Source organism: Asticcacaulis endophyticus (genome assembly GCF_014652575.1).
Taxonomy (GTDB): Bacteria; Pseudomonadota; Alphaproteobacteria; order Caulobacterales; family Caulobacteraceae; genus Asticcacaulis; species Asticcacaulis endophyticus.
Genome location: NZ_BMZB01000003.1, coordinates 57,672 through 114,123, shown reverse-complemented (window position 1 = coordinate 114,123; position 56,452 = coordinate 57,672). Strand labels below are relative to the sequence as shown.

At 56.3% G+C, this 56,452-nt stretch carries 59 protein-coding genes and 1 tRNA gene (2 of these 60 only partly in view); 28 read left to right on the top strand and 32 right to left on the bottom strand.

The genetic code is table 11. The features are described from left to right. The 3 genes from nagZ to IE102_RS11560 all read right to left on the bottom strand — a co-directional run. On the bottom strand, window positions 1-920 hold the 5' portion of the coding sequence (nagZ, locus tag IE102_RS11570; RefSeq protein WP_189486780.1) for a beta-N-acetylhexosaminidase. 172 nt of this gene lie to the left of the window's left edge; the window shows 920 of its 1,092 coding nt (coding positions 1-920); its start codon is at window positions 918-920; its stop codon lies beyond the left edge, outside the window. A 9-nt stretch (window positions 921-929) separates the two neighbouring features. Next, window positions 930-1,679, bottom strand: a complete 750-nt coding sequence (locus IE102_RS11565) for an SPOR domain-containing protein (protein WP_229807722.1) — start codon at window positions 1,677-1,679, stop codon at window positions 930-932. A gap of 246 nt (window positions 1,680-1,925) precedes the next feature. Further along, entirely contained in the window at window positions 1,926-3,095 is a 1,170-nt protein-coding gene (locus IE102_RS11560) for a deoxyguanosinetriphosphate triphosphohydrolase (RefSeq protein ID WP_229807721.1), read from the bottom strand. 143 nt (window positions 3,096-3,238) lie between these two features. On the opposite strand from IE102_RS11560, the gene IE102_RS11555 reads away from it, so the two are divergent. From IE102_RS11555 to IE102_RS11535, 5 genes are all read left to right on the top strand, one after another. Further along, the gene (locus IE102_RS11555) at window positions 3,239-3,574 is read left to right on the top strand and encodes a HesB/IscA family protein (RefSeq protein ID WP_189486776.1); all 336 of its coding nucleotides are present in this window, start codon (window positions 3,239-3,241) and stop codon (window positions 3,572-3,574) included. A 13-nt stretch (window positions 3,575-3,587) separates the two neighbouring features. Continuing rightward, on the top strand, window positions 3,588-4,379 hold the full coding sequence (locus IE102_RS11550; RefSeq protein ID WP_189486774.1) for an exodeoxyribonuclease III: 792 nt from the start codon (window positions 3,588-3,590) through the stop codon (window positions 4,377-4,379). A gap of 37 nt (window positions 4,380-4,416) precedes the next feature. Continuing rightward, window positions 4,417-5,001 (top strand): hypothetical protein, encoded by a 585-nt coding sequence (locus IE102_RS11545; protein ID WP_189486772.1) that lies wholly within the window; start codon window positions 4,417-4,419, stop codon window positions 4,999-5,001. Window positions 5,002-5,095: 94 nt separating this feature from the next. Further along, window positions 5,096-5,830, top strand: coding sequence for a hypothetical protein (locus tag IE102_RS11540; protein WP_189486770.1), 735 nt, complete (start codon window positions 5,096-5,098; stop codon window positions 5,828-5,830). 118 nt (window positions 5,831-5,948) lie between these two features. Then, window positions 5,949-6,635, top strand: coding sequence for an NnrU family protein (locus tag IE102_RS11535; RefSeq protein WP_189486768.1), 687 nt, complete (start codon window positions 5,949-5,951; stop codon window positions 6,633-6,635). 8 nt (window positions 6,636-6,643) lie between these two features. On the opposite strand, the gene proC is transcribed toward IE102_RS11535, so the two are convergent. The 3 genes from proC to IE102_RS11520 form a co-directional block, all read right to left on the bottom strand. Then, a complete protein-coding gene (gene proC / locus IE102_RS11530) occupies window positions 6,644-7,441 on the bottom strand; it encodes a pyrroline-5-carboxylate reductase (protein ID WP_189486765.1) in 798 nt (265 codons plus the stop codon). Between the two features lie 13 nt (window positions 7,442-7,454). After that, window positions 7,455-7,982 (bottom strand): type III secretion system chaperone family protein, encoded by a 528-nt coding sequence (locus tag IE102_RS11525; RefSeq protein ID WP_189486764.1) that lies wholly within the window; start codon window positions 7,980-7,982, stop codon window positions 7,455-7,457. Between the two features lie 74 nt (window positions 7,983-8,056). Further along, complete coding sequence (locus IE102_RS11520) at window positions 8,057-8,317, bottom strand: accessory factor UbiK family protein (RefSeq protein ID WP_189486762.1); 261 nt, start codon at window positions 8,315-8,317, stop codon at window positions 8,057-8,059. Between the two features lie 211 nt (window positions 8,318-8,528). On the opposite strand from IE102_RS11520, the gene lgt reads away from it, so the two are divergent. From lgt to IE102_RS11480, 8 genes are all read left to right on the top strand, one after another. After that, window positions 8,529-9,410 carry a prolipoprotein diacylglyceryl transferase gene (gene lgt / locus IE102_RS11515; RefSeq protein ID WP_189486760.1) on the top strand — a complete coding sequence of 294 codons (882 nt, stop codon included), beginning with the start codon at window positions 8,529-8,531 and terminating at the stop codon, window positions 9,408-9,410. Beyond that, a complete protein-coding gene (locus IE102_RS11510; RefSeq protein ID WP_189486758.1) occupies window positions 9,410-10,483 on the top strand; it encodes a class I SAM-dependent methyltransferase in 1,074 nt (357 codons plus the stop codon). The genes lgt and IE102_RS11510 overlap by 1 nt, the downstream gene beginning before the upstream one ends. Before the next feature lie 9 nt (window positions 10,484-10,492). Beyond that, window positions 10,493-11,284 carry a peptidoglycan editing factor PgeF gene (gene pgeF / locus IE102_RS11505; RefSeq protein ID WP_189486756.1) on the top strand — a complete coding sequence of 264 codons (792 nt, stop codon included), beginning with the start codon at window positions 10,493-10,495 and terminating at the stop codon, window positions 11,282-11,284. Window positions 11,285-11,432: 148 nt separating this feature from the next. Then, a complete protein-coding gene (locus tag IE102_RS11500) occupies window positions 11,433-12,368 on the top strand; it encodes a ribose-phosphate pyrophosphokinase (protein WP_189486754.1) in 936 nt (311 codons plus the stop codon). 219 nt (window positions 12,369-12,587) lie between these two features. Further along, entirely contained in the window at window positions 12,588-13,805 is a 1,218-nt protein-coding gene (locus IE102_RS11495; RefSeq protein WP_189486752.1) for a hypothetical protein, read from the top strand. 242 nt (window positions 13,806-14,047) lie between these two features. Beyond that, entirely contained in the window at window positions 14,048-14,641 is a 594-nt protein-coding gene (locus IE102_RS11490; RefSeq protein ID WP_189486750.1) for a 50S ribosomal protein L25/general stress protein Ctc, read from the top strand. A gap of 80 nt (window positions 14,642-14,721) precedes the next feature. Next, window positions 14,722-15,360 (top strand): aminoacyl-tRNA hydrolase, encoded by a 639-nt coding sequence (gene pth / locus IE102_RS11485; RefSeq protein WP_189486748.1) that lies wholly within the window; start codon window positions 14,722-14,724, stop codon window positions 15,358-15,360. Window positions 15,361-15,367: 7 nt separating this feature from the next. Beyond that, a complete protein-coding gene (locus IE102_RS11480; RefSeq protein ID WP_189486746.1) occupies window positions 15,368-16,636 on the top strand; it encodes a glycosyltransferase in 1,269 nt (422 codons plus the stop codon). Here the strand turns inward: IE102_RS11480 and IE102_RS11475 are convergent. Both IE102_RS11475 and IE102_RS11470 read right to left on the bottom strand, forming a co-directional pair. After that, entirely contained in the window at window positions 16,626-16,775 is a 150-nt protein-coding gene (locus tag IE102_RS11475; RefSeq protein WP_189486744.1) for a hypothetical protein, read from the bottom strand. The two genes, IE102_RS11480 and IE102_RS11475, sit on opposite strands and share 11 nt — an antisense overlap. Window positions 16,776-16,837: 62 nt before the next feature. Continuing rightward, window positions 16,838-18,370 (bottom strand): aspartyl protease family protein, encoded by a 1,533-nt coding sequence (locus IE102_RS11470; protein ID WP_189486742.1) that lies wholly within the window; start codon window positions 18,368-18,370, stop codon window positions 16,838-16,840. Window positions 18,371-18,549: 179 nt separating this feature from the next. Between IE102_RS11470 and ychF the strand changes: the two genes are divergently transcribed. Then, the gene (gene ychF / locus IE102_RS11465) at window positions 18,550-19,662 is read left to right on the top strand and encodes a redox-regulated ATPase YchF (protein WP_189486740.1); all 1,113 of its coding nucleotides are present in this window, start codon (window positions 18,550-18,552) and stop codon (window positions 19,660-19,662) included. 165 nt (window positions 19,663-19,827) lie between these two features. Here ychF and IE102_RS11460 read toward each other — a convergent pair whose 3' ends face one another. The 5 genes from IE102_RS11460 to petA form a co-directional block, all read right to left on the bottom strand. Next, complete coding sequence (locus tag IE102_RS11460; RefSeq protein WP_189486738.1) at window positions 19,828-20,481, bottom strand: HD domain-containing protein; 654 nt, start codon at window positions 20,479-20,481, stop codon at window positions 19,828-19,830. Between the two features lie 150 nt (window positions 20,482-20,631). Further along, window positions 20,632-21,159: an adenine phosphoribosyltransferase gene (locus tag IE102_RS11455; protein ID WP_189486736.1), complete on the bottom strand. Its 528-nt coding sequence runs from the start codon at window positions 21,157-21,159 to the stop codon at window positions 20,632-20,634. A gap of 113 nt (window positions 21,160-21,272) precedes the next feature. After that, window positions 21,273-22,154: a cytochrome c1 gene (locus IE102_RS11450; protein ID WP_189486734.1), complete on the bottom strand. Its 882-nt coding sequence runs from the start codon at window positions 22,152-22,154 to the stop codon at window positions 21,273-21,275. A 5-nt stretch (window positions 22,155-22,159) separates the two neighbouring features. Then, window positions 22,160-23,452: a cytochrome b gene (locus tag IE102_RS11445; RefSeq protein ID WP_189486732.1), complete on the bottom strand. Its 1,293-nt coding sequence runs from the start codon at window positions 23,450-23,452 to the stop codon at window positions 22,160-22,162. A 17-nt stretch (window positions 23,453-23,469) separates the two neighbouring features. Continuing rightward, window positions 23,470-24,012, bottom strand: a complete 543-nt coding sequence (petA, locus tag IE102_RS11440) for a ubiquinol-cytochrome c reductase iron-sulfur subunit (protein ID WP_189486731.1) — start codon at window positions 24,010-24,012, stop codon at window positions 23,470-23,472. Between the two features lie 222 nt (window positions 24,013-24,234). Between petA and IE102_RS11435 the strand changes: the two genes are divergently transcribed. Beyond that, window positions 24,235-24,705, top strand: coding sequence for a tRNA (cytidine(34)-2'-O)-methyltransferase (locus IE102_RS11435; RefSeq protein WP_189486729.1), 471 nt, complete (start codon window positions 24,235-24,237; stop codon window positions 24,703-24,705). 54 nt (window positions 24,706-24,759) lie between these two features. Further along, the gene (gene hemF / locus IE102_RS11430) at window positions 24,760-25,647 is read left to right on the top strand and encodes an oxygen-dependent coproporphyrinogen oxidase (protein ID WP_189486727.1); all 888 of its coding nucleotides are present in this window, start codon (window positions 24,760-24,762) and stop codon (window positions 25,645-25,647) included. Between the two features lie 19 nt (window positions 25,648-25,666). Here the strand turns inward: hemF and IE102_RS11425 are convergent, their stop codons facing one another. The 6 genes from IE102_RS11425 to IE102_RS11400 all read right to left on the bottom strand — a co-directional run bounded on the left by IE102_RS11425 (window position 25,667) and on the right by IE102_RS11400 (window position 29,912). Then, window positions 25,667-25,981, bottom strand: a complete 315-nt coding sequence (locus IE102_RS11425; protein ID WP_189486725.1) for a hypothetical protein — start codon at window positions 25,979-25,981, stop codon at window positions 25,667-25,669. Next, entirely contained in the window at window positions 25,982-26,692 is a 711-nt protein-coding gene (locus tag IE102_RS11420) for a type 1 glutamine amidotransferase (RefSeq protein WP_189486723.1), read from the bottom strand. A gap of 38 nt (window positions 26,693-26,730) precedes the next feature. Beyond that, window positions 26,731-27,975 carry a CCA tRNA nucleotidyltransferase gene (locus tag IE102_RS11415; RefSeq protein ID WP_189486721.1) on the bottom strand — a complete coding sequence of 415 codons (1,245 nt, stop codon included), beginning with the start codon at window positions 27,973-27,975 and terminating at the stop codon, window positions 26,731-26,733. Between the two features lie 32 nt (window positions 27,976-28,007). Further along, window positions 28,008-28,514: a DUF1285 domain-containing protein gene (locus tag IE102_RS11410; protein ID WP_189486720.1), complete on the bottom strand. Its 507-nt coding sequence runs from the start codon at window positions 28,512-28,514 to the stop codon at window positions 28,008-28,010. Then, window positions 28,501-29,025, bottom strand: coding sequence for a GNAT family N-acetyltransferase (locus IE102_RS11405; RefSeq protein ID WP_189486717.1), 525 nt, complete (start codon window positions 29,023-29,025; stop codon window positions 28,501-28,503). Before IE102_RS11405 ends, IE102_RS11410 begins: the two co-directional genes overlap by 14 nt. Window positions 29,026-29,162: 137 nt before the next feature. Next, window positions 29,163-29,912 carry an enoyl-CoA hydratase-related protein gene (locus tag IE102_RS11400; protein ID WP_189486715.1) on the bottom strand — a complete coding sequence of 250 codons (750 nt, stop codon included), beginning with the start codon at window positions 29,910-29,912 and terminating at the stop codon, window positions 29,163-29,165. Between the two features lie 207 nt (window positions 29,913-30,119). On the opposite strand from IE102_RS11400, the gene IE102_RS11395 reads away from it, so the two are divergent. Continuing rightward, window positions 30,120-31,502 (top strand): hypothetical protein, encoded by a 1,383-nt coding sequence (locus IE102_RS11395; RefSeq protein WP_189486713.1) that lies wholly within the window; start codon window positions 30,120-30,122, stop codon window positions 31,500-31,502. A gap of 174 nt (window positions 31,503-31,676) precedes the next feature. Here IE102_RS11395 and IE102_RS11390 read toward each other — a convergent pair whose 3' ends face one another. Next, a complete protein-coding gene (locus tag IE102_RS11390) occupies window positions 31,677-33,002 on the bottom strand; it encodes a dihydroorotase (protein WP_189486711.1) in 1,326 nt (441 codons plus the stop codon). A 149-nt stretch (window positions 33,003-33,151) separates the two neighbouring features. Here IE102_RS11390 and ygfZ point away from each other — a divergent pair, with 149 nt between their 5' ends. Then, a complete protein-coding gene (ygfZ, locus tag IE102_RS11385; RefSeq protein WP_189486709.1) occupies window positions 33,152-34,000 on the top strand; it encodes a CAF17-like 4Fe-4S cluster assembly/insertion protein YgfZ in 849 nt (282 codons plus the stop codon). Between the two features lie 5 nt (window positions 34,001-34,005). After that, on the top strand, window positions 34,006-34,569 hold the full coding sequence (locus tag IE102_RS11380) for a DNA-3-methyladenine glycosylase I (protein ID WP_189486707.1): 564 nt from the start codon (window positions 34,006-34,008) through the stop codon (window positions 34,567-34,569). Here IE102_RS11380 and IE102_RS11375 read toward each other — a convergent pair. The 3 genes from IE102_RS11375 to IE102_RS11365 all read right to left on the bottom strand — a co-directional run bounded on the left by IE102_RS11375 (window position 34,566) and on the right by IE102_RS11365 (window position 38,857). Next, window positions 34,566-36,446, bottom strand: a complete 1,881-nt coding sequence (locus tag IE102_RS11375; RefSeq protein ID WP_229807720.1) for a peptide MFS transporter — start codon at window positions 36,444-36,446, stop codon at window positions 34,566-34,568. The two genes, IE102_RS11380 and IE102_RS11375, sit on opposite strands and share 4 nt — an antisense overlap. Before the next feature lie 136 nt (window positions 36,447-36,582). Beyond that, window positions 36,583-37,953: a glutamate--cysteine ligase gene (locus IE102_RS11370; RefSeq protein WP_189486705.1), complete on the bottom strand. Its 1,371-nt coding sequence runs from the start codon at window positions 37,951-37,953 to the stop codon at window positions 36,583-36,585. 166 nt (window positions 37,954-38,119) lie between these two features. Continuing rightward, complete coding sequence (locus IE102_RS11365) at window positions 38,120-38,857, bottom strand: 16S rRNA (uracil(1498)-N(3))-methyltransferase (RefSeq protein ID WP_189486703.1); 738 nt, start codon at window positions 38,855-38,857, stop codon at window positions 38,120-38,122. A gap of 141 nt (window positions 38,858-38,998) precedes the next feature. Between IE102_RS11365 and IE102_RS11360 the strand changes: the two genes are divergently transcribed. After that, entirely contained in the window at window positions 38,999-39,169 is a 171-nt protein-coding gene (locus IE102_RS11360; protein WP_189486701.1) for a hypothetical protein, read from the top strand. A gap of 3 nt (window positions 39,170-39,172) precedes the next feature. On the opposite strand, the gene IE102_RS11355 is transcribed toward IE102_RS11360, so the two are convergent. After that, window positions 39,173-40,111, bottom strand: a complete 939-nt coding sequence (locus IE102_RS11355; RefSeq protein ID WP_189486699.1) for a Gfo/Idh/MocA family protein — start codon at window positions 40,109-40,111, stop codon at window positions 39,173-39,175. A 198-nt stretch (window positions 40,112-40,309) separates the two neighbouring features. On the opposite strand from IE102_RS11355, the gene IE102_RS11350 reads away from it, so the two are divergent. After that, complete coding sequence (locus IE102_RS11350; protein ID WP_189486697.1) at window positions 40,310-41,227, top strand: cobalamin biosynthesis protein CbiG; 918 nt, start codon at window positions 40,310-40,312, stop codon at window positions 41,225-41,227. A 7-nt stretch (window positions 41,228-41,234) separates the two neighbouring features. On the opposite strand, the gene IE102_RS11345 is transcribed toward IE102_RS11350, so the two are convergent. The 7 genes from IE102_RS11345 to glmU all read right to left on the bottom strand — a co-directional run bounded on the left by IE102_RS11345 (window position 41,235) and on the right by glmU (window position 49,437). Further along, window positions 41,235-42,611, bottom strand: coding sequence for an MATE family efflux transporter (locus IE102_RS11345; RefSeq protein WP_189486695.1), 1,377 nt, complete (start codon window positions 42,609-42,611; stop codon window positions 41,235-41,237). A gap of 141 nt (window positions 42,612-42,752) precedes the next feature. Next, window positions 42,753-44,126, bottom strand: a complete 1,374-nt coding sequence (locus IE102_RS11340) for a class II 3-deoxy-7-phosphoheptulonate synthase (RefSeq protein ID WP_189487384.1) — start codon at window positions 44,124-44,126, stop codon at window positions 42,753-42,755. A gap of 170 nt (window positions 44,127-44,296) precedes the next feature. After that, window positions 44,297-45,622 carry an O-antigen ligase family protein gene (locus IE102_RS11335; RefSeq protein ID WP_189486693.1) on the bottom strand — a complete coding sequence of 442 codons (1,326 nt, stop codon included), beginning with the start codon at window positions 45,620-45,622 and terminating at the stop codon, window positions 44,297-44,299. Between the two features lie 4 nt (window positions 45,623-45,626). Next, the gene (gene gor / locus IE102_RS11330; RefSeq protein WP_189486691.1) at window positions 45,627-47,000 is read right to left on the bottom strand and encodes a glutathione-disulfide reductase; all 1,374 of its coding nucleotides are present in this window, start codon (window positions 46,998-47,000) and stop codon (window positions 45,627-45,629) included. Beyond that, window positions 46,997-47,359, bottom strand: a complete 363-nt coding sequence (locus IE102_RS11325; RefSeq protein ID WP_189486689.1) for a hypothetical protein — start codon at window positions 47,357-47,359, stop codon at window positions 46,997-46,999. The genes gor and IE102_RS11325 overlap by 4 nt, the downstream gene beginning before the upstream one ends. A 13-nt stretch (window positions 47,360-47,372) precedes the next feature. Next, window positions 47,373-48,065 (bottom strand): ribose-5-phosphate isomerase RpiA, encoded by a 693-nt coding sequence (gene rpiA, locus IE102_RS11320; protein ID WP_189486688.1) that lies wholly within the window; start codon window positions 48,063-48,065, stop codon window positions 47,373-47,375. Window positions 48,066-48,072: 7 nt separating this feature from the next. Continuing rightward, window positions 48,073-49,437: a bifunctional UDP-N-acetylglucosamine diphosphorylase/glucosamine-1-phosphate N-acetyltransferase GlmU gene (gene glmU, locus IE102_RS11315; RefSeq protein ID WP_189486686.1), complete on the bottom strand. Its 1,365-nt coding sequence runs from the start codon at window positions 49,435-49,437 to the stop codon at window positions 48,073-48,075. A gap of 77 nt (window positions 49,438-49,514) precedes the next feature. Here glmU and gph point away from each other — a divergent pair, with 77 nt between their 5' ends. From gph to IE102_RS11295, 4 genes are all read left to right on the top strand, one after another. Next, entirely contained in the window at window positions 49,515-50,201 is a 687-nt protein-coding gene (gene gph / locus IE102_RS11310) for a phosphoglycolate phosphatase (RefSeq protein ID WP_189486684.1), read from the top strand. Between the two features lie 55 nt (window positions 50,202-50,256). Further along, window positions 50,257-50,331, top strand: a tRNA-Val gene (locus IE102_RS11305). 234 nt (window positions 50,332-50,565) lie between these two features. After that, window positions 50,566-50,823: a GNAT family N-acetyltransferase gene (locus tag IE102_RS11300; RefSeq protein ID WP_189486677.1), complete on the top strand. Its 258-nt coding sequence runs from the start codon at window positions 50,566-50,568 to the stop codon at window positions 50,821-50,823. Between the two features lie 175 nt (window positions 50,824-50,998). Then, window positions 50,999-52,708 (top strand): methyl-accepting chemotaxis protein, encoded by a 1,710-nt coding sequence (locus IE102_RS11295; RefSeq protein ID WP_189486676.1) that lies wholly within the window; start codon window positions 50,999-51,001, stop codon window positions 52,706-52,708. On the opposite strand, the gene IE102_RS11290 is transcribed toward IE102_RS11295, so the two are convergent. Then, the gene (locus IE102_RS11290) at window positions 52,705-54,552 is read right to left on the bottom strand and encodes a monovalent cation:proton antiporter-2 (CPA2) family protein (RefSeq protein ID WP_189486673.1); all 1,848 of its coding nucleotides are present in this window, start codon (window positions 54,550-54,552) and stop codon (window positions 52,705-52,707) included. The genes IE102_RS11295 and IE102_RS11290 overlap by 4 nt on opposite strands. A 68-nt stretch (window positions 54,553-54,620) precedes the next feature. Between IE102_RS11290 and hutG the strand changes: the two genes are divergently transcribed. The 3 genes in view from hutG to IE102_RS11275 are tightly spaced (at most 26 nt apart) and all read left to right on the top strand, a layout consistent with a single transcriptional unit that may run on beyond the window. Then, window positions 54,621-55,454: an N-formylglutamate deformylase gene (gene hutG / locus IE102_RS11285; protein ID WP_189486671.1), complete on the top strand. Its 834-nt coding sequence runs from the start codon at window positions 54,621-54,623 to the stop codon at window positions 55,452-55,454. Between the two features lie 26 nt (window positions 55,455-55,480). Continuing rightward, window positions 55,481-56,392: a bifunctional 5,10-methylenetetrahydrofolate dehydrogenase/5,10-methenyltetrahydrofolate cyclohydrolase gene (locus tag IE102_RS11280; protein ID WP_189486669.1), complete on the top strand. Its 912-nt coding sequence runs from the start codon at window positions 55,481-55,483 to the stop codon at window positions 56,390-56,392. Window positions 56,393-56,395: 3 nt separating this feature from the next. Further along, on the top strand, window positions 56,396-56,452 hold the beginning of the coding sequence (locus tag IE102_RS11275; protein WP_189486668.1) for an NAD(P)/FAD-dependent oxidoreductase. 1,167 nt of this gene lie beyond the right edge of the window; 57 of the gene's 1,224 nt are visible here — the first part of the coding sequence; the start codon lies at window positions 56,396-56,398; its stop codon lies beyond the right edge, outside the window.

The window sequence follows — 56,452 nt, the reverse complement described above, 5'->3', positions numbered from 1 at the left end:
GCCTCAAACCGCTTTTGCGCAACCCCACGCAGACGGGGGCTATGGGCGGCCACGGCCTCCATCTCCTCCATCTTGCCGTTACAATGTAGCATGACATCACAGCCAGCGGCGCGGGCAGCCTTGACGCGATCCGTCATTGACCCGCTTAGCGCATTCATCGACAGGTCATCGGTCAGAAGCAGGCCGTCAAAACCTATTTTTTGGCGGATCAGACGAACCATTTTGCGTGATGTCGTCGCCGGATGTTTGCGTTCATAGGCATCATAGACAATATGCGCCGTCATCCCCAGCGGCATATCGGCGTTCACCTCAAACGGCAGGAAATCAACGGCTTCCAGTTCCGATCGCGTCGCCGTCACCACCGGCAGAGCATGGTGACTGTCGGCCACGGCACGGCCATGCCCCGGCATGTGCTTAATCACCGGCAAGACCCCGCCTGCAAGCAACCCTTCGCAGGCGGCACGGCCCATGATCGCCACAGTCTCGGCGTCAAAACCATAGGCCCGATCGCCCACTATATCATGCCCGCCCGGCAAAGGCACATCCAGCACCGGCGCGCAATCAACATTGATGCCCAGCTCATAAAGATCAGCCGCCATGAGCCTTGCGCTTAATCGCACCAGTTCACGCTGTTCGTAAATATCGTTACTGACACGAGCGAATGTGCCCGCAGCCGGATAGAGCGGCCAATGCGGAGGTTTCAGCCGCTGAACCCGCCCGCCTTCCTGATCTATCAGCATCAGCACATCAGTATGGCCTGCGCTGGCCTTCAACTCGGCGACAAGCCGTTTCACCTGCTCCGGATTATCAATATTACGACCAAACAGGATGAAGCCCAGCGGGCGCTCTCGCCGGAAAAACTCGGCTTCCCGATGCGTCAGTTCAAGGCCGGAGCAGCCCAGTATGCAAGCTTTGACCACAGTATAGCCTTACTTTACGAAGCAGGACTTACCTGCCGATTTCAGCGCGTCGCAAAAGGCCTTAGCCTTGTCTTTGGTCGCAAACCCGGTGAACGACGTCCGATACAGCGTAGCGCCGTCACGTTCGACCTTTTCAACCGCTTTCGAGGTGCCCGACACAAACATGCCGTAGCTGGAGGCCAGTGCCGCATATTGCTTATCGGCGATGTCGCGTGAGGTGAAGGCCCCGATCTGGACCGCGGCCCCGGCGCCCGCCACCACAGGTTTTGGCGTCTCAATCCGCGCGACGGGGGCTACGACCTCAGCCGGGACAGCCGGCGTAGCGGCAGGTGCCGACGGCGTATCCATCGTATTGCTGGGGATAGGCCCGGTGCGGATTTGCGCCGGCGGTGGTGCCTCAGATACCGTAGCCGAAGCCTCGGCGCGCGCCATCGGCTCTTCGGTACCCGGCGCGAACTTTGGCTCAGCATCGGGGGCTACCGGATCAAGCAGATCCTCATCGGTCAGCGGGCGGGCATCTTCGATGCGGTTATCTTTGTAATTCGACAGGGACTCGCCAATCTCAGCCATGTCCTTGCGGCTGTTGAGGCCGGAATTATAGAACATGACCACCGCCAGCAGCAGAACGACCAGCACAATACCGCTGGCGATCAGGGTGATCGGAGTCTGCGGACGCCCGCCGCTCCCGCCCTGACGCGCTTCATAGCTCAAATTGTCTTCTGTGGGCGGCGTGTAAGTGCCGCGATCCTTATCAACCATAAACGTCAGATCCTGTGGTGCGTCCCAGGGGAGCGATATTTGGGGCCATATCAAGCCGATCAGCGCCATGCAATGATTCGGCTATGATCTGGCGTAGCTCCGGCCTTTCCCGTCAGCGCGGGAATCATTCTAAACTGAGACCTCATTTTGGCATCTCTATGGCGAAAATCCAGTGCTGATTCGCCGCACGGGCATGTTTTGTTCTACTCTGTGGCCTAAAACTACCCGATGTTATTCAGGCGAGCCTTACGTAAACGAGAACAGCTTGCGGTGCTCGTCGATCGCAAAAGAATCCGTCATGCCCGCAATATAGTCGCAAATGACCCGTGCCCGCCCCGCCTCGGTGTCCTTTGAGCACACCAACTGATACCACTCATCCGGCAACACATCCTGCTCTTCCATATAGAGGTAGAACATCTGATTGAGGATGCGCTTGGCGTGTGAGCGCGTGCGATTAAGGTGATGGTGCTTATACATACGCGCATACAAAAATGCCCTAAGCCGCGCCAAACCTTCCATGATGGTCCCGGAAAACGCCACCATCTGACGCGTGGCCTTGCGCACATCTTCTGCCGTTTCAATGCGGTCAGCCTCTAACCGGCGCTGGGTTTCTTCGGTCACATCGCTGATCATGGCCCCAATCATGCGACGCACCCCTTCCAGACGCAGCATACGGTCGTCGATATCCGGCCAGTCTTTTTCGGTTGACGCCAGGGCCGGGCCGATCAGGGGAATATCGCGCAGGTCATCAATAGTGAACAACCCGGCCTTGAGCCCATCGTCAACATCGTGATTATTATAGGCGATATCATCGGCAATAGCGGCGATCTGGGCTTCAATCGACGCATAAGTATCCATGCGCAAGTCATAGATATCATTGAAATCTTTGACGGCTTTCCAGCTTGGACGCGACAGCAAATGCACCGACGGGCCGTTATGCTTTATGATCCCCTCCAGGGTCTCCCAGGTCAGGTTCAGCCCCTCAAATGCCGGATAGCGATGCTCCAGCTTAGTGACCACACGGAAAGTCTGAACATTGTGATCAAAACCGCCCCACGGTTCCATGCACTTATGCAGCTCATCTTCACCGGCATGGCCAAACGGCGGATGGCCAAGGTCATGGGCCAGCGCCACGGTTTCGGCCAAATCCTGCTCGACATTCAGCGACAAGGCCAGTGAGCGGGCAATCTGCGCCACCTCCAGAGAATGGGTCAGACGCGTGCGGAAATAGTCGCCCTCATTCGCCACAAAGACCTGAGTCTTACCCTTCAGGCGGCGAAAGGCCGTGCAGTGAATAATGCGATCCCGGTCGCGCGCAAAGGGCGTGCGGGTGGAGCTTTCGTCCTCAGTATAAAGACGGCCAAGGCTTTTGGCGGAATTTTCAGCGTAGGGCGACAGAGGTGTGTATGGGGGCACGTCGGGCTTTATCCATATATTTCAAACAGGTTCACGGCCTATATTAGCCTAAACCTCAAACGAATGGCTAATTTCCGAAAAACTTTACCTAAAAAATTTAATCGACGGCTGAACTTTACACCAAATCCGACTATATAGGGGCCATGAGCACGTCCCATTCCATATCTTTGTCCGCCGCCGCCGCGCGCCATATCAACGCTTTATCTGCGGAGGCCGGTCGCGAAATCCTGCTGAGGGTCGCCGTCGAAGGCGGTGGCTGCTCCGGCTTTCAATACCAACTCGATCTGGTTGACGCGGCCGAAGACGGCGACAGCGTCATCGGCTATAACGGTGCGCGCGCACTGGTAGATGATGTCTCGGCCCCCTTATTAAGCGGTTCAATCATTGACTACGTTGAGGAACTGGTCGGTTCCCAGTTTAAAATCCTCAACCCCAACGCCAAGTCGTCCTGTGGGTGCGGCGTGTCCTTTTCGATATAAAACAGATTATTTCATGAAAATTTCGACCTGGAACGTCAACTCCGTCAATGCCCGGTTAGAGGTCATTCTCAACTGGTTCCGTGAGGAACGCCCGGATGTCTGTTCGCTTCAGGAACTGAAATGCATCGACGAAAAGTTCCCCTATGAGGCCTTTGAATCGCTGGGCTACAACATCGCTGTACACGGGCAAAAGACCTATAACGGTGTTGCCATCTTGTCGAAATATCCGCTGTCCGACATCACCAAGGGCCTCAAAGGCGAAGATGAGGATGAGCAGGCCCGGTATCTGGAGGCCGTCGTTGATGCCCCTCACCCGTTTCGCGTTACCTCCATTTATCTGCCGAATGGCAACCCGATCGGCACAGAGAAGTACAGCTATAAACTGCGCTGGATCGAGCGGCTTATGGCCCGCGCCACGCAATTGCTGGCACTTGAAGAACGCACGATTTTATCCGGCGATTACAATATCATACCCGAACCTGTTGATTGCTATAATCCGGCTATGTGGGTCGATGACGCCCTGTTTCAAACTGAGGTCAGAGCCGCCTTCCGGCGCTTTAAAAACTTAGGGTACAGCGACGCGTTCGATCTTATGCCCCCCGCCGACAATCGTTACACCTTCTGGGATTATCAGGCCGGCGCCTGGCAAAAGAACGAAGGTATCCGCATCGACCATCACCTTATGTCACCGCAAGCCGCGGATAAGCTGTCGGCGTTCACCATCCACAAAGCCACGCGCGGATTTGCGACTGAAAACGCCAAAGCCTCCGACCATGTGCCGGTCAGCGTTGAGTTTAACCTCTGATTGAGCTTAAACTCAAACTGAAAGGCTGATTCCTGACATGGATGAAACTCTGCGGGTACTGTTGTGGTTTTTGCTGGCCGGGATCGGTCTGCTGATCGTATCATCCGTGGTTTTATGGTGGTTTGAATCCAGCCGCAGGCTAACCCGTGGCCTGTTGAGAGCCCTGGGCAAACCCGCCGATGCCATCATCTATGATCTGAGCGGACAGAAAGCTGCCGGCCTTGATTTCAGCGCCGGCGATATGGCGGTACTGTGGGACAGCGGCAAGCAAGGCCTGGTGTTCACCTTCGATGAAATTGACGGCGCTGAACTGATCGTCGATGAAAAAATCGTGGCCCGCACTCAAAAAGGCGAAACCCGCCGGGTTATGGATGAAACCTACCCCAATGCCAGTCGGGTTATCTTGCGGCTGATGTTTGACGACATTGAGACGCCGGAATTTGAAGTCGAATTGTTCGGACAAATGTCCCCAAATCCAGTCCACCCCAAGACGGCGGCCGATGCGGTGCGTCTGGGACGTAAATGGTTATCGCATGTCGATGCCGTCATCAAGCGTCCCGCGACTGTGCGCGCTCGCCCCGCAGGCGAAGATAATGATGCCGACGACACGGCAGACGATTAAATATGACGCGGATTCAACAAAGTCTTTCACTGCCCCCTTACCGGCTGATATAATTCATGGTTAATATGCGCGGCAATTCTTTGGGGTGGACGGGTTGGAACGGTTTCTTCCGACATTGATAATTTTATCGGCAGCAGGCATCGCGATTCTGCTGATCCTTTACCGTGTCTGGAATTCGCGCGTCGAGCAGCCTAAAAAACTCGAAGACGAACTTAACGAAGCACTGGAAGGCACCCGCGCCGACGTTCAGGCGCTGGAACCGGTCAGACGCGCGGCCTGTGCCATCGCCTATAATCTCAACCGAGTTATCATTGTGCGCGAGTTTGGTAAGGTACCCACCCGCATCTATCCCATACGCGAATTGATGGGGATTGAAATCTTTGTAGATTCCAAGGTCGTGGCGCGCGTCCTACGTTCTGGCCCGCATAAGATGCTGGATGATATCGCGCCACAGGTCACCCGCGTGACCATGCGCCTGATTTTTGATGATCCGGCCCGTCCGGACTTTGAACTGGTGCTATGGGACCCAAATGATAATCTGACCGCGCGCGCTGAAGGCCCGCGCGGGGCCATGGAAACCGCCCGACGCTGGTTCTACCATGTTGAAGCCATTATCCGGCGCCCCAAGGATGAGCTTGAGGCAAAGGCCGCAGCGCCAGCACCGCAGGCCCCCTCACCGACACCGCCCGCACCACCGCCAGAGGCGCATAAGCCCTTCCCCGCACCGGGCGAGCCGTCAAAGCCTGAGCCACCAAAATCCGCGCCCAAAAAGGATGATATTGATGTGCTCAATGCGCCGATCATCCCCTATGTCGATATGCGTCCGTAAGCCACGCGTCTCTTAAACAGCGCACAGGGCTACCTCCCTTCACCAATACTCTGCGCAAAGCTTGTTTGATCGCAAACAGTCGTGATAGTCATCAGGACTATTATTGATGGAGACCGGTATGTGGACCCTCGCGCTGGCCTGCGCTTTTTTTCTGTGTATCCACCTGATGATCTCCGGAACGGTGCTTAAGCTGCAAATCATCAGCGCCATCGGTCCAACCGCCTATTACATCCTGTTTTCTTTGTTTTCTCTGGCCGGTCTGGCGTGGATGATGCACGCCTATGCCATAGCGATGGCTGATGCGTTAAATCTGCGCATCTGGCAGGCGCCGGTGCTGCTGAAGGCCCTGGCTCTGGTGACCAATTTCGTCGCCTTTCAACTGATCATCATAGGCTATATGAGCAAAAGCCCGACCAGCATGGGCGCTTTGAAACACCTCGGCGATAAACCGGTCTACGGTATTATCCGCGTCTCACGCCATCCGGTCTTATCCGGAATCGGTCTATGGGCGCTAACGCACATGGCATGCAATGGCAATCTGGCGTCATGGATCTTTTTTGGGTCGCTGCTTGCCCTGTGTGTTCTGGGTGCCAACAGCATCGACAACAAACGATTGACCCTAATGGGCGATACCTATCGCTCTATCAGAAAGCGCACCTCAATCATCCCGTTTGCAGCCATTCTGACCGGCCACACCCCGTTTGTGCCGGCCGAGATCGGAGTTGCGAAATTCCTGTTCGCGTCGTCTATCTATTTCGTGACTTTGGCGTTCCACGAGTTTTTGTTCGGGCTTTCGGCAGTTTAGCCCCGGCCTTAACCCAGTTCGCGCGAGCGTTTGAAAGCCGCCTCAACCGTCGCCTTGATCAGGTCATCAAGCCCGCCGTCTGCACACAACACCTTCAAACCAGCTTCGGTTGTCCCGCCAGGAGAGGCGACTTTCCTAATCAGATCATCAGGTTCTTCACCTGTTTCATCCAGCAAACGCGCCGCACTAATCAGGGTAGCGCGCGCCAGTGTACGGGCATCGGCAGATGTCAGGTTCACGCTTAATGCGGCCTTTTCCAGCGCACGCGCAAAGGCATAGACATAGGCAGGCCCCGAACCGGACACGGCCGTGGCCGAATCAATCAGGCCTTCGTCGCTTAGGATCGCCGTCGCGGCGATGGGTTCAAATACAAACCTCGCCGCCTCAAGCGCTGACGCCTCGGCGGCATATATGCTGGCCACGCCCTTGCCCGTGGCTACTCCGGTCGTCGGCATGACACGCGCCACCTTGATCGGTGCAAAGACTTGCGACAGGTCTGCGGTTTTCACCCCGGCCATGACCGAAATCAGTACGGCGTCAGGGTTCAGATTGCCCTCGAAAATCCTGGCCATCTCGCGCCAGCTTTGCGGCTTAACGGCAATTATAATGGTTTTGGCATGCGCCCAGACTTCGGGCGGCGGATTAAGTTTCGCACCATCGGCGGCATAGCTTTGCGCTTCGTCCTGCGGCTTGAGATCCAAGATCATCACGTCGGACGGCGATATGTGCCCTGACCGGCGAAACCCTTTGAGAATAGATGACCCCAGCGCGCCAGCGCCAACCAGAAGAATGGGGGTGAAAGACATATGCAAATCTCTTTTATGCTTCGCCGACGGTTTCAAACAGGCAGGCTTCAAGGGCCGCCAAGGGTGAACGCGCGCCTTTGAGGTAAAAATCAAACGCCGGGAAAAACCGGTCAACGGCGTCGGCCGCTGAATTGATCATGTGCGCGGTCTGCACGGCCGAAGGCTTATCCAGCGTCGTGAACGCCAAGGTATGACGAAACACGATATCGTTGACCGGCTCAGCATCATCCATGCCCGGCTCGCGGTAAATTTCAAAATGCCCGAACCAGACCCGCTGATTGACGAGCGACAACAACTCATAAAGCCCGGTGACATGCTCCGGCTTAAAGCCGATATCCAGACCACAACACAGTTGCAGGCACTCGCCTTCGGGGCGCCAGACAAACCACATGTCATAGCTTTTCCAGTCCCCGGACAGCATGAAGGTCAGTTCACCGTCTTTGGTGCGTTCAAAATTCAGCCCCTCATCGGTGAGGATGGTTTCCACCATCTCCAGCGGGTCAAGGCTGAAATCGCTGTCAAAAGCCAGAGGCTGATCCATGATATTGTCTTTATCTCTATAATGCCGTCGCAGTGCGCAAGTCCTGCCCAAATGGGTCAAAAAAGGCTTGGCAATTACGCGGCCGGGCCGCTGTCGTCTTTTTTAGCGGCTGGTTTTTTGGCGGCTTTAAGCGTTGCCAGTTCGGCGCGCAGTTCCGCGACCTGAGCTGCCAGCGCTTCGTATTCATCGCGGCGTACCAGATCCATATCGGCCACCCATTTGTCGGCCTGAGCCCGAAAGGCGGACTTGGCCTCTTCGCCCGCCGCCTGCGCCAAAGACATGGCATTGGTAGTCATTTTGGCAAATTCGTCCATGAAGGGATTTTTGGTTTGCATAGCCGTCTCCTCAAGGGGGGGTACAACAGGGTAGAGCATTTCGCGAAAAAGTGGGCACCGGTTTTTCGCTCAAGAAATGCGTCAAAACATAAACTGAGCGCCATATAGTACACTTTCACAAACATTTTTCATGATTCTTCATTTAAGCGCGACGATTCGATGCGATCTTGCTAAACGGACTTTTGGATATGTCACGAAAGCGCGCCCCTACATGAGCCCTGTGCCTTTAGTTTTACCCGATTTCGATCCCGTACTTTTGCAGCTCGGTCCCGTCGCCATCAGATGGTATGCGCTGGCCTATGTCGGCGGGGTCCTGTTTGGCTGGATGTATGCTGCCAGACTGCTGAAAAAAGAGGTCTTATGGCCCCATGACCGCGCCCCGATTACGCGCGAGCAACTCGAAGACCTGATCCTGTGGTTGTTTGTCGGCATCATTCTGGGGGGACGGATCGGATACATATTGTTTTACGATCTGGGGCCGGTGCTGGCTAACCCCATTCAGGCGCTCAAGGTCTGGGAAGGCGGCATGTCCTTCCACGGCGGTATAACCGGCGTGGCGGTCGCGGGTATATTGTTTGCCCGCAAATATAAGGTCAGTCCCTATAGCCTTGGCGATCTGCTGGCCTGCGCTGCACCGATCGGGCTATTTTTGGGCCGGGTGGCTAATTTCATCAATGCCGAACTGTGGGGACGCACGACCGACGCGCCGTGGGGCATGGTGTTTTGTAATGATTTTATTCGCGCCATGTATCGTGAGTGTCCCGCCGGCCCATTGCCGCGCCACCCGTCGCAGCTTTATGAGGCGGTGCTGGAAGGGCTGGTGCTATTCGCCGTCGCCTTCGTGCTGGCCCATATCTATAAGCAACTGAAACGCCCCGGCCTGATCATGGGGGTATTCATTGCCGGTTACGGCATCTTCCGCACCATAGTTGAGATGTTCCGCGAACCTGATGAGCAGATGCTGCCGTTTTTCAAAAACGTCATCACCATGGGCCAGAGCCTGTCGCTGATCATGGTGCTTATTGGGGGCTGGCTGATCTGGCGCGCTTTGTCGGGTAAAACCCAAAATAGTTCAGAGGACAAAACGGTCTGATGTCGCTGAAAGACCGGCTGAAACGCGACATCGCTCAGGACGGGCCGATGACGATCGCTGACTATATGTGGCGCTGCCTGCTTGACCCAAAGGACGGTTATTACTCGACCCGGCCGGCTTTGGGTGCAGACGGCGACTTCATCACCGCGCCCATGATATCTCAGATATTCGGCGAACTGATCGGCCTGTGGTGCGTTCAGGTCTGGCAGGATTTAGGCGCGCCTGAGCGGTTTAATCTGGTCGAAATCGGCCCCGGCGATGGCACCCTGATCAGCGATATTCTGCGGGCGGGACGGGTGATTCCGGATTTTCTGACGGCCGCGCAGGTGGTGCTGGTTGAACCATCTCTGCCATTGCGCGCTTTGCAGTTGGCTAAGGTGCCGTACGCCGTATTCCTGAATGACATCTCCGACATACCCGTTGATGCACCCCTCATTATCATTGCCAATGAGATTCTGGATTGCCTGCCTGCCCGTCAGTTTATCCGGCGTGACGACAAATGGCATGAGCGTCGCGTAGGGCTTAGCGATAATGGTGAGCTGATCTTTGGCCTCAGCGATGCGCCGAGTGATTTTATCCCGCCGCCAAATGGCGAAGAGGGTCAGATCTATGAAATTTCTCCCGCCCAGAGGCTGATGGCGCAAATCCTGTCGGATAAGCTAAAAGCTGCCACCGGGGCCGCCCTGCTGATCGACTATGGACGAGATGCGCCCGGATCGGGTGACACCTTACAAGCCCTCTATCGCCAACAAAAATTCAATCCGCTGGAGGCACCGGGCGCGCATGACCTGACCGTGTGGGCTGATTTTCCGTCAGTCGCCGCGACCGCGCGCACGGCGGGTGTCGCCGTCAGTGAAATCAGTACACAGTCCGCTTTCCTGCAACGGCTGGGCATCGTCGCGCGCCTTGAGGCCTTAAGCGCTAAAAACCCGGATCGCGCAGATCTTCTGGCCCGTCAGATTGAACGCCTGATCGCCCCCGATCAGATGGGGGAATTGTTTAAAGTACTAGCCTTAAGTTTTCCGCCGGATTTAGCCCTGCCCGCGCTTGAACCCATCACACCGAGAGCGTAAATTGATCCCATGACCGCCGCCCCGCTTCCACCCCGCATTCTGCATCCCTTGCTTGAACTGCCCGGCATCCAGCATGGCTTTTTCACCCGTCTGGGCGGCGTATCACTGGCACCATATGGCAGCCTCAACATAGGGCTGGGCTCCAAGGATGATCAAGAAGCCGTGCGTGAAAACCGCCGTCGTGTCGCCGCCAGTTTCGACCGCGACGACAGCCACCTTCTAACCTGCTATCAGGTGCATTCGGCCATCGCTTTGACGGTTAACATGCCGCTTGCTCTTGATGCCCGCCCCGAAGCCGACGGGCTGGTTACCGGCAAGGCGGGTCTGGTGCTAGGCGCCTTATCGGCCGATTGCGCGCCGCTATTATTTGCCGACCCGATCAACCGTGTGGTCGCTTCGGCCCATGCCGGCTGGAAAGGCGCGCTTGGCGGCATTATCGAGGCGACACTCACCGCCATGTTGGCGCAAGGGTCGGATTTGCGTCATATCCGCTGCGTGGTGGGACCATGTATTCAGCAGGCTTCGTATGAGGTTAGCGCCGATTATGAAGCCACCTTCGCGGACACCGATCCCGATAGTCCGGCCTTTTTTATTGCGGGTCACAGCCCCGATAAACGCTTTTTCGATTTGCCGGGTTACTGCCTGATGCGGCTTAAGCGGGCGGGCGTGACCCTGATAGCCTCGACCGGCCATGACACCTGTGCGCAGGCCGATATGTTCTTTTCCAACCGCCGCGCGTTTAAGACCGGCGAAAGCGATTATGGACGCCTGATTTCGGCGATCATGCTGAGACCTGAATAAGAGTAAGATGTATCTTAACCACGTTTAAGCAATTTTTTACAAGTTTGCGACGAATCCCCTTGCCCGCAATATGCCACCTGCTAAAAGCCGCTGAAATGATGTGCATTTTGCACAGCCCTCTCGCTCTGCTCCAGCCACAGGCGTCTTCATGAAACTCCTCTCCGCCAATTCCAACCGCAGCCTGTCCCAGAACATCGGCACCTATCTTGACATGCCGCTGACCAAGGCGCGGGTTCAGCGGTTTGCGGACAACGAAATCTTCGTCACGATCGACGAAAATGTCCGCGGCGAAGACGTGTTTGTCATTCAGTCAACCAGCTTTCCGGCCAATGACAACCTGATGGAGCTTCTGATCTGCATTGACGCCCTGACCCGCGCTTCAGCCAAGCGGATCACGGCGGTGATCCCCTATTTCGGCTATGCCCGTCAGGATCGCAAAGTCGGCGGTCGCACCCCGATTTCGGCAAAGCTGGTCGCGAACCTGATCACCCGCGCCGGGGCCCACCGGGTTTTGACGATGGATCTGCACGCTGGTCAGATTCAGGGCTTTTTCGATATTCCAACCGACAATCTGGTGGCCATCCCGTTCATGGCCCGCGACATCAAGGATCAATACAGCAACGCGGCTGAGATCATGATTGTCTCGCCTGATGTCGGCGGTGTGGTGCGCGCCCGCGCTCTGGCCGACCGTCTGGGCGGCGATCTGGCCATCGTCGATAAGCGCCGTCCGCGCGCCGGTGAGTCCGAAGTCATGAACATCATCGGTGAGGTCGAAGGCCGTGACTGTATCCTGTTTGACGATATCGTTGATTCCGGCGGCACGCTTGTGAATGCGGCTAAGGCTCTGGTCGAACAAGGCGCCAAGTCGGTGTCAGCCTATATCAGCCACGGTGTCCTGTCGGGCGAAGCGCTCAACCGCGTCGATAAATCGGTGCTTAAGGAACTGGTGATCACCGACTCTATCGAAGTGCCGGAAGTTATCCGCAATCACCCCAAAATCCGCATCGTCGGCGTGGCCCCGCTGATTGGCGAAGCCATCCGCCGGATCGCCAACGAAGAATCCGTCTCGAAACTGTTCGACTGATTTTTCAACGGTTCGGATAGTTCCGAAATCACAATTCTCCCCCGCCTTGCAATGGGCCATAATTTCGGCGCTTTTTTTGCCTGATGTAATAAATCGGCAAGGAAATAGGCTATACAGTCGCGGAAAATTGCGCACAGTGAACGCCCAGACAGGCGAGCCGCAGTCATAGCGGCATGTGCGCGTACCCACCGCGCCTGAGAGTATTTAAGGGGAGTTGTTATGAAGACGGTTGTTTATAAAGGCGTATTGGTATCGATGTTCGCTCTGGCTCTGGCCAGTTGCGCCACGGAAGCCCCGCCACCACCTCCGCCCCCGCCGCCAGCTCCGGCCGGTCCGCCGGTTGCTTTGTCTCCGGTCGTGTCGGATGCCGCATCCGTCTATTTAGAGTATGTGAAAACCGCACGCGAAATGACCCCTGATTTCGCCACTGCCGAAGTTATTCAGACCAAGCTTCAGCAAGGTGCCGCATATGAGCCCAAGCAACTGGCCCGCGGGGCGGTTGCCTATGCGGCTATCGTGGCCATGCAGGAGCCCAGTTTCCGTTCTGAACTGCGTGCCTATGCTGCCAATCCGGAAAGCCGCGCGCAACTGATCAACAATATCATGTCAAACCCGGCGGCAGCGGCCAATATTCCGGGTGCCAATATCGCCGCCCGTCGTGTAATCCTCGCTTTGTCTAGCCACGGCGAAAGCGTTTATAAGGTCGGTGCCCGCGTCAAGCAGGCGGCCTACGACATCCAAAAACAACACTGGTCGCGTGAGTTCATCAAGACCCGCGACGTTCGCCTGTCACAAGCTAAGATCAATTCCACAACCGCCCATCCGGTTGCCGCCGATCAGTCGAACCAACTTCTGGTAGCTGCCCTGACCGGTCAGGGCATGGTAACGCAAGCCACCTCAGCCGCCTATTCCACCGATCAGGCCGCCACCATTGCCGCCACCTCAACCGGGCAGCACGACCCGATCGTGGCGCAAAAACTGACGGCACAGGACCTGCAACCGGGCGTCACCCTGCCCGCCAACATGTTTGACGCACCCTATACGGCCACCGTCAACCGCGGACTGGCAATCGCGGCTCTGGCCATTCTGGGCGAAGGCGCGGGGGCTAATGAAGCCAACATCTCCATGCTGCTCGATGAACGTGATGGCCCGACCTGCCTGAACATGGCTAAGCTCAACCTTTATCAGTGCCTCGCCGTTGCCAAGCCACACTTTGAAGATGTCTTCTGCATTGGTCAGCACATCCTTATGGATACCGGCCAGTGCATCGGTCAGGTGTCGTCCAATGCGCTTGATCTGGCGCCAAAGCGCACCGTTGAGTTTAATGCTGACGGCACCGAAAAGCTGAAATACGTCAACGCCAAACCCTATATAAAGCCAGCTCCGGCCAAGAAGGCCCCGGCTAAAAAAGCGGCAACGAAAAAGAAGACGTCCTGATCGATTCTTATCCGTTGAATTCAATTCGGGCCTGAAGCGCATTTGATGTTTTTCAGGCCCTTTTGCTATATACGGGGCTTAAAAAGCCGTCATATGACGCCGAAAATTGCATTTTTTGCCCGGCTTGACGGTTGCGTATTCAGGACAATGCGTGTATCAACCGGCCTCTTTGGAATTTCGGGTATTCACCCACGCCGCAGGCTTACGCTGTGTCCGGCGCATTTTGTTTGAGGAAGTGGCTTATGGCCGAGATCGTTTTAGACGTTGAAGTTCGTGAGCGCACCGGCACCGGTGGCGCCCGTGCTGCCCGCAATGCCGGTAAGCTGCCTGGCGTTCTTTATGGTGGTGACAAGGCCCCTGTGCCGATCGCCGTCAGCCTGAATGAGTTCCGTAAGGCGCTTTATACCGGCAAGCTGGCGGGTCACCTTGTCACGCTTAAGCATGGCGAAGAGACCCAAAAAGTTATCGCCAAGGCGATCGACTTCCATCCGGTCACGGACGTTCCGGTACACTTCGACCTTTACCGCGTCGATGAGCACCAAAAGATCAAGATCAACGTCGTGGCTCACTTCATCAACCACGAACTGTCGCCCGGCCTGAAAAAGGGCGGTACGCTCAACGTCGTACGTCACGAAGTTGAACTGTGGGCCCCGGCTGACCACATCCCGGAAGATCTGGTTTTCGACCTGACCGGCCTTGAAATCGGCGACACTGTTCGCGTTTCGGCTGTGAAGCTTCCCGAAGGCGTTTCCCCGACCGTTGGCCGCGATTTCGTGATCGCCACGGTTGCTGCGACCGGCGGCATGGGCGCTGACGAAGCGGCCACCGAAGCTTAAAGTTTTCCGACTTTAGCATTGAAATTGATTGAGGCCTTGTTCTAACTTAAGAACAAGGCCTTATTCTTTGGGAGATGTACGTGTTCCTGCTGGTCGGCCTCGGCAATCCGGGCGATAAATACGAAAAAAACCGCCACAATATCGGCTTCATGTTTATCGACGCCTTGATCGATAGCGGCGGTTTTGGGCTTGCGAAAAAGCGCTTTCAGTCGCTGTCCAGCGAAGGTCAGGTTGAGACGGCAACGGGCGTCAAAAAAGTCCTGTGCCTTAAGCCGCAAACCTATATGAACCTGTCCGGCAATGCCGTCCTCGAAGCGGCCTCATTCTATAAGATCAAGCCTGAGCATATTATCGTGTTTCACGATGAGCTGGATCTGGCACCGGGACGGTTCCGCATGAAGCTGGGTGGCGGACATGCCGGTCACAATGGCCTGCGCTCGATCATGGGACATCTGGGGCCCAATTTTGTGCGGGCCCGGATGGGGATCGGCCATCCCGGCGACAAGTCTATGGTGCATAATTGGGTGCTATCCGATTTCGGCAAATCGGATATGCCGTGGGTTGATGATCTCAACCGCGCCTGCGTCAAGTCCCTGCCGCTACTACTTGGCGACGCCCACGGCAAACCCGATAATGACCGCTACCAGAACGAAGTCATGAGACTGGCGCCCGCGCCTAAGTTCAGCCCGCGTCAGGTCGGCGCGGCCGGGGTGGAATAAAACGCCCATGAAGATTGTCCTGGCCACTCACGGAAGCTTGGGCGATCTACACCCGTTCATGGCCCTTGGGCTGGAGCTGAAAGCTCAGGGCGCAGAGGTCGTACTGGCCTCGCATCCCGACTACCGCCAAAAGGTCGAAGCCGCAGGGCTTACCTTTCATGATTATGGTGCCAGCCGCGAAACCTATACCCGTGACCTGCGCATGGCGCCCGAAGCCATCATTCACCGCCTGACCCGCGACCACGGCTTTATGATCAAGCGCCTGATCGCGCCCTATCTTGAGACCGCCGTGGCTGACCTGAGACCGCTGGTGGCCGGTGCCGATGTGGTGGTGGGGTCATCCTTTGCCTACGGCGCGCATATAGCCGCTCAGCTTGAACAAAAACCGTTCACCGTCATAGCCTTGCAGCCAACGGTTATGATGTCGGTTTATGACCCGCCCAAGGTCAAAAAAGCCCCGTTCATCTTCAACCCCACCCAAGACTGGCAGCGTCACTACAACCGCCTGATCATCCGTGCAGGGGAAGGTTTTATGGCCTCCACCCAATCCAGCATCAGGCGCATCTATAAAAAATTTGGCCTAAAACCCCATATGAGTCTGGGCGGCATATTATCGGATCATCAGACTCTGGCACTTTATGATCCTGTATTTGGCCAGATCGAGCCGGACTTTCCGCCCAACACCCACATCTGCGGTTTTCCATTTTACGACAGCGAAGATGGACGCGCCCCGCTATTGACGCCTGACCTTAAGGTGTTTCTGGAAAATGGCCCACCACCCCTCGTCTTTGGTCTGGGCAGTGCGGTCGTCACGGGCGGCGGAGCCTTTTACCGAACCGCCATAGAGGTCACCCGCCACCTTAATGCCCGCGCCGTGCTGCTGGTCGGAGCGGACAGCCCGCTATTGAAGCAAGACCACGGCCCGGACATACTGGCCATATCTTACGCACCGCACTCCCTGCTGTTCCCGCGCTGCCACGCCATTATCCACCACGGTGGCATAGGCTCCACCGCTCAGGCCCTGCGTTCTGGCCGGCCGCAACTGGTGGTGCCCGTGTTTGCCGATCAGTTCGACAATGCCCGCCGCGTCACGCGTCTGGGCGCGGGCAAACACCTCAACTACGATCAGTGGACGATGCATAAGGCTATCACCGCCCTTACGACCGTATTGGACGATCCAGACATCACCATACACGCTCAGGAAACCCGGCTGTCCTTATCCCGCCACGATGGTGCTGCCACGGCCGCCGTCCTCATCCTAACGCCTAGCCATTGAAATACTTGTTCGCCTTGAACCAGACGCCCCCGTCACGCTCATAAACGCTGTTGAACCGCCGCAGCAAGCCCATGCCCATAACCGCATCGGCCCCCGCCATATCCGGATCATCGGTTTGCACCGGGTCAGAAAAGGTCACTGGACAGGGATCAATCCGATAAGATCCGAGATCAAAGCCACTTACCCCTGTAAAGCGGGTCTTCACAAAATGCTGCGGGTCCTATAGGCTAGGCGATCCTCGGCCTTGGGGAAGGCGTCCCAGAGATTGCGCGCCCGCACCGTTTGCGGCGGCAGCCACAGGCCATAGGCCGTGCCGGTCTGCATCAGGCATTGCGTATCCTTGCCCATCAGTTTTGCCGCCACAATCAACCGCCCGTCAGACGCTTTTGTCACGGCCAGACGCTCAAAACCGCCCGTATCCACATCGCCGCTCTTAAAGAAGATTAGACTGTTAGTGTCGAAATCCAGCAACGACGGATAAAGCCTCAGAAAATCCAGCCCCAGCACGGCACCACTCTTGGGGTTACGGGCCACCTTAAAGCGCAGCGCCTCCAGTGACATGCCGTGAATGGAAAGCGGTGCCCCCTGATAATAGCCATCCGCCGCCGATAACCCAAGCCGCGTAGCCAATGCCTCACCGATTGAACTCTCTGTGCCGGTATCCATTCTGGCGATTGCCGGCAGCCCGCCCTTACCCGTCAGACGGAACAATATCTGGCGGCTGCTGGTGTAGTCAAAGCCCAGTACGGGTTTATCTGCGGATGACTCAGGCCGAACCTCAGAAGCCCCGGCCAAACGCGTTGGCGGGGCCATGGCCATCAGGTTCTGATTACGCTTGATATAGACCGCCTTCTGCGGCGTAAACGCCACTGTGAAAGCTCTGAGAAATGGCGCGCCGACAAGGCCGTGAAAATGGTCTTTGGATTGAATAGTGTCCTTTTCCGAGGGATCAACCAATGCGGCGGCCACTTCCGGCACCCATACCCCGCCAATCTGCACATCCTTGATACTGACCAGCCGCCCCTTAAGCTTACGGCCATTGGCGCCGGTCATCTCGGCTTCACGATAAACCGGATATTTGTCCCATAGTTTATGACGCCTGACGACATCGCCAAAGACCATCATCGGGCCCGTCGCCCCCGTATCCAGCGCAAGATTTAGCGCAACGTCCGGCAGTTTAATCTGCACATAGACCTTTTCTACACCCCCCTGATATTCGGACCTGTAGATACCGTTCAGTTTGCCAAACCCCGTCAGGTCCATGGGCGCGCCGACATAATAGCGAATTTCCCTGGCTTCGTAGTCAAGCTGGCAAGGCAACTGGGTCAGTATATTGGCCGACAGCAGCCCGTCATATTCGCGCGCTGTGAAGGCATCCGATCCGGCAAACCGCCAGTTTTCCACCCGCAACGTCCCCCCAAGGACAATCTCTCCCGCCGCATAGGCCTTATGGATATCCGTTCCCTTGATGCTGCCGGTCGCTGCCTTGCCATCAACACGCAGGCCCAACTGCCGCGCCAGATCCTCACGGATCATGCTGACCGATGCCCCCGTATCGAGCATGAACGTAAAGGGCCCCTGCTTATTGATCTTAAGCTGCACCAAAGGCAGCCCGCCTTTGGATAGGGTAATGGGCACCCGAACCACCTGCCCGTTAGCGGCATATACACCGCCCCCAAAGCCCACACCCGCGGTCGCCGTAGCGCCCGCCATAAACTGACGTTTCGTGATCATAATCCCCCCTGCCGATCATTTTCGATCCTTTACCATTGGCTACCACACCCTTTTTGCGGCGTCACATGGATTTTACAACTTCGCGGCCCACAGGCTGCGGGCACTTTAAATCTGGCCTTGGACGTGGTTCCATGATAGCGGAACGGCCAATTTACAGTTTCCCATAGTCACGGATTCCCATGGCCCTCAAAGTCGCTATCGTCGGTCTGCCCAACGTCGGCAAATCAACCCTGTTCAACGCCCTGACCCAGACCGCCTCGGCGCAAGCGGCCAACTATCCGTTCTGCACCATTGAACCCAACACCGGCGATGTCGCCGTGCCTGAACCGCGCCTTGAGGTGCTGGCCAAGATCATGGGCTCCAAAGAAATCATCCCGGCCCGTATCAACTTTGTGGATATCGCAGGGCTCGTGCGCGGGGCCTCAAAAGGCGAAGGTCTCGGCAACCAGTTTCTGGCCAATATCCGCGATTGTGACGCCATTGCCTTTGTGGCGCGCTGCTTTGTCGATACCGACATCACCCACGTCGAAGGCCGCATTGATCCGATCAGCGATCTGGAAATTATTGAGACCGAACTGATGCTGGCCGATCTGGAAAGCCTGGAGAAGCGTCTGCCCAACCTTGAAAAGCGCGCCAAGACCGGCGGCGATAAGGAGGCGGCCATAACCGTCGGCCTGATCAAGGCGGCCCTCGCCGAACTCAACGAAGGCCGCCCCGCCCGCATCGCCTACGAAAAAGGCAAGGTTTCCAAGGACGACCAAAAAGCCTGGGACATGCTGCAACTGCTGACTTCAAAGCCTGCGCTTTATGTCTGCAATGTTGATGAAGCCTCCGCCGATAAGGGCAACGAACTGTCTGATCTGGTCGCCACCCGCGCCAAGGCTGACCATGCCAACAGCGTGGTGATCTCCGCCCAGATCGAGTCGGAAATCGCCCTTCTCGACACCGAGGAACGCGCCGAATTCCTTGAGACCCTGGGCCTCGAAGAACCGGGCCTGAACCGACTGATCCGCGAAGCCTATAAACTCCTTGGCCTGCAATCCTATTTCACCGTTGGCCCCAAGGAAGCCCGCGCCTGGACCATCCATGTCGGTGATACCGCTCCGCAAGCCGCCGGTGTCATCCACACCGACTTCGAGAAGGGCTTCATCCGCGCTGAAACCATGGCCTATGACGACTACGTCAAGTTCAATGGCGAAGCCGGCTGCAAGGAAAACGGTAAGTTCCGTCAGGAAGGCAAGGAATACCTGGTCAAGGACGGCGATATTCTGAACTTCCGGTTCAACGTGTAGCCCCTCACCCGGAAGTCCTTCGCTGCGCTCAGTGTACTTTCGGGAGGTCCAGCAGATAACCAGAAAATCGTGAGATTTGAGTCGAGTAGCAGGAGCCTAACGACGGAGGTATGTTAGATACCTCCTAGTGACGGCGACGCACTAATCGACCAAAGACCGCGATTTTCATATCTCTTCGTGGAAGTATTCGACAAAAGCCCTCATCCGGGCATGGCGCAGTTCGGCCATATCCTTGCCAGCCCTGGTCTGGAAGCCGTCCGACAGCTTGAACAGCTTGGTCGTGAAGTGATCCAGCGCAAAAGATGTGTCATCAAGTTCGCGGCCTTGGGCTTGCGGGTCGGCCGCATCGTACAGCGATGATCCCATCCGTCCGGCGGTGTAAAAGCACCGGGCGATACCGACAAAGCCGATCGCATCAAGACGATCCGCGTCCTGTAGTATCCGCGCCTCAAGGGTCTGGGGCGGGATATTGGCGCTATAGCTATGGGCATGGATGGCGTGATCGACGGCATCCAGATCAGCCTCTTCCCAGCCCAGTTGGCTCAGGATTTCGCGGGCCTTATCTGCCGCCAGACGCGACGCCCGCGCCCGTTCCGGTGAGTTCTTTTCAACCTGAACACAGTCATGCAGCAACACCGCCGCCGTCAGGACGCGCAGACACCCGCCCTCAAGTTCCTGAAGCGTGCGAGCGACCTTATAGACACGGACCAGATGAGCAACATCATGGGCGCCGTCGTTACTGACCACGACATGCGGCAAAAGATCCTGCGCCAGTTCTTCATATGGCGCGAACGCTTCGCTAAGTTGTACGAATGACATCGACCCCGGTCTCTTCGCTTTGGTTACGCTGCTACTCTGCGCAGAATCGTATACAGGATTGTGCGCTTAAGGGTCTATAAGACACAACTGATAAGTCCGCTACACACTTTTCGGACGAAATTTGTTCGCTGGCGCAGCAGCTCTTGAGACTCAATGCCCGTCAAAGCCCACCAGACTTACGACCTTAATGCCTACGGCTTCCAGCCTGCGCGCACCGCCCAGATCAGGCAAATCGATCACAAAGGCCGCGCCCACAATTTCCGCCCCACCCCGCTTAAGCAAATCGATTCCCGCCATGGCCGTCCCACCAGTGGCAATCAAATCGTCGATCAGCAGAACCCGTTCCCCCGATTCGATCGCGTCCGTGTGCATTTCGATGATGTCCATGCCATATTCTAGCTGATAAGCGCTGGAAATCCGGTCATGTGGCAGTTTGCCCTTTTTTCGCAGCGGCACCACCCCCGCCCCCAGAATATGCGCCACAGCCCCGCCTAGTATAAACCCGCGCGCTTCGATACAGGCGACCTTATCGATATCCGTCCCTGCAAAGGCGCCGACCAATTCATCCACGGCCAGGGTAAACGCCTGGGCATCCCCCAAAAGCGTGGTGATGTCCCGGAACATGATGCCGGGCTTGGGGAAATCAGGGATAGTGCGGATGGTCGAGGCCAGTTTCATATATCTTATCTCAAAGCTTAGAACCGTGCTTATACGCCTGTTTTTCGGCGTTTTTACAACAAAAAAACCCGCCGAAATCCCGGCGGGTTTTTGCAGTCTATAAGAGTTTGCGCTTAGTGCTTACCGCGCCAGACCATACGGTAGGACGCATAGGTCAAACCGAAGAACAGCAGCAGATAGGCCAGAACCGCAACGCCGGTCTTCTTGCGAAGAATAGCCTTGGGTTCACCGGCCCACTCAAGGAAAGCCGCCACATCGGCCGCCTGGTTGCTGAGGGTCGATTCACGACCATCATCAAAGGTGACCTGACCGGCTGATAATGGCGGCGCCATAGCCAGAACCCCACCGGCAGGCACATGCTTATGATCGCCCGACCATGCCGACGACAGATCGCCGGGGAAGTAAGGGTTGTAATGCTGACCTTCAGCAATCTTAAGACCCGCAGGCGGGGCTTTATAGCCGGTCAGCAATGAGTAGACATAGGACGCACCACCGTGACGGGCCTTGGTAATGACCGACAGATCCGGCGGAACCGCCCCGCCGTTCGATGCCGCCGCCGCTTCCGGATTGGCAAACGGTGACGGGAACGCATCTGAGGTGGTGGCTTTGCGGGTGATTACATCGCCCGTTTCGGAATCAATGGTAGGCACTTCGAATTCCGAAGCGATCTGCTTTACGACCGGATTTTCGTTCGGATTCTTGTACTTCGGATCATAGAACGGACCGTCCTTTTCACCGAGGTTACGGAACGATATCAGCTTCATAGAATGGCAGGCCGCGCACACTTCGCGGTAGACCTTGTAGCCCCGTTGAAGCTGGGCCTGATCATAGGTGCCCAGAACGCCGCTAGAGCTAAAGCCTTCTTTGGGTTCATGGGGATGCAAAGCACCGCCTGCCGCCAGAGCCGAACCTGCCCCAAGGGTAAGCGAAGCCGCCATCACGGTCGTCGCCGCCTGAATCCACGCTTTCCTGCCGAGAGTTTGTAGGGACTTCATCTGAGTTAGCCCTTTTTCTTGTTGTGTTCGGCCAAAACCGCCTCGGAGATCGACGCAGGCACCGGCAACGGCTCTTCCTTCAGACCAATCCATGGCATGATGAGCAGGAAGAATACGAAATAATAGATGGTGAACAGACGGGTCAGCCACAGGTAGGAGTTCAACTGACCGTCAAACAGGGTGAAGCTCGGCAGGCCCGGAATGACCTGAGCATCCGGCAACTGAGCGCCGCACCAGCCAAGGCCCAGACAGACGATAACGAAGATCACGAAGAACCAGCGCATCACCGGACGGTAACGCATGGACTTGACCTTTGAGGTATCCAGCCACGGCAAGGCAAATATTACCGCGATCGAACCAAACATCGCAATCACCCCACCGAACTTATCCGGAATAGCGCGCAGGATGGCATAGAAGGGCAGCAGATACCATTCAGGCACAATATGCGCCGGTGTGACCAGCGGGTTGGCTGGAATATAGTTGTCGGCATGGCCCAGAGCGTTCGGCATGAAGAATACAAAGACCGAGAACAGGAACAGGAAGACGATAATCGCCACGCCGTCCTTAACCGTCGCATAAGGTGTGAACGCAACGGTGTCTTCTTTGGACTTTATCTCAACACCCGCCGGATTGTTCTGACCGGCAACGTGCAGCGCCCAGATATGCAGGATAACCACACCGGCAATCACGAACGGCAGCAGATAGTGCAGAGAGAAGAAACGGTTCAGGGTCGCCTGATCGACCGCAAAGCCACCTTGCAGCCAGGTCAGGATCGGCCCGCCGATCAACGGAATCGAGCCGATCAGATTGGTAATCACGACCGCGCCGTGGAACGACATCTGCCCCCAGGGCAAGACATAGCCCATGAACGCCGTAGCGATCATCAGGAAGAAGATGATACAGCCCAAAATCCACAGGACTTCGCGCGGCGCCTTATAGGAGCCGTAATACAGGCCGCGCAGCATGTGGATATAGACGGCAAAAAAGAACATCGACGCGCCATTGGCGTGGACATAACGGATCAGCCAGCCATAGTTCACATCACGCATGATGCGTTCGACACTGTTAAACGCGTAATCAACATGCGGCGTATAGTGCATAGCCAAAATAATGCCGGTGATGATCTGAATGGCCAGACAGACCGACAAAATACCGCCGAAGGTCCACCAGTAGTTCAGGTTCTTCGGGGTCGGATAGTCGACAAAGCTGTCATAGGCCAGCCGCACGATTGGCAGACGCGAATCGAGCCACTTTTCAAAGCCGGTTTTAGGTACATAGGTAGACTGATGATCGCTCATGGTGCCCTGCGCTCCCCTTAACCGATTTTGACGCGAGTATCGGTCAGGAAATCATATTCCGGAACGACCAGATTGAGCGGGGCCGGACCTTTGCGGATGCGGCCCGATGTATCGTAGTGAGAGCCATGGCACGGGCAGAACCAGCCACCATAGTCACCGGCGCCAAAGGTCGGCACGCACCCCAGATGGGTACAGGAACCGACCAGGATCAGCCATTGTTCTTTGCCCGCCTTAACGCGGTCAGCATCGGTTTGCGGATCTTTCAAATCAGCCAGCGGCGTATCCTGAGCCGCCTTGATTTCCGCACCCGTGCGGCTGCGGATAAAAACCGGCTTACCGCGCCATTTGATCACGATCTGCTGACCTTCCTGAACCTTGGTCAGGTCGAACTCCGTCGACGCCATTGCCAGAGTGTCAGCCGCCGGATTCATTTGCGCCACAAGCGGTACGGCAATAGCCCCCACGGCACCCACGGCGGTCGCCCCCGCAGCAATGTAGATAAAGTCGCGGCGGGACGGATCGTCATTCACCGCAGCGGCCGTATTGTCAGGTTCGCTCACCTTGCCACCTCATAGTTTTCCTCTGCCACGTCCCCTTAGCGCTATGCGTTAAAGTGCCGCAGCCCGCTTCGTTCATAGCCGAAGCGCCCATAATTACAAACCTTCCATCCACCGATTCCGTTAAAAATTTAACTCAAATCAGCATTTATCGGTTCTTATAACCGTCTATAACCACAATTGCAGGATGGATTCAAACCCGTAGTCCGGAAAACCTATAAAATCATGCGTTTTGTATTGTACCAGCCCGACATCCCTCAAAACCTCGGCAGCGCCATACGTCTGGCGGCCTGTCTTGAGGTCAGCCTTGATATTATCGAGCCTTGCGGCTTTCCACTGAATGACAAAGCCATCAAACGGGCGGCTATGGATTACGGGGGGTGCGCTGATGTGTCGCGGCATGATTCGTGGGAAAAATTCAAAATCTGGCGCGCCAGTTCAGCCCCGGCATCCAGAGTGATCCTGTTTACAACCAAGTCTGCGTCCCCCTATTGCGACTTTTTGTTTCAGCCTGACGATATTCTGTTATTTGGCCGCGAAAGTGCGGGCGTGCCTGAGGATGTCCATGCCTATACCGATGCCCGCCTGTTCATCCCGATTAGTGCTCAGGCACGCTCAATCAATGTGATCAATTCGGCCTCAATGGCGCTGGGGGAAGCCCTGCGACAAACGAACACCTTTCCCGTCAGGCCCTGATCGGCCTATACAGCGCCCATATTTTTCGCCCCAAGCCTGACACAGAGCCTGACCATGACCCAAGCCGCCCTCACCGCCCCTGATGTTTTAGCTGATCGCCAGAAAGCGGCCTCCGTCTGGTTTCGGTCTTTGCGTGACCAGATATGCGCGGCGTTTGAGGCTCTGGAGGATGAGGCGTCGCCATCGCTCTATCCGGGCGAAGCGGGCCGGTTCGTGCGCACCCCCTGGCAGCGGACGGAAGGCGGCGGCGGCGAGATGTCGATGATGACCGGCCGCCTGTTTGAAAAGGTCGGGGTCCATATCTCCACCGTCCACGGCACGTTTAGCCCTGAGTTTGCCAAAACCATTCCCGGCGCCGAAGATGACCCGCGCTTTTTCGCCACCGGCATCAGCCTGATTTCGCACATGACCAATCCGCGCGTGCCAGCGGTGCATATGAACACCCGCTATATATGCACGACTAAAGGCTGGTTTGGTGGCGGTGCCGACCTGACGCCGCTGCTGGCAGTGGATCGGTCACAGGCAGCACCCGATGCGGCCAAATTCCATCAAGCGTTCAAAGACACATGTGATCGCTTTGGCGCGGACTACTATGAGCGCTTCAAAAAATGGTGCGATGAATATTTCTTCCTGCCTCACCGCAACGAGCCGCGCGGCAGTGGTGGCATATTTTATGACCATTTCAATAGTGGTGACCACGAGGCTGATTTCGCCTTCACGCAGGCGGTCGGCGAGACGTTCCTAAATGTCTATCCCGCCATCGTGCGGGACCGCTTTAATGAGGTATGGACTGAGGCCGAGCGCGAAGAGCAATTGATTCAGCGCGGGCGTTATGTCGAGTTTAACTTGCTTTACGACCGAGGCACCCTGTTTGGTCTGAAAACCGGCGGCAATGTAGAATCGATCCTGTCGTCCATGCCGCCGATGGTAAAGTGGCCGTAAAGTTTGTCAGACGATGTCATTACGTGAACATATACCACATCGCGATGGCATGAGCGGCTAAGGAAATAACAACCAGCCCTCGGTTTATCCACAATCCAAACCGCAGAAAGCGTGACATCGCAGGTGAAATGGTTACTGGAAATAGCTGCAGCGAAAAAACATACCCTCTAAGCCCGCCAAGAGTCCAAGCGCCTATTTTCTTCCACTGCTTCGGCAAGCTCTGCGGTCCGTTAATTCGAAACAATTCGTAGGGCTTGCTTAAAATAGCGGCAAAAGTTGACGTTATGACGTATAATATCGTTGCACCAAATATCCACAGCAAGGTTTCCATCATTTACGCCGCCAAAAACCGTGAGATCAGCTTTAAAATATCCTGACTATGGCCCTGTTCCTGAAGGCTAACCAATGCGCTATCGACTAGCTCCTCAGTAATGCGCACGCCCCGGCGGGATTTGAGCAGATCACCGGCAAAATCAGCGCAAAACTCCGGATGGCACTGAAACGAGATCGCCTTGCGGTCAGTGTAGTATAGCGCCCCATGCGGCGTGAACTCAGAGCCCGCCAGTACAATGGCATTGTCCGGCTTTCTGACCACCTGATCCTGATGGGTGACAGCGACCTTAATGGCCCGATGCGCGCCATCGGTTAAGGTACTCCAGATATCACCGTCATGGATGGTGTATTCGTGAAGCCCGACGCCCCAGCCTTTGTGGGATTTTTCGACATGGCCGCCCCAGGCCTGCGCCATGACCTGATGACCAAAGCAGATACCGACCACCGGCACATCAGCCCGCAGCGCTTTCAGCCAGTCAATCAGGGCGGTTATCCACGGATCACTTTCATAAACCCCGGCTGGCGAGCCGGTGATGACAACGCCGCGAAAGTCTTCATTCAGATCCGGCAGTTCCCCGTCCAGCGTCTTAAACACCCGAAAAGCGCGTTCCGGTTGATGCAGCTTTTTAGCAAACATATCGGCATAGGTGCCGTAGGTCGCATCAAGACCTGCGGGCGGTATACCAGTTTCCAGAATGGCGACATAACTCATGGCACAGCAACCCCAAGGAGTAAGGTAAGGCGGCAATCTTACTCGCCGCTTATTTTTGGCTGTTTGTTAAGTTCGTCAAGGGCGCGATCTATCACGCTTTGTGAGAAATCATGTGCGCGCCAGTCCGCCTCGATGCGCTTCAGGGTCTGGCCAAGGTAAGGGCCTGCCTCAATCCCTGCGGCCATGAGATGCCGCGCCGTTAGGGGAAATTCCGGCACAGTCATATGTTCAAGCACCGCTATCGGCCCGGCAAGATCAGCCCCGGTCTGCGCATGGGTGAGATAGGCTTCATCCGTCACGGCATCGCGACCATAATCATAGAGTGCGCGACGCAAGGGATAGCCACCGTCCAGCGCACACCTGACCGTGCCGATGGCCTCGAATCTTTGCCGGGTACGATTTGATACTCTTAACCTTGAAAGCACATCGGTCACGGCTGACACATGCCCGTTGAAATAGACCTGCCCCTGAGCGCTTTGGGCCAGCAGAGCCATAAACCGCCGCTCTATATCGCCGGTCGTCTGAACCATGCGTGTAAGCACCGCAGACTGCACCGGATCATACTCAAGGGCGGGCAGGATACGCGACATTATGCCGGTTTCCCACATTCGGTTAAACACAGGCGGTGCGCCACTATAGGCCAGCATCTTGGTCAGTTCCTGAAGCAGGCGCTCCCCCGACAGGCCATCGATACCGTATCTCAGGCGCACGCAAGCCTCCAGAGACTCCGCATCAAGAGATGACGCATAAGCCGCTGAAAACCTGAAAAATCTCAAAATCCGCAGATAGTCCTCACAGATGCGTTGTTCGGCCTCACCGATAAACCGCACCACACGCGCATGAGCATCCTCAAGCCCCTTGCCGGTCGGATCGTAAACCTGCCCGCGAATATCGGCATAAAGCGCATTAAGGTAAAAGTCGCGTCTTTGAGCGTCTTCGGTCCAGTCGGTCGTGAAACTGACCACCGCCCGCCTTCCATCGGTTTCCACATCGCGCCGCAGAGAGGTGATTTCGTAGGTCTCACCATCCACCACAGCCGTGATGGTGCCAAACGCCTTGCCGGTCGGGATATGGTGGATACCGGCGGCATCAAGGGCGGCTTCGGTATCATCGGGCGTCAGTTGCGTCGACAGGTCAAAATCGCTGACCGGCAAACCCATGATCAGATTGCGCACCGATCCGCCGACAAAGCGCACGCACCCTGCCCCGCCCTTTGCCTCCAGCGCGGTAAAGACATCCAGGGTCGCTCCGGTATGCATAGAGGCAGGCAGATCAAGCTTCATCAATATTGATTCCGACACATTCGCTGGGGAGTCTAAATCACGCTGGGTTTAAGATCAAATGACTGCGATCCGATTACGATCCGATCTCCCTGCACATCGGCCATGTCAACCAGCCTATACCAAGCGGCCCGCGTTACCCGCGCCCACAAATTATGGCGCACTCTGATCCGTGGCCGCAAATCGTCACCATCAAAAGCCAGCGGATGCTCAGCCCCTAACGTCACGCGCTCATTCTGGTCTGTGCTGAAAACCAAGGTTTCACCCTCACAATCAAAATCAACCGCGAAAAACGGCAGATCCTCGACGGTGATTTTCAGTTTTTCAACCGGCGTAATTAAGTAGTAACCATCGTCATCATGACGCAACAGCTTAGCAAACAAGGATATCAATGATTGACGTTCAATGCGCACACCTTCATGCCACCACGAACCGTCGGCGCGAACAACAATGTCTATCTCGCCGCACAGCTTTGGGTTCCAGAGCTCTACCGGATAGCCCTCAACCAGAGCGAACCGGCTTTCCAGATCAGCGCCGGACACTGACCTTACCTGTAAGCGGCGCCGCACCATGCGCATAGGCGATCAGGATACGCTTAGGGTCGGCGGGCCCCGGCAGGGAAAGCTGCGCCCGCTCAAACCCGAACCGCTTGAAGTAGTCAAAATCCCCGACCAGAACCACCGCGTTCAAGCCTTTCGCAAACGCCTTATTAAGCGCCGCTTCAACCAATTGCGAGCCAATACCGCCACCCTGCACGACCGGATCGACCGTAATCGGCCCCAGAAAGGCCACTTCGGTACTCGTCTCAGTATCATCAGATTTTACGACGACCGGCCATAATCTGACGGAGCCCATTAGGGTTTCCCCCTTCATGGCGACCAGACTAAGATCGGAGTACGGGTGGTTACCCTCACGCAGACGCTCAGCCGTCTTAACGTAGCGTCCAGGACCAAAAACCTTATAGATAAGGTTAGTTATAGCCGAATCCTGATGCGCCGCCTCCGGCGCTACCACCAGTGCGTTCGTCGTGTCGCTGTAAAGATATGCGTCCAAGGGCAAATCCGTAACCTCAACCTGATCCGGCCAAACGAACTAAAGCCACCGGGAGCGCGCGCTTTATAACGCGGGGGTATCCGCGTCAAATCAATTAGACCGTCAAACTGTGACAACTCTATGGTTGGCCATCGTGATCAGGCGGTTTTTTTCATAAAGGCGGCAAAGGCTTGGGCCGCTTCGGAGGATGCCAGTTGCTCCCGGAAAATGCGCCCCTCTTCCACAATCACCGCCCACAGATCGTCAGGGTCGCGCATCAGGGATTTGGTGTGACGAAGCGCCGACGGCGACAATTTGGCCAATTTTTGCGCCGCTGTCATGGCCGCGCCTAAAACATCATCATCAACAACCGCCGTCGCCAGATTAAGCCGTAGCGCTTCAAGGGCGGTCACCGCCTCGCCCAAGGTCATCCACGCAAAGGCCCGCTGATGCCCGACCAGTTTCGGCAACAGACGGCTGGAACCGGCTTCCGGCACCAGACCAAGCTGCACAAATGGCAAGGATAACCGCGCATCAACCGTTAGATAAACCAGATCGCAATGCAGCAGCATGGTGGTGCCGACGCCTACGGCCTGCCCCTGAACGGCTGCCACAAGTGGCTTGGGGAAATAGTTGATAGACTTAAGGAATTGAAAAACCGGCAAGTCCTCAACGCCGCCATTCAGAAAGCCCGACTGCATAAAATCAAGGATATCATTGCCCGCGCAAAAATCGCTGCCCTCGGCGCTTAGAACGACAACCTTCACCTGAATATCCGCTGCTGCGGCTTTGATATGCTCACTCAGGGCTAGGTACATATCCGACGTCAGAGCATTCTTTTTGAGTGCGCGATTAAGGCGCACATGGACGATGCCATCTGTATATTCACTCAGAACCCACTCACTCATGACGTTTCCTAAAGCCTGCGGCTTATGCCGATATAGAATTTTTATTTTCAGCGGTCTTTAAACATTACGCAGCGCCTTTATGGTCTTGCCATGCTTAGGCCATATCCTGTAGGCAGTTTGCGTATAAATATGACAACACCACCCCTTATAAGCCGGGTCAAGGCCGTTGCGCTGAGGTATTTCAAAACACTCTCTCGGGAAACTACGATGAACATTTTCTCAATAGCCCGCAAACTTCCGGCAATGGTTGCGGCCGCTGTGCTCGTCATGGGCGCGGGTCAGGCTCTGGCCGCTGACGTGAAGGTGACGGACAAAACCCGCGCCAAGGGCATGGCCGATGCGCCGGCGTTGCTGACCACCTCCGGCGTTCCTTGCCAGCTTAGCGACGCCCACTTTATCGGCGAAAGCACAGCCACGGCAACGGATGGTAAAAAATCCAAGATCGTCGTGTATGAAGTCGCCTGTCAGGCGGGGCCTGGCTATATTCTGGCCAAAAATGCCGACGGCACCATCGCCACAACCTTCAACTGCACGCAAGCCTGGTCTCAAAACGCAATCGACCCAAAAGCTACCAAGTGTTTGTTGCCTGCCAATGTGAACCACTATGCGTGGCTTCAGGAACCTGTGCAGAAGCTGAGCACGGCCTGTACCGTCAATAATGCCCGCTGGCTGGGCAGCAGCGATGAAGCCAAGATTGACCGCTATGAAGTGGGCTGTGCGGCCGGTGCCGGAGGCATCCTGGATCTGGCGCGCGCCGGATCGGCCAACACGAGTACCTTTGATAATTGTCTGGTCATGGAACTGAAAAAAGTCACCTGCCAGTTCACGACCCGCGAGCAGGCGATTGCCGCAATCAAGCCTCTGGCGCAAAAGGCGTCGGCTTCGTGTCAGGTCAACAACTCCCGCCTGATCGGTCGCGTCACCGCCGACAACGAAGACTATTACGAGTTCGGCTGCGCCAATGAGGCCGGTTTCCTCGTCCGCGCCAAAACCAATGGCGACTATCTGGCCAAGATAAGCTGCGCCAATGCGGGCACTCTGGGCCCCTGCCAATACACAGACTCAGCGTCTTTGGTTGCCGGACAGAACGCCACCTATACCGCCACTCTGAAACAAGCCGGGATCAATTGTACGGTCGAAGCCTATAATGTCGTCGGCACCCAAACTCAGACCAACCGTGATTTCGTCGAGTTCAAATGCCCTGAGCAGGCTTTTGGGGTAATGGGTTTCTTCCCTAACGAAGGCTCAACCGCTAAGGCCGATGTGTTCGACTGCTATACCGGCATTGCCCGTAAGCGTGAGTGTACCCTGACTCCGGCTACGGTTCTGCTGGCCAATCTCGATGCCCTTGCCAAGGCCGACAAGAAGGATTGTGACGTGCAGGAAGCCCGCTATGCCGGCCTAACTGACACTGACGGCGTTCTGGTCGAGCTGGCGTGCTCCAACAAGCGCGGCTATATCGCCGCCCTTGCCAAGTCACGCAAGACCTTTGAGGACATCATCGCCTGTAATATCGCCAAGAATCGTGCCGGTTATGAAACCTGCAAAATCCCAGGCAACGGCACCTATGTTTCGGATGTGAAGCCTTAAGCTGAACCTCTGAACCAAAATAAAAACCCCGCAGGCACTAACCTGCGGGGTTTTTATTTATAGCCAACCGTCCATAAATCGTGAGATTTGAGGTGAGTAGCAGGAGCTAAGCGACGGAGGTATATTAGATACCTCCTAGCGACAGCGACGCACTAATCACCCAAAGACCGCGATTTATAATGTTTCCATGAAGCGGCAGGACTCACCCCTCGACGGCAGAACGATCTCATCGTCGCGCATAACCACCTTGCCGCGGATAATGGTCGCCTTGGGCCAGCCGTGCGCCTCAAAGCCATCAAACGGCGTCCAGCCGCAGCGTGAACGCATGTTTTCATGCTTCAACACGCGCTTATGGTTCATATCGACCAGCGTAATATCGGCGTCATAGCCTTCGGCCATCCGGCCCTTTCCGGCCACACCAAACACGCGCTGGGCGCCTGCTGAGGTCAGATCCACCAGCCGCTCCAGCGACAGCTTACCGTTATTGACATGGGTCAGCATGACCGGCAGCAGGGTCTGCACGCCGGGCATACCCGATGGCGAGGCCGGATAGGGCTTTGATTTTTCTTCCAGAGTATGCGGCGCATGGTCGGACCCCAGCACATCGGCCACGCCCTGAAGGATGCCGCGCCACAGGCCATCGACATGATACTGATTACGGATCGGCGGGTTCATCTGGGCCAGTCCTTTGAGACGCTCATAGGCTTCGGGCGCCACCAAGGTCAGGTGCTGCGGCGTGATCTCGACGGTAGCGATATCCTTATTCTTAGACAGGAAGTCGATTTCTTCAGCGGTCGTGACATGCAAAACGTGGATGCGTTTTCCCGCCTCACGCGCCAGTCGCACCAAGCGGTGGGTCGATTGAATGGCCGATTCGGCATCGCGCACATAATCATGGCTGGTCCAGTCACCTTCACGGGCCAGCGGGCGACGCTCGGCCAGGCGGTATTCATCTTCTGAATGGAAGGTGGCGCGGCGATTGACGGCCTTAAGCACTGCCGCCACACCGGCATCGTCGGCAATCAGCAGGGAACCGGTCGAGGCGCCCATAAACACCTTGACCCCGCAGCAGCCTTTGAGGCGCTCCAGCTCGGCCAGATGATGGATGTTCTCATGGGTGCCACCGACATAAAAAGCATGGTCGCAGTGCATGCGGTGGTGGGCGCGCTTCAGCTTATCTTCAAAGGTCGCCACGTCGATGGTGTTGGGGTTAGTGTTGGGCATTTCAAACACCGCCACAACCCCGCCCATGACGGCGGCTTGAGAGCCGGTCTCTAGGTCTTCTTTCCACTCAAGGCCCGGTTCACGGAAATGCACTTGGGTGTCGATCACCCCCGGCATGGCCAGCAGACCCGATGCATCAAACACCTCACCGGCCTCGGTGGCATCAAAATGACCAAAGCCTGCGAATTTGCCATCCTTAATGGCGATGTCGCCCATGCCGCGGCCCGCGTGATTGATGATATCGGCATTTTTGATAATCATGTCATATGTGGGCATGACAGGCTCCGTTCAGTTTGGATTTATGGCGGCCTATTACACCTTTTGAGAGGGACTAGGCCAGACATTTTACCGTGTTTACGCAGCAGTTTACCTTGCAGCCACACTTGAATGCGCCCAAATAAGGTTGAGATGTTCAGGAACCCGCCATGACCCAGATTGCCGCCCTGCCCCACCGCGCCCTGATTGGCTTTGCTGGCCCGGACTGGGCCAAATTTCTGCAAGGCCAGTCGACCATCAACCTCGATAAGATCATGGCTGATGTCGAGGCCGGCCGGTTGAACCAGCTCTATTACGCGGCCTTTTTGACGCCGCAAGGCAAGATGATCACCGATGCCTTTATCTATACCGTGTCGGCCGAAGAAGCCTGGCTCGATATTCCGCGTGATCTGCGCGATGAAATGTTCACGCGCCTAAACCTCTATAAGCTGAGGGCCAAGATCACCTTGTCGAAATTGGATAACCCTGTGTTTGTGGCCTTTGGCGGCCCACTGCCTGCCGGGTTCAGTGAAGACCCACGCGCTGCCATTATCGGTCAGGGTGGCCAATTAGGCCTTAGTTACAAACCGCAAATTGCCACAGCAGAACTTAGCGCGTGGATAGACTATCGCCTGCCCCATGGTCTGAGCGATCCTGTGTTCGATTATCCGCGCGAATATATGTACCCCATCGATGCCAATCTCGATCTGCTCGAAGCTATCGATTTCAAAAAGGGCTGTTTTGTCGGTCAGGAAACCACGTCGCGCATGAAACGGCGCGGCCAGATCAAGAACCGTATTCTGCCACTTAAGGTCACCGTCGACGCGCCGTTTGAAACTGAGGTGCTGAACGGTGAACGCCGGGCCGGTGAGGTTTTGGCTGCACAGGCACCCCGCGCCTTGGGCCTGATGCGGCTGGATCGCATCGACGGCGCTCTGACCGTCAGCGGACAGAGCGCCATGCTTGACATACCCGACTGGTTGCAGCCCCATATCGCGATCACCAACCCCGTCGGATAAACCTAATGAGATGTCCTTGGGCCGAAGCTCATCCCGAATACGGCCCCTATCATGACCAAGAATGGGGCACGCCCGTTTATGATTCGCGTGCCCTTTATGAAAAGCTGGTGCTGGATGGTTTTCAGGCGGGGCTGTCGTGGATCACGGTTTTGCGTAAGCGCGCTGCCCTGCGTGAGGCGTTTCAGGGTTTTGATCCGGAAATTGTGGCCAGCTTTGATGACGCCGATATTGAGCGGTTGATGAATGACGCCCGTATCATCCGGTCGCGTACCAAGATCAACTCCGCCATCCATAATGCGCGGGTCACTCTGAAGTTGCGCGATCAGGGCATTGAGTTGTCAGACCTGATCTGGGCCCTTCAGGATTACAAACCGCAGGTCAATCATTATACCGAAAACACTCAAATTCCGGCGCAAACCGACGCCTCAGTTGCCCTGTCGAAGCTTTTGAAATCCAAAGGATATAAGTTTTGCGGCCCGACCATCGTCTATGCCTTCATGCAGGCGGTGGGTCTGGTCAATGATCACCTGATATCCTGTGATCGCCACCAGACCCTTAAGCCAGTTTAGTGAGCGCTTTCACTAGTTGTGTCATTGGCACCGTAAGACCAGTGCTTGATGAAGAACGACAGCACAAACAGGCCGGCGCCCAAACCGACGCCCCACAGGCCAATCGTCCAGAATACATCCAGAGATGACTTAAGCGCCGCTTCCTGATCCAACACCTGCCCGCCCACGGTTTCGGTTGACGTCAGACCTGCGATGATTCCCGCCAGATACTGAGCTGCCGATGAAGCCAGAAACCAGATCGCCATCATGGTCGAGACGATAACCGGCGGCGACAGCTTGGTGATCTGCGACAAGCCGACCGGCGACAGGGCCAGTTCACCCCAGGTATGCAGCAGGTAGGTCAGGGCCAGGAACATCAGTGGCACCTGGAATGCACCGTCAGCGAAATTCGCCCCCCACACCAGCAGCATGAACCCTAAGCCCACATTGACCAGACCGAATGAGAATTTTTTGACCGGATCGGGGTCTGCCCCGCGACGACCAAGAAACGTGAAAACAGCCGCAAAGACCGGCGCAAATATCAGGATAAAGCCAGAGTTGAACGATTGTACCTGTGAGGCCGTCAGCGTCATATCGACAAAGATATAGCCCGTCGGGACTGTGAGGGCCGCCAGTTGCGCGGGCGTGGCCAGAACAACGCTTTGCCCCAAAAGGTTAAAAATTACCGGCGTATCAATCAAATTAAGGTTGGTATTACGGCCCGCAAACAGGTTAAGCGATGACCCCGCCTGCTCAAACAATGTAAAGAATATCACGGACGCAAAGATCAATACAAACGCCAGACCCAGCCGGAAATTCTCTTCTCTGGAGAATTTAGTGACCATCATCATAATGACATAACCAATGATAGCGACCGATGACGCCAGCAGCACCCATCCGACCAGCGTATTGCGCTGAACCATGAAATAGATAACCGGCAAGGCCAGGATGGAAATCCCATAAATCAACCATTCCTGACTGATCGGGCCTGCGACCGGCTTTTTAAGTTGCTCTGGCACCGGTGGCTCTCCATTACCCTGAAGCCACGGTTTGCCGAGCACGAACACAACAAGACCGGCCAACATCCCAAGGCCGGCCAAACCGAAGCCATAGCCCCAGCCATAGGTTTCTCCCAGCAAGCCACACAGAATGGCCGCCCAGAACCCACCCAGATTGATACCATAATAATAGAGCGTAAAGCCCGAATCGCGGCGGGGGTCCTTGTCGGGATAAAGTTGGCCGACGATCGAGGATATATTGGGCTTAAGGTAGCCGACCCCCATGATGATCAGCGAAATCGACAGGAAGAACGCATGTTCCGCCCACGGCGTGATTTTCTTGACACCGGTCTCAAACGATCCTGACTCAAGTACCGCAGGCAAAGGCGAACCGGCTGGCAGACCCACAATCTCAAGCCCGCCGGACTTGGTCGGCGCCACCGCATAAGCTTCATCCCCCACCTTCAGCAGCGGGTTGGACATATGGCTGCCTTCACGCACGAATTCATAGGTTGCACCCTGATGGGTCAGGGTTTGCACGTTGGGTGAGCCTTCCAGCGCCATGCCGCCATGCCCAAGCACCAGTAGAATAGCCCCGAACACAATCGCCTTACGGGTCCCCAAATACTTATCGGCCATCAACCCACCGATCAGCGGCAAGAGATATACAAGGGTCGTGTATGAGGCGTATTGCTGGCTGGCCTTTTCATCGCTGAACAGGAAATGCTTGGTCAGGTAAAAGATCAGAAGCGCACGCATACCGTAATAGGAAAAGCGCTCCCACATTTCGGCGAAAAACAGCACAAACAAACCCTTCGGGTGGTTGCGCATCTGCATGACGACGGGAATCGCCGTCAAAATCGTAATAATAACGCCGGCGGCGATAACGATATTTATCATTCTGCTTAGGTCTCTTTGTGAGGCTGACGCAACATTTTATACGGTATACTAAATATGTCGTATATACGTCACGAAAAGAACAGCAAAATAAAATTTTGGCAAGTCAGATTGTTTCAAACGGGACAATCCGAGGAATTTAATAAGCATATTCCCCGTAGAGGTGGCTTACATCCCCGCCCCAGCGACCGTGGTATGCTTCCAGAAGATGCTCAGCGGGTGTGATGCCGCTTTCGGCGATCTCGAACAGTTCGCTCAGGTACCCAGTTTCATCGACCATGCCGCCCGACAGGCGATTCCGGCGTTTCAGGCCCTCACGGGCGATGTTCAGGGTCTCCAGGGCGATTTCCTGAACCGGACGCCCGGCAATCATGCCTTTCAGGCCAGTTTTAGCCGCCATGCCGCGCAGGGTGTCGTGATTCTCAAGGCTCCAGCCCTTGACCATATCCCACGCCGCTTCGAGGGAAGTCTGATCGTACAAAATCCCGGCCCAAAGCGCAGGGAGTGCGCAAATCCGGCTCCACGGCCCACCATCAGCGCCGCGCATCTCAAGGTATTTCTTCAAACGCACTTCCGGGAACAAGGTCGTCAAATGATCCGCCCAGTCGTCGATATTTGGCAATTCACCCGGCAAGGCGGGCAGTTCGCCCTTCAGAAAAGACCGGAAACTCTGGCCCGACGCATCGATGTAGCCGCCATTGGGCGCACCATAGCGTTTGACGAAATACATTGGTACATCAAGGGCATATTGGGCATACCTCTCAAACCCGAAGCCGTCCTCAAAGACAAAACCCAACATGCCTGTGCGATCGGCATCGGTGTCGGTCCAGACATTGGCGCGGGCCGATAAAAATCCGTTGGGCTTGCCCTCAGTGAACGGCGAGCAGGCAAACAGGGCCGTCGCAATCGGTTGCAAGGCCAGCGATACCCGGAATTTCAAAATCATGTCCGCTTCGGACGAATAATCAAGATTGGCCTGAATGGTCGAGGTGCGCAGCATCATATCAAGGCCTAAGCCGCCAACTTTGGGCATATAGCTGCGCATGATATTATAGCGACCCTTGGGCATAACCGGCGTTTCCGTCCGCGTCCACAGGGGCGAAAAACCTACGCCTAAGAATCCCAAGCCGATTTCGGAGGCCACGGCCTTGACCTCTTCAAGGTGCTGACCCGTTTCATTACAAATATCGTGAACGGTCTCCAGCGGCGCACCGGACAGCTCGAACTGCCCGCCGGGTTCCAGCGAGACCGAGGCGCCATCCCTAAGCAAGGCAATGACATTGCCGTCCTCGAATACCGGCGCCCAGCCAAACCGTTGCAGGCCCTCCAGCATGGCCTTGATACCGTATGGGCCTTCGTAGCTAGGGCGGCGCAGCGTTTTCAGATCAAAGACAAACTTTTCGTGCTCGGCACCAATGCGCCAGTCCTTGCGCGGTTTACAGCCGCTTTCGAAATAGGCGATCAGTTCGTCATGGCTCTCTATAGGCTTTGAAATTTCCTTTAAGGCCATGAAACACCTGTATCTTTGTAAGTCTTTGAAACTGTAACCGGAAAGGTTCCGGCTCTATATGTGCGGGTCTTTGGATGAATACAAGCGCGCACGCGCATATTCTTTTGAAGTTACGTGCATGAACTGCGGGCAAGGATCAATAAAGCGAGAAAAACTAAAGTGCCCCTTACCGCCAGTCCCCGCAGGCGGCCTGATAGAGGGTAAGCGCACTGATAGCCGCCGTATCCGCTCGCAATATCCGCGGTCCCAAATTAACGGCGACGGCGTGGGGCAAGGCTTTTAGCGTGCGGCGCTCAGTCTCATCGAAGCCGCCTTCCGGGCCGATAAGTATAGCCGCCGGACCTGTGATGTCTCTTAAGGCAACCAGCATGGGCGGGATCGAATTGCCGTCATGGGTAGAGTCTTCATCGCCATAAATCAGCGGGATATCAGCCTCATCCATCAACCATTTTTCAAGTTTTATCGGCGCCAGAACCTGCGGCACATCCAGGCGCTCAGTCTGTTCGGCCGCTTCCTGCGCGATCACTTGCAACCGGCTGACATTAGTGTGATCGGCATTGGTGCGGCGCGTAATCAATAGTTGAATTTGCGCGACACCCAGTTCGGTCGCTTTTTCGATAATGGTTTCCAGACGCGCCCGTTTGACCAGAGCGATCAGCAGCACCGGGCCGGACACATCGGGCTGCGGCCTGATGTGTTCGACCAGTTCCAGATGGCAGGCTTTCTTCGTCAGGGTGTGAATGCGCGTCCGCCATTCGCCATCAACACCATTGAAAATGGCGACCTCATCCCCGACGCTGAGGCGCATAACCGCGCCCAGATAACGGCTCTGGTCAATATTGAGCGGAATGACAAGTCCGGTGCTATAGGCCCCGTGCTGTTCCTGAATAAATAGTCGGATCATAGCCGGTATTTAGCGATTTAAGGCGCGGGCTTCAATCAACTTGTCACAAAATTCCCGTTGATCTTATCACGGAAATTTGAATAGATAGCGACAGCAAAAGGCAAGGTTCAGGCCCTTGCCGCTTTGGGGGTAGAGTTTGCGATGAAACTGACGGCGACCACGCTATTGCTATGCCTGCTATCGGCGGCGCTGGTGATCGGCAGCCTGTTCGGCTACGCCCGCCCCCTGCCCTTTTTAAGTGAACATAAATACTGGCTGATGAGTGGGGGCTGGGCCGTGCTGTTTTTGGGGTTTGTATTCAAGGGCGAGTGAGGATTACGGCCCCACAGCTTCATCGATCGCCAGCGCCACCTGCAGTGCCTTGAGCGCTTCTTCGCCTGAAGCCAGCGGTTTGGCCCGCTCACCGCGCACAGTATCCAGAAACCGGAACACGCTGGTGCCGAGCGGATCTTTGGCAATCTCAGCTTCGGCAAAATCAGCATTCAGAGCAAATGGCGTAGTGTTCTCGAACTTACGGGTCAGAAAATCAATATTGACTTCACCACTGGGGTACACCAGCCGCATGGTGCGCTCGCGGGCCTCGGCCATACGTGACGCCTTAAAGGTTGCCACAAAACCATCGTCAAATTTAACCTCAGCCGTCATCTCATCGGCACCTGTGGCTTTGTAACCTTCTGCCTGACGATAGCGGGCTGTAGCGTCAACACCGCCCGCCTCCCCGTGCGCTAAGCTTAAGCCCAGATCGAGGTCGTGGATCATCAGATCCAGCACCACCGACACATCAAGATTACGCGCGCTGACCGTGCCGTTACGTACCGCCTCAAGGCTTAGCGGCGCTTCGGGAACATCATAAAGCCCCATAGCTTCGAATACCGCCCGTTCCTGATGGCCGCAGGCCAGAACCAGTCCCTTTTCGGCGGCCAGCGACACCATCGCTTCACCATCATCAACATTGATGGCCAGCGGCTTTTCGACATAGACATGCACCCCGGCCTCAAGCGCCTTAAGCGCCACCTGCGCATGGGCAAAGGCAGGTGTGGCAATCGTAATCACATCAAGCTGCGCCAGAAACGCGCTCAACTCATCGCCGCCGAAGGCTTTGCAGCCCTGCGCCTCCGCCAAAGCCTGCGCACGCGACTTATCGAGGTCATATATGCCCACAAATTCAATATCGCTGGCCTGCTTATATTTACCGCTGTGATAACCGCCGAAAACACCGGCACCGGCCACACCGGCCTTCAAAATTCTGGACATAAATTACCTCATAGGCCCCTGACCGTTCGGGTTTTTACACAGGTTCATCCACGGATTGGAAACACATTTTGCGTGAGGGCGGCACAAATTCACAATTATGGGCTTTTTCCCCCTCCCTCATCAGGCTACAAGCGTCGCCTTGAATTCAAGGCGCACCTAGACGCGCCGTTTCCCAAGACTATCCGCAGGAGTACGCGCGTGTCCCGACTGTTTGGCGCCTATGTGATTTTGAGCTGGAGCGCAGCCGAAGGTAAAAAGACCGGCGAATCCTCGGTATGGATCGGCGTCATGAAACGCGACGTGCGTTTTCGCCTGTCCTATGAGGCCCACAATCCGGCCACCCGTCAGGCGGCCATTGAACTGCTCAAGACCATTCTGGCTGACCTGCATAAGCGCGGCGACCGGATTTTCTTAGGTGTCGATTTCGGCTTAGGCTTGCCGCGCGGCACGTCTGAGCGCCTGAAACTGGAGGGCACGCCCTGGCAGGCGATCTGGAAATTTCTGGCGCAAAACATTGTCGATAAGGCCGACAACACCAACAACCGCTTTGCCGTTGCCGCCAAGATCAACCGCCTGATGACGGATGAAGCTTACCCGTTCTGGGGCGCGCCGAAATCAGCCGCGCAACGGTGGCTGTCGACACTTAAGCCCGACTCATTTGGCGATTTCCCTGAGTACCGCCTGACCGAGGTCGCGACCCACGCCTTGAAACCCAAGACCCTGCACGCCAAAAGCCAGTGGCAAATGCATGGCGCGGGCACCGGCGGCGGCCAGACCTTCCTTGGGGTTCCTGCCCTTAAAGCGCTGGTGGAAAGCTTGGGCGACAGCGCGAAATTGTGGCCGCTGGAGACCGGCTTTAGCAAACTGAGCGAGAGCGATCTTGACGGCGTATCGACCGTCATTGCCGAGGTCTACCCGCCCCTGTTCAAGGGTGAGGCGGAACCGGCTGAAGTCAAGGACGCCACCGCCACGCGCCTGACCGCGCAGGCTATTGCCGAGGTTGATGATAAGGGCGATCTGGGGGCCTGGTTTGCCGCACCTGCGGGCTTAAGTGAAGCTGATCAGGCCATCGCCGCCAGCGAAGAAGGCTGGATGTTCGGACTTACCAAAACCTAGCACATATTTAAACCGCTGGCAGGGCGACCTGCCGGTGGTCCAGCCATATAAACCGCCCGACCAGAAAACTGCCGGACATCAGGCTGGCAATAATGACGGCATAGATCAGGCCCGGCACGCCTAAGCCCATAACTTGCGAAAAAAGATAACCCAGCGGTAGCATGACCGCACCATAGGATATGTAGTGCAGTACCGTCGGCGTAACCACGTCACGCCGCGCCCGCAGGGCCTGCGCCGCCACGACCTGAACCCCATCGGGGATGAAGAACCCGCACGCCAGCAGCAGACAGACCTGAACGCCCGCAATCAGGGCCGGATCAGACGTGTACCCCCGCGCCATAGCCCCTGAGAACAGTAAAACGCCGACGACGACCAGCACCATGAATGCGCCCGCCGCGGTAAAGCTGACGCGGCCCATACGGCGGATAGCGTCCCGGTCGCGCGCGCCGAAAGCCCGCCCCACCAATACCGAACAGCCGACCGCCAGTCCCATGGGCACCATGAACACCAGTGACGCGAAGTTGAGCACTATGGCCCACTGGGCGACGGCGACTTCGGATATGCGACCGGCGAAAAAGGTCATGCCCGCAAAGGCTGAGACTTCGATGAAGTATGACGCGCCCGCCGCATAGCCGACATGGCGCTGTTCCTTAGCCGCCGCCGGATCGGGGGCGTGTTTGCGTAAGATGCCATAGTCGCGGGCCTGCGGCAGACGCAAAACATAGATCAGCATCAGAACCATGATGAATATGCGCGCGATAAAGGTCGAGACCGCCGCCCCCATCGCGCCGTCAAAAGCCTCAAGCCCGGCAACCTGTCCCGGCACCAGCAGGATCAGCAGCGCCACATTGAGCACGTTGCCTGCCATGTTCATGTACATGGTCTGGCGCGTCTTGCCCAAGGCCTCCAAAAATTCCGAACAGCCGATGGAAACCATGTAAAACGGCATCGAAATGGCAAACAAAATCAGCGGATTGCGAGCACCTTCTGCCAGAGATTGCGTGACCGTATGATCGAGCAGATATGGCCCGGCCAGCAGCAGCAGGATCATCGATCCCAGCCCCAGCGCCAGTGCATAGCTCATCCCACGCTGAAAGACAGCACCTATGCGGCCGGTTTCGCCCGCGCCCAGATAGTGGGATGTCTTGACCTGCAACCCGACCAAAAGCCCAATCGAGGTCACCAGAAATATGCTGGTCGGCGCCCAGGCCATCGAATGGTAACCCAGCTCCTTAGAGGAATAATGGCCAACAATCACCGTATCGGCCAACCCCATCAGCATGATCGACAGGCGCGAAATCACCACCGGCCACGCCAGGGTGTAAAGCTCAGTGAAGGCCGCTTTATAGGAATGGAAGATTGGTGTCGGCAGAAACGGTTTCATGCCGCGCTCATAGCCGAGTTTGGCAGCAAGTAAAAGTCAGGAAGCAGGGGCCAAGGCCCCTGCACCCAAAATTTAAGGCACATCCAGATTTGATCCGGTTAACCGTTGAACGTAATGGGTCAAGGGGGCTAGCCCCCTTGCTTAGGCAGCCTTAGAGGCTTTTTGCTTGAGGCTGTGCATACGCTCGGCCACCAGGAACGACAGTTCCAGCGCCTGATCAGCATTGAGACGCGGATCGCAGTGCGTGTGGTAGCGGTCGCCCAAATCTTCTTCCGACAGTGCAAAAGCACCACCGGTACACTCGGTGACGTTCTGACCCGTCATTTCCAGATGCAGACCGCCGGGGTGAACGCCCTCAGCCGCCGCCACGTCAATGAAGGAGCGGACTTCCGACAGGATGCGATCAAACGGACGGGTCTTATAGCCATTATTGGCCTTCACGACATTGCCGTGCATCGGGTCAATCGACCAGACCACCGGCACACCGTGAGCTTTCGTGGCTGCCATCAGGCGCGGCAGACGATCGCCGACCTTATCCGATCCAAACCGGCCAATCAGGGTCAGGCGGCCCGGAATGGCTTCGGGGTTGAGGGCATCGATCAAACGCTTAAGGTCATCAGGCTCCATCGTCGGGCCACATTTGACACCGATCGGGTTCTTGATGCCCTTCATGTAGTGGACGTGAGCACCGTCCAGTTGACGAGTGCGCTCACCGATCCACAGCATGTGGGCCGAAGTGTCGTACCAGTCGCCTGATGTCGAATCCACGCGCGTCATCGCCTGCTCATAGTTCAGCAACAGCGCTTCATGCGAGGTGAAGAAATCAACCTGACGGATTTCCTGCGCCTTTTCCGACGTGATACCAATAGCCGACATGAACGACAGGGTTTCACTGATTTTATCGGCCAGTTCGCGGTAACGCTCACCCTGCGGAGACCCCGAAACAAAGCCAAGCGTCCACTTGTGAATATTGTAGAGGTCAGCATAGCCGCCCGTTGCAAAGGCACGCAGCAGGTTGAGGGTCGCTGACGACTGATGGTATGCCTTTAACAATCTTTGTGGATCGGGCAGACGGGCTTCGGGGGTAAATTCCATGCCATTGATGTTGTCGCCACGGTAAGACGGCAAGGTCACACCGCCGATGGTTTCAATCGACGACGAGCGCGGCTTACCAAACTGACCGGCGATACGCCCAAGCTTAACTACCGGCTTGCCGCCGGCAAAGGTCAGCACGACCGCCATCTGCAGGATCAACCGGAAAGTGTCGCGGATATTATCAGCGGAAAATTCCTTAAAGCTTTCGGCGCAATCGCCCCCTTGCAGCAGGAAGGCTTCACCTGCGGCAACCTTACCCAGATGCGAGGTTAGCCTGCGTGCCTCACCCGCAAACACCAGCGGCGGCAGGGTGCTGAGTTCGGCCTCTACCGCCGAAAGTGCCGCCTGATCCGGGTAATCGTCCGGAATGTGAAGGGCGGGATGCGACCGCCAGCTTTGGGGAGACCAGTTCTTTACCATATCCAACACTTTCATGAAAATGTGCCCCTCGCGGCGAACCTTTTCATTTGTATTACGCTTAAAGAAAAAATATCCGGCGTCATGCCGGATATTGTGTGAGAATTGCCGTATCCGTCTTTATGTATAACATCCGAACTTTAGCGAAGCAAATGTTCAGTAAAGTCAAATGTTTATAGTTTATTTTGATACATTATCACCTGTAACGACGCTTTTTGCGCCATCAGGGCAATAAATACCGACATAGCCGCCAGCGCCAGAAACCATTCCTGCCACAAGCCAAAGCTTAGAAAAGCAAAGACAAAAAACGCCGTCATCGTGGCCAGCATATAGGGCTTAGGGTCGGTCCATAACAGGTGGTCCGGGCTGATTATTTGCGCATCAGGCGTCTTACCGACACGGCGGATGCTGACCAGCCACAGAACGGCAACCAGTACCAAGCCGACATAGCCCAGTTCAAGTGCTGCCTGAACCGGCATATTATGGGGGTGCAGCGGAATGTGCGGGCTAAACATGCGGCTGGTGTCAAAGCCCCAGCCCATCAGCGGCTTTTCAAACAGGCGGTTGGCGGCATATTCCCAGATTTCAACCCGCGCCAGCCACGACGGCGGGAGGTTATTTTTCAATGCGATCAGCCAGCCCTGCTCATGGGCAAACTTGATCAGCAACGGAAAGCCCAAGATCACACCATAGACCGCAATGGCGATGTACTTTTCGATACCTACACCACGCAAGGTCGACCAGCGACGGACGACGAAAAAGATAATAACAGACGCCACCAGCGCCAGGGTCGGCGCATTGGCTCCGGTAAAAAACGGGGCAATGGCGACCGAAGCCGTCAGTAAAACGCGCGGCAGATTGGCGCCTGTCTGGTTGAAATAGAGCATCATCGGCCAATAGATCATCATCAGGCCATAGCTCATCAGCGATATCTTGACGACCGCCAGATCGGGTCGGATCGGCATGCCCAAAGCTTCGGCCAGTGCCATATAAACCCGCGCTTGGGTTGCGGCCTCAAACAGAGCCAATCCCGCCAGAAACAACGCCCCCCATGTGAAGCCCTTCATCAGACTTTGAGCATCGGGCAGTGACAGGCGAAACCCGGCAATGACCACCGGCACATAACAGACGGCCTGCAAACACGCCTTAAGCCAGACCAGCTTTTCATAGGTCTCATAGTCCGAAAAATCCGCGCCTTCGGGTACGGACGCTCGATATAATATCCACATCAGGGCCAGCCCCAGAGCAATAACGGGCCCAAGGATCACCCCGGCATGTCGCCAGAAACCGATGCATAGCAAACCCGCAAAGGTCGCCGGCAGGATATAGCCCAAGGGCGACGCAAAGGTGAATAGCAGAAATAGCGCCAGCATCCCTGCGAACACAATGCGCATATAAAGGCTGGGTTTCAGACCCGTCACGGCTGCCGCCGGTGCGACCGCCTCTGCGCTTGGCGGGCGCAGCTCCATATCAATGGGGGTCAGGGCCTGTAACTTCATGAGGTCAGACCCGTTTGTCCTTTAAGGTCACAAATTCCTCCGCAGCCGTCGGGTGCACCGCACAGGTCGCGTCCCACTGCGCCTTGGTCAGGCGCGCCTTGACGGCAATACCGGCCATCTGAATGATTTCGGCAGAATCGGCGCCGACCATGTGGCATCCTAACACCACATCTGAGCCTTGCTCAACGATCAGTTTCATCAGGACGCGGGTTTCCCCACCGACAAAGGTCGTCTTCATCGCCCTAAAACGGGTGGTGTAGACATCGAACTTTATACCGGCCTCAATCGCCTGTTGCTCGGTCAAACCCACCGTGCCGATCTGCGGCTGGGAAAATACCGCGGTCGGGATATTCTCATAATCATAGGTCGTTGGGTTGTTCTTGAACGCGGTCTCAACAAAGGCCACGGCTTCGAGGATGGCCACCGGCGTCAGGTTCATGCGGTTAGTGACATCCCCCACCGCCCAGATATGATCCACGCAGGTCCGCGAATAATCATCGACCTTAATGGCGCCATGCAGTTCTATCTCACAGCCCGCGGCCTCAACATTAAGGCCTTCGGTTTTGGGCTTGCGGCCCGATGCATAGAGCACCTGATCAGCCATCAAATCTATGTCCGTATTGAGATGCACACGTATACCATCGGGTGTTTTCTCAAGCTTTACCGGATCGGCGCGGGTCAGAATTTTGATACCACGCGCCTGCATCTCCATGGCCAGATGGTCGCGCACCTCATCGTCAAAGCCGCGTAGGATCTGCTCGCCGCGATAGACCAAGGTGACATCGACGCCAAGGCCATTCAACACGCCGGCAAACTCAACCGATATATAGCCGCCGCCGACGATGATCACCGATTTCGGCATTTCGGCCAAGTTGAACACCTCGTTCGAGGAAATCGCATATTCCTGCACGCCCTCAATGTGGCGCGGCAGGAACGGCCACCCACCGACCGCGATCAGAATGGTTTTGGCCGTCACCTCATACGGGGCAGAGCCGTCACTGGGGGTTAGGGTCAGCGTGTGCGGGTCTTTGAATGCGGCATGGGCGGCGATGATTTCAACGCCATTGCGCGTAAGGTTACCGGCATAGGCCTGCGACAAGCGGGTCAGTTCTTTTTCATTGGCGGCTTTGAAGGCGTTCCAGTCGAAGGTCGCGTCACCGATGTCCCAGCCAAACCCGCGCGCATATTTAAGCTGCTCCGGCACTTCGGAGGCATAGACCATGAACTTCTTGGGCACGCAGCCACGCAGGACGCAGGTGCCGCCGGGCCGGTCTTCTTCGGCAATCGCGACCTTAAGGCCCAGATTGGCCGACAGGCGGGCCGCACGCACACCACCGGAGCCTGCGCCGATCACAAACAAATCATAGTCGTAAGTCATTTTTTTCTCACAAAAGTGCGCACACCCGGACTAACAACCGACTGAGCCAACGCGTCATCAATTTGCCAGCCATTGGCCCGCAGCCAGTCTATCGCGTCACCAAAACCACGCTCAGTCGCACTCAGGGCAATCTCCCCCTCACCTGAAAACAGCATGATGCTGCGTAAGTGCACCGCGTCTTTGGCGGTGAATAATGTTTTCAGAAACGTCTTTTCAAGAATCTTCGGGGCCTTGGCGGTGTCGTGCATCAGCACGCATTTCTCCAGCCCGCCTTTCGAGACATGAAAGCGCGCCTGTTTGCCCTCAAACACCGTCAGATCGCCGTCGCAGACGATTTTGTATTTCGAGAACAGGGACAAACACTTAGCTCCTTTAAGGCTCAAGCACTTTCACGCCATCATCAGTCCCCAGCAACGCGAACTCGGCCAGATCAAGGAACAGACCGTGATCGACCACGCCGGTCGTGACTTTCAGCGCGGATGCCAGTCCCGTAGGGTCAGAAATCTGCCCACAGGGTACATCGAAAATAAGGTTCGCCCCGTCAGTTATAAAGGGCTGGCCGTCTTTTTTACGTAATGTCGGCACTTTCTGGATCTCAAATTCGGCCAGCACATCGCAAATCCGGTTGATCGTGCCCTTATAGGCAAAGGGTTCAACCTCGATCGGCAGGGCAAACGCGCCCAGGGTTTTGACGTGTTTGGCGGCATCGGCAATCACGATGCAGGTTTTCGCCTGCTCCCAGATCAGCTTTTCCCGGAGCAGGGCCCCGCCCCCGCCCTTAATCAGCGCCAGCCCCGGCCCGATTTCATCGGCCCCATCAACGCACAAATCAAGCGATCCGACATCATTGATATCGAGAATAGTTAGCCCCAAAGACTGCGCCAAATTCGTCGTCTGCACCGACGTAGACACCAGCGTCAATTTCATGCCTGCCCTGACCTTAGCGGCAAGGGCTTTCACGAAATGAGCGGCAGTGGAACCTGTGCCCAACCCCACCTTCATGCCGTCCTTGACATAGGCGATGGCGGCAAGGCCCGATTGTTCTTTTTGCGTTTCGGCTGACATGAGGTCCCTACTTTTTGCTGGCTTTTTCAGCGGATTTTACGGCTCGGAAATTAGCGGCCCAGCCCAGTTTTTCGGCCTGGCGTGAGCGGGCAAAGGCCAGGGCATCGGCGCTGACGTCTTCGGTGATCACCGACCCCGACCCGATCAGGGCCCCGGCACCTATGGTCACGGGGGCGACCAGCGACGAATTGGAGCCGATAAACGCGCCGTCACCAATAATGGTCTTATGCTTGAAGAAACCATCATAGTTACAGAAAATCGTGCCGGCCCCGATATTGGCCCTAGCGCCAACCGCACCGTCGCCCAGATAGGCCAGATGATTGGCCTTGGCACCCTCGCCGACCGTGACGTTCTTGACCTCAACAAAGTTGCCGATATGCACGTCCTTACCCAGAACAGCCCCCGGCCGCAAACGCGCATAGGGCCCGACAAACGCGCCTTCGCCAACGACCGCCCCTTCAAGGTGGCTAAACGCGCGTATCACTGCACCGGTCTCGACCGTCACACCGTCGCCAAAGACAACATTGGGTTCAATCGTCACACCGGCAGCAATCCTGGTATCCCAAGAGAACCAAACCGTATCGGGCGCGGTCATAGTCACGCCATCGCGCAGAAATGCCTGCCGCGTCCGGGTCTGCCAAACGGCCTCCATCATCGCCAGTTCGCCCTGAGCATTGACGCCGCCGACATCCTGTTCGGAGGCGAACGTCACCTGCGGCATCAGATCGCGCTTACGGGCCAGCGCCACCACATCAGTCAGGTAATATTCGCCCTTGGCATTGTCATTGGCGACCTCAGCCAGCAGCGAAAACAGCAGCGCGCGGTCACAGGCCAGCACACCCGAATTACAGGCGGTAATGGCCAACTGCTCCTTATTGGCCTCCTTGGCTTCGACAATGGCGTATAGATTATGGTTCTGAGAGATCACCAACCGCCCATAGGCACCGGGATCAGCCGCCTCGAACCCCAGAACGACCATCTCCGTCGTCTGGGCCATGTCAAACACAGGCAACAGCACCTCTGCTGACATCAGCGGGCAGTCGGCATAGGTGACAATCACCTGACCGTCAAAATCAGCCAGCGCATCGCGCGCCGCCAAAACCGCATGACCGGTCCCCAGCGGCGGGTCCTGAACGACCACGTTCTGATCGCCAACCCGCGCACGGGCGGCAATACCCACCGACGGGCTATGGTTACCGACCACGACGACCACGCGGTCACAGCCCAGATCAAAGGCTGCATCAATGGCGCGGTCGAGCATGGTGCGCCCACCGACCTTATGCAAAACCTTGGGCAGAGGCGACTTCATGCGCGTCCCCTGACCCGCCGCTAAAATCACCGCAGCCCGTTTGATGGTGGAATCTAAGCTCATATCGCGACTCATCTGTTGCAGCCTTACCGGATTTAGCCCAAAGCAGGACTAAACGCTATTACCTCACGAGTCATTATATGCCTGCCCTGCCCGATTTGCGCGATTATTGTCTGGCCTTCGATCTGGATGGAACTCTCGTCGATACGGCCCCGGATATCATCGGGACCTTGAACGACATTCTGAAAGAACATGGCGCGGAGCCTTTCCCACACAGCGCCGCCCGTGCGCTGGTCGGCAAGGGCGCGCGCTCGTTGATACAGCGCGGTTTTGCCGCGGCGGGACTGTCGCTGACGCCAGAACAGGAAGACGCTATGGTGCCGCACTTTCTGGCGCTGTACCGGGAGCGCATCGACCATGAAAGCCAGCCGTTTGACGGTGTTTTCGAGGCGCTGGACATGCTTCGCACCGCCGGGGCACATCTGGCCGTCTGCACCAATAAGCCCTATGATCTATCAGTGTTGCTGCTGACGCGCCTTGGGATGATTGAGCATTTCAAAACTGTGGTCGGTGCCGACAGCGTGGCTAATAAAAAACCCGATCCGGAACACCTTAAGGCCTGCACCGATTTTGTGGGCTTAAACCTCAGCCAGTCCATGCTGATCGGGGATTCAGAAACCGATTTTCTAACCGCGCGCAATGCCGGCGTGCCGTCAATACTGGTCAGCTTTGGTTATAATGACACGCCGGTGGCTGAACTTAAGCCCGACCGGCTTATCCACCATTTCCGCGAACTACCTGAAGCGGTCGCCGCCTGCCTGAGATAAAAGACTTGTCACCGGCGTTTTGAGCGGTTAAAGCACCGCTCCTCGCAATTGGTTCGGACTCGTAGCTCAGCGGGAGAGCATTCGCTTCACACGCGAAGGGTCACAGGTTCAATCCCTGTCGGGTCCACCATCTCCTCATTTTCTCCGAAAATTCAGAAATGCTTTTTTCTGGCGCTCAGGGCCACAGGCCCTTGGCGGCGCGCAGCCTGCGCTCCCACTTGGTCGCTAGTCGCTTCGCTCCGGCCCCATCTCACTCCAAAGTCGTTCGCTCTGCTCAGTGTACTTTGTCGTGTAATTATAAGCTCTATTGAAAGTTTACACGGGCGGTCTCATGTTTGGAGTCGATCTTCAAGGAGCGACACTCATGGCCACTGCCGTTATCGACAATACCGCCGAAAGCCGCTTTGAACTGTCGGTTGAGGGCGAAACCGCCTATGCCGATTATCATGTCATCGGCGACACGCTTTATATCGACTATGTGTATGCTCCTGATGCCTTGCGCGGTACGGGCGCGGCGGGGAAGCTGATGCAAGGGCTAGTCGATACCGTAAGCGACCGTCCGCAAAAGATCGTGCCCATCTGCGGTTATGCCGCCGCTTGGTTGAAACGCCACCGTCTTTAATTTGGCGCAATATGGGTGCGAAAAACCGCTGACACATTTCGCGCATCGCCCTTGCGGCAAACACTTACCTCTCAAGGCTTTGAAGCCCCGTTAAGTCCTTTTGGTTAACCCTATAGTTACCACTGCGACCGATAGTCGCAGCATAGGTGAATCGTTTGATTATAAGGGACTCCGCGTGGCCAAAATTCTGTCGTCGCTCAAAGGTCGCATCCTGAGCGCAGTGTTTGTCTGTATCGCCGCCGCCGTCGTGGTCACAGCCCTGCTCGATTTCGTGGCCATGAAAGGCCGGCTTGATGATCAGGTCCGCCAGCAACTGGAGTGGTCTTTAAGGGTCGCCGCCGATAAATATGCCGCCGTAGCCCCAGGCACACAGGTTGACACCAATGACGCCGGGATTGTTCAGGCGGTGCGCGCCGACAGCATCCCTGACTTCGCTGACAACAGTCTGGTCGATGACATTGGCCAGATCAACAAAGGCTATGTAACGGTTTTCAAAGCTGATGACGCCGCAGCCGATTTCGTGCGCCTGACCACCAATGTCATTAAACCCGACGGGGCCCGCGCGGTCGGCACCCCCTTGGGCAAGGACAGTGCCGCCTTCCCCGCCGTGTCTGAGGGTAAACCCTTTTTCGGTGTCGCCGCCATTGTCGGTGAAAAATACCAGACCGCCTACACGCCGGTCATCAATGCTGACGGTAAGGTCATCGGCATCATCTTTGTCGGCGCAGCTAAGGTTTCCGATCTTAATGCCGCTCTGATCGGCCAAGCCCTGAAGCTTGCGGGCATGGCGGTGATCATGCTGCTCGTGTCCTCACTCGTGGTCTACAGCCTGCTGTCGAAAGAGCTGAAAAAGATCGATAAAATATCAAATGCCGCGCGCGACATCGCTCAGGGTCAACTGGATCGCGACATCCCGCATCAAAATGACAGCGACGAAATCGGCCTGATCGGGCGCGCGATTGCTAATCTTCGCGATGCGGCCCGTGAGCGCGAAACCCTGCGCGAACAACAGGCCATTGAGGCCGCTCAGGCGCTCGCTCGTCGTGACAGTACCCAAACCGGCGTGGCCACATTTCTGCAAACCACACGCAGTCTGTTTGATATTTTAAGCAGTGATGTTCGTGCGCTTAGCCAGCTCTCCGGCGATATGCAGTCCAGCGCCACAGACACGGAAAAATCAACGGGGGCCGCGGCCCACACCAGCGACGAAGCGTCGCGCACCGTCGCCCATGTGGCCGAAGCCTCCCAGACCCTGGCGCGCGCGGTTGATGAAGTCTCAGCTTCGGTTCAAAGCACGTCCGAAGCCCTGCACAAGGCCACCGTCGAAGGCGATGCGGCTACGGTCAAGGTCGCTCAACTGGCCAATGCGGCTGAAAAAATCGATGATGTGGTGCGACTGATCCGCCAGATTGCGGCCCAGACCAACCTGCTGGCCCTCAACGCCACTATTGAGGCCGCCCGCGCCGGTGAGGCTGGCAAAGGCTTTGCCGTCGTCGCCACCGAAGTCAAATCGCTCGCCAACCAGACCGCCAAGGCGACCGAGGATATCGTGGCCCAGATCAGCGAAATCCAGACCGCCACTCGCGACACGGTCGATGCCATCACCAACATCACGTCGGTGCTGGGTGAGGTGCAAAATCTGGCTTCGGCCATGTCAGGCGCAGTCGCGGACCAAAGCGTATCGTCTTCGGCCATTTCCGATGGCGCAGCGTCGGCCGCCCGCAGTGCCGATGATACCCGTCAGGCCGTGGTCAGAGCGTCTGAGCGCGTCGCCGCCTCACGTCAGACCGCGCAGGATTTAGCTACCGCCGCCGATCGTGTATCCGGAGCCCTGTCGCGCCTGTCGGACGCGGTCGAAACCTTCGCGTCTGACCGGGCCGCTTAACGCAGGTTGGTGTTGATTTTTTCCGGGTCAGCGACATCTTCGCGCAGGATGCGCTCCAGTTCTTCGGCGCTAAGCTTGGACATATTGACCAGTTCAGGCTCATTGTCGAAGAACTCAAACGATTTTTTGAGCGTCATGACGTCATGGGCCATAAACTTCTTGGCCTTGCGCTCCATGTCCGCAGGCTTGAAGCCCAGGGCAATCATCACCTCACGCGCCATATTCAGCGACGATTCAAAGGTCTCACGCCGAAAATGATCGGCCCCGGCCTTATCCAGTTCATAGGCATGGCGACGGTTACGGGCGCGGGCATAGATTTTCAGGTTCGGAAAATACTGTTTGGCCATGCGCACGATATTCAGGGCATCCTCGGCTCCATCGACCGCCACCACCAGAACTCGCGCCTGAGCGGCACCGGCGCCGCGCAACAGATCTAGCCTAGTAGCATCCCCGAAATAGGCCGTAGACCCGAATTTGCGCACCAGTTCGATCTGGTCGGGATTATTCTCAAGCACGGTGATACCGACGCCCTGATGGCGCAGAAACCGGCCAATGACCTGACCGTAGCGACCAAAGCCCGCGATGATGACGCTGTTGCGCTCATTGATTTCATCAAATTTTCGGTCCGGCAAAACCGTCAAAAACCGCGGCACGATATAGCGGGCATATAGCTCCATAATCAGCGGCGTGCAGGCGATCGATATGGCCACGATCAGCATGAGCGAACGATACATCTCGCCGCCGATAATCCGTAAGCCATAGATCATCTGAAACAATACGAAGGCGAATTCCCCACCCTGCGCCAGCCCCAGTGCCAGCCCCAGGTTTTCCTCGCCGCTAAAGCCAAACCATTTGGCCAGAGCCATGATAACCACGGCCTTAACGGCAATCAGCCCAAGGACAGCCGCCATCAGACCAAACGGATTATCAAGCAGGACATCGAAATTCATGCCCATGCCGACCGAGATAAAAAACAGGCCCAGCAGCAAGCCCTTAAATGGCTCGATATCGGTCTCAATCGTGCGCTTATATTCAGAGTTGGCGAGGATCACCCCGCCAATAAAGGCCCCCAAGGCCGGAGATACCCCCACCATTTCCATCAGCACGGTCGTACCCACCACCAGCGCCAGAGAGGTCGCCGTAAACAATTCACGCAAGTTGGTCTTCGCCACCGCATGAAACAGCTTGGGCAGGATAAAGCGCGCGGCCATGACCATGGTGCCGAGCACCAGAACGACGGCCCCCGCCTGCATCCATGCCGGTGCGCCCGCTAATAACCCATCGGCATGGCCGGCCTCGTTGGCGATCCGGCTTTCGGGCACCCCAAGCGAGGCCGCCAGAAACGGCAACAGGATCAGAATAAAAATGACGGCTATGTCCTGAAACAACAGGACCGAAAACGAGGTCTGCCCCACATTGGTGTGCAGCAGCTTTTTCTCTTGCAGCATCTGCATAACAAGGGCCGTCGACGACAGTGACAGAGCCATGCCGACCGCCAGCGTCGTCTGCCAGTCATGGCCCATAGCCACCCCAATGAGCATGATCGCCACACTGGTGACCACCACCTGCAAGCCGCCCATGCCAATAATCGAGCGCCGTAACCGCCACAAGGTGTCCGGCTCAAGCTCAAGCCCAATCAGGAACAACATCATGATCACGCCAAATTCGGCAAAGCCCATGATCCGTTCCGGCTGGTCAATCAACCCCAGAGCAAATGGCCCGATCAGAACACCGACAATCAGGTAGCCCAGAACCGAACCGAGCTTAAAACGCGATGCCAGCGGCACCACCACGCAGGCGGCCGCCAGAAAGATGAAGATGTTGATCAGTAATTTCGATTCCATGACGTGTCAGTAGATACCCCAACTCCGCCGCGCTTGACAGACATCAACGAACACGGCTCACATAAATCATGGATGAAACCACAGCCTCTGCGGATATGGCTATATTTGAGCACCAGCCCGGCGACGGACCACTGGTGATTGCCGCCCCGCATGTCGGCACCCATCTGCCCGAAGATATTGCCGTTCGTATGACACCGACGGGACAGAGTGTGGGCGAAACCGATTTTCATGTTCACCGGCTTTACGATTTTGCCCGCGATCTGGGCGCCAGCACATTATGGGCGACCCATAGCCGCTATGTCATTGATCTTAATCGTCCGCCTGATGGTGGCGCGCTATATCCTGGCAAATTCGAGACAGCCCTGTGCCCGCTGACGGATTTTGATCTTCAGCCGCTGTATATCGCAGGGCTGGAGCCCGATGCCGCTGAGGTTGAACACCGACGGCTGCAGTATCACGCACCCTATCATCAACGATTGACTGAGATTCTGGCCGCGACCCGCGTGCGGCATGGCTATGCCTTGCTGATTGACGCCCACTCGATCCGCAGCGCGATCCCCAGCCTGTTCAGCGGGTCATTGCCGGATATCAATCTGGGCAGCAATGACGGACAAACCCTGTCGCCAGAATTGCTTGGCATGATACGCGACTGGCAAGAGACGCCATCACCGTTTTCCAGCGTGCTCGATGGCCGCTTTAAGGGCGGCTACACGACCCGCCATTATGGTCGGCCTGTGATCAACCAGTTCAGCCTTCAGACCGAGATTGTGCAGGATCGGTATCTCGATACAGCCGACCCGCGCACATTCCATCCTGAGCTTGCGATGGCCATGTCAATGCGCCTGAAATCGCTAGTTGAGGCCTTGCTTTCTCACCTTGAGCGGTCTTATAGACCGGGTTAGTTGCAACAGCGCGCGAGCCTTTTTTTATGACCGACACCAATCTGGGCAATATTATCGACGGGTTTGGCTACGCCAAGGGTCTGCGGGACCGACTGGCGGTCAAGGTTGCGGAACTGAAGGCCGCCCACGGTATAACGCCTTGCCTGGTGGTCGTTATTGTCGGTGACGATCCGGCCAGCCAGATTTATGTCAAGAATAAGGGCGAAAGCACGCGAGCCATCGGCATGGAGTCGCGCACCATCACCTTGCCGGACACCACGACCGAAGATGACTTGCTGAAATTGATCGCTGAACTGAATGCCGACAGCGCGGTCAATGGCATATTGGTGCAGTTACCCCTGCCTAAGCATATGTCGTCGCTTAAGGTGATTGACGCCATCGATCCGCTCAAAGACGTGGACGGTTTCCACGTTGAAAATGCCGGGAAACTGGCCGTGGGTCTTGACGGCATTGTCCCCTGCACCCCATTAGGCAGCCTGATGCTGCTGAAAGATGCCGTCAAAACTCACGGCGACGGATCGCTTTCGGGTATGAACGCCGTCATCGTAGGGCGCTCAAATATTGTCGGCAAACCGATGGCGCAATTGCTGCTTAATCAGGATTGCACGGTAACCATTGCGCATTCAAAAACCAGAAATCTCAAAGAATTATGCCTGACGGCTGATATTCTGGTTGCGGCGGTCGGTCGCCCCAAATTCATCGCAGGCGATTGGGTCAAGGACGGCGCCTATGTCATCGATGTCGGCATCAACCGCATCGAGGTTGACGGCAAATCCAAAGTAGTTGGCGATGTCGATTTCGAGGCCGCCAAGCTGCGCGCCAAGGCGATTACGCCAGTGCCGCGCGGCGTCGGGCCAATGACCATTGCCTGCCTTTTGAACAACACCCTGCATGCTGCATGCCTGCAACACGGTCTGCCCGCACCGGAAGGGCTATAACCCATGGCCGTGGTGATCATCGGCGCGGGTCATGCCGGGGGCAGTGCCGCGGCCTTTCTG

What these genes read in the sequence shown, in the direction of transcription:
- pgeF (WP_189486756.1), top strand. Translation starts at nt 10,493, where the DNA reads ATGACCGCCGCCCCGCTTCCACCCCGCATTCTGCATCCCTTGCTTGAA.
- IE102_RS11525 (WP_189486764.1), bottom strand. Translation starts at nt 7,982, where the DNA reads ATGGATCAGCCTCTGGCTTTTGACAGCGATTTCAGCCTTGACCCGCTG.
- gph (WP_189486684.1), top strand. Translation starts at nt 49,515, where the DNA reads ATGCCTGCCCTGCCCGATTTGCGCGATTATTGTCTGGCCTTCGATCTG.
- IE102_RS11425 (WP_189486725.1), bottom strand. Translation starts at nt 25,981, where the DNA reads ATGATGGAAACCTTGCTGTGGATATTTGGTGCAACGATATTATACGTC.
- IE102_RS11290 (WP_189486673.1), bottom strand. Translation starts at nt 54,552, where the DNA reads ATGGAATCGAAATTACTGATCAACATCTTCATCTTTCTGGCGGCCGCC.
- IE102_RS11300 (WP_189486677.1), top strand. Translation starts at nt 50,566, where the DNA reads ATGGCCACTGCCGTTATCGACAATACCGCCGAAAGCCGCTTTGAACTG.
- proC (WP_189486765.1), bottom strand. Translation starts at nt 7,441, where the DNA reads ATGTCTTTCACCCCCATTCTTCTGGTTGGCGCTGGCGCGCTGGGGTCA.
- IE102_RS11370 (WP_189486705.1), bottom strand. Translation starts at nt 37,953, where the DNA reads ATGGCCTTAAAGGAAATTTCAAAGCCTATAGAGAGCCATGACGAACTG.
- IE102_RS11470 (WP_189486742.1), bottom strand. Translation starts at nt 18,370, where the DNA reads ATGATCACGAAACGTCAGTTTATGGCGGGCGCTACGGCGACCGCGGGT.
- IE102_RS11450 (WP_189486734.1), bottom strand. Translation starts at nt 22,154, where the DNA reads ATGAAGTCCCTACAAACTCTCGGCAGGAAAGCGTGGATTCAGGCGGCG.
- IE102_RS11555 (WP_189486776.1), top strand. Translation starts at nt 3,239, where the DNA reads ATGAGCACGTCCCATTCCATATCTTTGTCCGCCGCCGCCGCGCGCCAT.
- IE102_RS11445 (WP_189486732.1), bottom strand. Translation starts at nt 23,452, where the DNA reads ATGAGCGATCATCAGTCTACCTATGTACCTAAAACCGGCTTTGAAAAG.
- IE102_RS11345 (WP_189486695.1), bottom strand. Translation starts at nt 42,611, where the DNA reads ATGAAACCGTTTCTGCCGACACCAATCTTCCATTCCTATAAAGCGGCC.
- IE102_RS11460 (WP_189486738.1), bottom strand. Translation starts at nt 20,481, where the DNA reads ATGTCATTCGTACAACTTAGCGAAGCGTTCGCGCCATATGAAGAACTG.
- hemF (WP_189486727.1), top strand. Translation starts at nt 24,760, where the DNA reads ATGACCCAAGCCGCCCTCACCGCCCCTGATGTTTTAGCTGATCGCCAG.
- lgt (WP_189486760.1), top strand. Translation starts at nt 8,529, where the DNA reads ATGAGCCCTGTGCCTTTAGTTTTACCCGATTTCGATCCCGTACTTTTG.
- IE102_RS11340 (WP_189487384.1), bottom strand. Translation starts at nt 44,126, where the DNA reads ATGGTAAAGAACTGGTCTCCCCAAAGCTGGCGGTCGCATCCCGCCCTT.
- IE102_RS11490 (WP_189486750.1), top strand. Translation starts at nt 14,048, where the DNA reads ATGGCCGAGATCGTTTTAGACGTTGAAGTTCGTGAGCGCACCGGCACC.
- ychF (WP_189486740.1), top strand. Translation starts at nt 18,550, where the DNA reads ATGGCCCTCAAAGTCGCTATCGTCGGTCTGCCCAACGTCGGCAAATCA.
- gor (WP_189486691.1), bottom strand. Translation starts at nt 47,000, where the DNA reads ATGACTTACGACTATGATTTGTTTGTGATCGGCGCAGGCTCCGGTGGT.
- IE102_RS11400 (WP_189486715.1), bottom strand. Translation starts at nt 29,912, where the DNA reads ATGAGTGAGTGGGTTCTGAGTGAATATACAGATGGCATCGTCCATGTG.
- IE102_RS11395 (WP_189486713.1), top strand. Translation starts at nt 30,120, where the DNA reads ATGAACATTTTCTCAATAGCCCGCAAACTTCCGGCAATGGTTGCGGCC.
- IE102_RS11360 (WP_189486701.1), top strand. Translation starts at nt 38,999, where the DNA reads ATGAAACTGACGGCGACCACGCTATTGCTATGCCTGCTATCGGCGGCG.
- IE102_RS11355 (WP_189486699.1), bottom strand. Translation starts at nt 40,111, where the DNA reads ATGTCCAGAATTTTGAAGGCCGGTGTGGCCGGTGCCGGTGTTTTCGGC.
- IE102_RS11280 (WP_189486669.1), top strand. Translation starts at nt 55,481, where the DNA reads ATGACCGACACCAATCTGGGCAATATTATCGACGGGTTTGGCTACGCC.
- IE102_RS11365 (WP_189486703.1), bottom strand. Translation starts at nt 38,857, where the DNA reads ATGATCCGACTATTTATTCAGGAACAGCACGGGGCCTATAGCACCGGA.
- IE102_RS11415 (WP_189486721.1), bottom strand. Translation starts at nt 27,975, where the DNA reads ATGAAGCTTGATCTGCCTGCCTCTATGCATACCGGAGCGACCCTGGAT.
- IE102_RS11495 (WP_189486752.1), top strand. Translation starts at nt 12,588, where the DNA reads ATGAAGACGGTTGTTTATAAAGGCGTATTGGTATCGATGTTCGCTCTG.
- IE102_RS11455 (WP_189486736.1), bottom strand. Translation starts at nt 21,159, where the DNA reads ATGAAACTGGCCTCGACCATCCGCACTATCCCTGATTTCCCCAAGCCC.
- IE102_RS11380 (WP_189486707.1), top strand. Translation starts at nt 34,006, where the DNA reads ATGAGATGTCCTTGGGCCGAAGCTCATCCCGAATACGGCCCCTATCAT.
- IE102_RS11390 (WP_189486711.1), bottom strand. Translation starts at nt 33,002, where the DNA reads ATGCCCACATATGACATGATTATCAAAAATGCCGATATCATCAATCAC.
- IE102_RS11420 (WP_189486723.1), bottom strand. Translation starts at nt 26,692, where the DNA reads ATGAGTTATGTCGCCATTCTGGAAACTGGTATACCGCCCGCAGGTCTT.
- IE102_RS11435 (WP_189486729.1), top strand. Translation starts at nt 24,235, where the DNA reads ATGCGTTTTGTATTGTACCAGCCCGACATCCCTCAAAACCTCGGCAGC.
- IE102_RS11480 (WP_189486746.1), top strand. Translation starts at nt 15,368, where the DNA reads ATGAAGATTGTCCTGGCCACTCACGGAAGCTTGGGCGATCTACACCCG.
- IE102_RS11535 (WP_189486768.1), top strand. Translation starts at nt 5,949, where the DNA reads ATGTGGACCCTCGCGCTGGCCTGCGCTTTTTTTCTGTGTATCCACCTG.
- glmU (WP_189486686.1), bottom strand. Translation starts at nt 49,437, where the DNA reads ATGAGCTTAGATTCCACCATCAAACGGGCTGCGGTGATTTTAGCGGCG.
- IE102_RS11375 (WP_229807720.1), bottom strand. Translation starts at nt 36,446, where the DNA reads ATGATAAATATCGTTATCGCCGCCGGCGTTATTATTACGATTTTGACG.
- rpiA (WP_189486688.1), bottom strand. Translation starts at nt 48,065, where the DNA reads ATGTCAGCCGAAACGCAAAAAGAACAATCGGGCCTTGCCGCCATCGCC.
- hutG (WP_189486671.1), top strand. Translation starts at nt 54,621, where the DNA reads ATGGATGAAACCACAGCCTCTGCGGATATGGCTATATTTGAGCACCAG.
- IE102_RS11500 (WP_189486754.1), top strand. Translation starts at nt 11,433, where the DNA reads ATGAAACTCCTCTCCGCCAATTCCAACCGCAGCCTGTCCCAGAACATC.
- IE102_RS11520 (WP_189486762.1), bottom strand. Translation starts at nt 8,317, where the DNA reads ATGCAAACCAAAAATCCCTTCATGGACGAATTTGCCAAAATGACTACC.
- IE102_RS11565 (WP_229807722.1), bottom strand. Translation starts at nt 1,679, where the DNA reads ATGGTTGATAAGGATCGCGGCACTTACACGCCGCCCACAGAAGACAAT.
- IE102_RS11510 (WP_189486758.1), top strand. Translation starts at nt 9,410, where the DNA reads ATGTCGCTGAAAGACCGGCTGAAACGCGACATCGCTCAGGACGGGCCG.
- IE102_RS11335 (WP_189486693.1), bottom strand. Translation starts at nt 45,622, where the DNA reads ATGAAGTTACAGGCCCTGACCCCCATTGATATGGAGCTGCGCCCGCCA.
- IE102_RS11545 (WP_189486772.1), top strand. Translation starts at nt 4,417, where the DNA reads ATGGATGAAACTCTGCGGGTACTGTTGTGGTTTTTGCTGGCCGGGATC.
- IE102_RS11550 (WP_189486774.1), top strand. Translation starts at nt 3,588, where the DNA reads ATGAAAATTTCGACCTGGAACGTCAACTCCGTCAATGCCCGGTTAGAG.
- ygfZ (WP_189486709.1), top strand. Translation starts at nt 33,152, where the DNA reads ATGACCCAGATTGCCGCCCTGCCCCACCGCGCCCTGATTGGCTTTGCT.